Source organism: Paenibacillus jilunlii (assembly GCF_900102965.1).
GTDB lineage: Bacteria > Bacillota > Bacilli > Paenibacillales > Paenibacillaceae > Paenibacillus_AQ > Paenibacillus_AQ jilunlii.
On the sequence record NZ_FNGM01000003.1, the window covers coordinates 230,686 to 288,356 of the forward strand.

The 57,671-nt window shown below is 50.7% G+C and carries 52 protein-coding genes and 1 pseudogene (2 of these 53 only partly in view); 40 read left to right on the forward strand and 13 right to left on the reverse strand.

What is annotated here, in order from left to right:
• Positions 1-409, forward strand: the 3' portion of a protein-coding gene (locus BLQ82_RS08160; protein ID WP_062528372.1) for a TetR/AcrR family transcriptional regulator. It extends 179 nt beyond the left edge of the window; 409 of the gene's 588 nt are visible here — the last part of the coding sequence; its start codon lies beyond the left edge, outside the window; the stop codon is at positions 407-409.
• 35 nt (positions 410-444) lie between these two features.
• Positions 445-1,134: an AlkZ-related protein gene (locus BLQ82_RS08165; RefSeq protein WP_062528371.1), complete on the forward strand. Its 690-nt coding sequence runs from the start codon at positions 445-447 to the stop codon at positions 1,132-1,134.
• A gap of 122 nt (positions 1,135-1,256) precedes the next feature.
• Here the strand turns inward: BLQ82_RS08165 and BLQ82_RS31875 are convergent, their stop codons facing one another.
• The 3 genes from BLQ82_RS31875 to BLQ82_RS08175 all read right to left on the reverse strand — a co-directional run bounded on the left by BLQ82_RS31875 (position 1,257) and on the right by BLQ82_RS08175 (position 4,157).
• The gene (locus BLQ82_RS31875) at positions 1,257-1,430 is read right to left on the reverse strand and encodes a hypothetical protein (RefSeq protein WP_157243868.1); all 174 of its coding nucleotides are present in this window, start codon (positions 1,428-1,430) and stop codon (positions 1,257-1,259) included.
• A gap of 228 nt (positions 1,431-1,658) precedes the next feature.
• A complete protein-coding gene (locus BLQ82_RS08170; protein WP_062528370.1) occupies positions 1,659-2,888 on the reverse strand; it encodes an aminopeptidase in 1,230 nt (409 codons plus the stop codon).
• 36 nt (positions 2,889-2,924) lie between these two features.
• Positions 2,925-4,157 (reverse strand): aminopeptidase, encoded by a 1,233-nt coding sequence (locus BLQ82_RS08175; protein WP_062528369.1) that lies wholly within the window; start codon positions 4,155-4,157, stop codon positions 2,925-2,927.
• Between the two features lie 156 nt (positions 4,158-4,313).
• On the opposite strand from BLQ82_RS08175, the gene BLQ82_RS08180 reads away from it, so the two are divergent.
• Positions 4,314-4,601, forward strand: a complete 288-nt coding sequence (locus BLQ82_RS08180; RefSeq protein ID WP_062528368.1) for a hypothetical protein — start codon at positions 4,314-4,316, stop codon at positions 4,599-4,601.
• A 101-nt stretch (positions 4,602-4,702) separates the two neighbouring features.
• Here BLQ82_RS08180 and BLQ82_RS08185 read toward each other — a convergent pair whose 3' ends face one another.
• Positions 4,703-5,986, reverse strand: a complete 1,284-nt coding sequence (locus BLQ82_RS08185) for a TrkH family potassium uptake protein (RefSeq protein ID WP_062528575.1) — start codon at positions 5,984-5,986, stop codon at positions 4,703-4,705.
• A gap of 213 nt (positions 5,987-6,199) precedes the next feature.
• Here BLQ82_RS08185 and BLQ82_RS08190 point away from each other — a divergent pair, with 213 nt between their 5' ends.
• Positions 6,200-6,553 (forward strand): VOC family protein, encoded by a 354-nt coding sequence (locus BLQ82_RS08190; RefSeq protein WP_025704471.1) that lies wholly within the window; start codon positions 6,200-6,202, stop codon positions 6,551-6,553.
• 193 nt (positions 6,554-6,746) lie between these two features.
• Here the strand turns inward: BLQ82_RS08190 and BLQ82_RS08195 are convergent, their stop codons facing one another.
• Positions 6,747-8,069 (reverse strand): hemolysin family protein, encoded by a 1,323-nt coding sequence (locus tag BLQ82_RS08195; protein WP_062528367.1) that lies wholly within the window; start codon positions 8,067-8,069, stop codon positions 6,747-6,749.
• Positions 8,070-8,184: 115 nt separating this feature from the next.
• On the opposite strand from BLQ82_RS08195, the gene BLQ82_RS08200 reads away from it, so the two are divergent.
• The 5 genes from BLQ82_RS08200 to BLQ82_RS08220 all read left to right on the forward strand — a co-directional run bounded on the left by BLQ82_RS08200 (position 8,185) and on the right by BLQ82_RS08220 (position 15,621).
• Positions 8,185-8,952, forward strand: coding sequence for a DUF1836 domain-containing protein (locus BLQ82_RS08200; RefSeq protein WP_062528366.1), 768 nt, complete (start codon positions 8,185-8,187; stop codon positions 8,950-8,952).
• Between the two features lie 84 nt (positions 8,953-9,036).
• Positions 9,037-10,251: an MFS transporter gene (locus BLQ82_RS08205; RefSeq protein ID WP_062528365.1), complete on the forward strand. Its 1,215-nt coding sequence runs from the start codon at positions 9,037-9,039 to the stop codon at positions 10,249-10,251.
• 161 nt (positions 10,252-10,412) lie between these two features.
• Positions 10,413-12,110: a TerB N-terminal domain-containing protein gene (locus tag BLQ82_RS08210; RefSeq protein WP_062528364.1), complete on the forward strand. Its 1,698-nt coding sequence runs from the start codon at positions 10,413-10,415 to the stop codon at positions 12,108-12,110.
• On the forward strand, positions 12,107-13,426 hold the full coding sequence (locus BLQ82_RS08215) for an ATP-binding protein (protein WP_062528363.1): 1,320 nt from the start codon (positions 12,107-12,109) through the stop codon (positions 13,424-13,426). The genes BLQ82_RS08210 and BLQ82_RS08215 overlap by 4 nt, the downstream gene beginning before the upstream one ends.
• Positions 13,423-15,621, forward strand: a complete 2,199-nt coding sequence (locus BLQ82_RS08220; protein WP_074648037.1) for a DEAD/DEAH box helicase — start codon at positions 13,423-13,425, stop codon at positions 15,619-15,621. The genes BLQ82_RS08215 and BLQ82_RS08220 overlap by 4 nt, the downstream gene beginning before the upstream one ends.
• 412 nt (positions 15,622-16,033) lie before the next feature.
• Here BLQ82_RS08220 and BLQ82_RS31880 read toward each other — a convergent pair whose 3' ends face one another.
• Positions 16,034-16,207, reverse strand: coding sequence for a hypothetical protein (locus BLQ82_RS31880; protein ID WP_157243867.1), 174 nt, complete (start codon positions 16,205-16,207; stop codon positions 16,034-16,036).
• A 145-nt stretch (positions 16,208-16,352) separates the two neighbouring features.
• Between BLQ82_RS31880 and BLQ82_RS08230 the strand changes: the two genes are divergently transcribed.
• From BLQ82_RS08230 to BLQ82_RS08250, 5 genes are all read left to right on the forward strand, one after another.
• Positions 16,353-17,723: a sugar ABC transporter substrate-binding protein gene (locus tag BLQ82_RS08230; protein ID WP_062528360.1), complete on the forward strand. Its 1,371-nt coding sequence runs from the start codon at positions 16,353-16,355 to the stop codon at positions 17,721-17,723.
• 122 nt (positions 17,724-17,845) lie between these two features.
• On the forward strand, positions 17,846-18,736 hold the full coding sequence (locus tag BLQ82_RS08235) for a carbohydrate ABC transporter permease (RefSeq protein ID WP_020431037.1): 891 nt from the start codon (positions 17,846-17,848) through the stop codon (positions 18,734-18,736).
• A gap of 17 nt (positions 18,737-18,753) precedes the next feature.
• Positions 18,754-19,578 carry a carbohydrate ABC transporter permease gene (locus BLQ82_RS08240; protein ID WP_060859529.1) on the forward strand — a complete coding sequence of 275 codons (825 nt, stop codon included), beginning with the start codon at positions 18,754-18,756 and terminating at the stop codon, positions 19,576-19,578.
• 75 nt (positions 19,579-19,653) lie between these two features.
• Positions 19,654-21,420: a cache domain-containing sensor histidine kinase gene (locus BLQ82_RS08245; RefSeq protein WP_062528359.1), complete on the forward strand. Its 1,767-nt coding sequence runs from the start codon at positions 19,654-19,656 to the stop codon at positions 21,418-21,420.
• Positions 21,417-22,625 (forward strand): response regulator, encoded by a 1,209-nt coding sequence (locus BLQ82_RS08250; RefSeq protein WP_062528358.1) that lies wholly within the window; start codon positions 21,417-21,419, stop codon positions 22,623-22,625. Before BLQ82_RS08245 ends, BLQ82_RS08250 begins: the two co-directional genes overlap by 4 nt.
• Before the next feature lie 87 nt (positions 22,626-22,712).
• On the opposite strand, the gene BLQ82_RS08255 is transcribed toward BLQ82_RS08250, so the two are convergent.
• The gene (locus BLQ82_RS08255; protein WP_062528357.1) at positions 22,713-23,066 is read right to left on the reverse strand and encodes a DUF4190 domain-containing protein; all 354 of its coding nucleotides are present in this window, start codon (positions 23,064-23,066) and stop codon (positions 22,713-22,715) included.
• A 244-nt stretch (positions 23,067-23,310) separates the two neighbouring features.
• A complete protein-coding gene (locus BLQ82_RS31885; protein WP_167529894.1) occupies positions 23,311-23,481 on the reverse strand; it encodes a hypothetical protein in 171 nt (56 codons plus the stop codon).
• Positions 23,482-23,585: 104 nt separating this feature from the next.
• On the opposite strand from BLQ82_RS31885, the gene BLQ82_RS08260 reads away from it, so the two are divergent.
• From BLQ82_RS08260 to BLQ82_RS08290, 7 genes and pseudogenes are all read left to right on the forward strand, one after another.
• Complete coding sequence (locus BLQ82_RS08260) at positions 23,586-24,119, forward strand: GrpB family protein (protein ID WP_244280728.1); 534 nt, start codon at positions 23,586-23,588, stop codon at positions 24,117-24,119.
• 430 nt (positions 24,120-24,549) lie between these two features.
• On the forward strand, positions 24,550-25,239 hold the full coding sequence (locus BLQ82_RS08265) for a response regulator transcription factor (RefSeq protein ID WP_062528355.1): 690 nt from the start codon (positions 24,550-24,552) through the stop codon (positions 25,237-25,239).
• Positions 25,232-26,326, forward strand: coding sequence for a sensor histidine kinase (locus BLQ82_RS08270; protein ID WP_062528354.1), 1,095 nt, complete (start codon positions 25,232-25,234; stop codon positions 26,324-26,326). Before BLQ82_RS08265 ends, BLQ82_RS08270 begins: the two co-directional genes overlap by 8 nt.
• A 109-nt stretch (positions 26,327-26,435) precedes the next feature.
• The gene (locus BLQ82_RS08275; RefSeq protein WP_062528353.1) at positions 26,436-27,314 is read left to right on the forward strand and encodes a M15 family metallopeptidase; all 879 of its coding nucleotides are present in this window, start codon (positions 26,436-26,438) and stop codon (positions 27,312-27,314) included.
• A complete protein-coding gene (locus BLQ82_RS08280; RefSeq protein WP_244280729.1) occupies positions 27,299-27,799 on the forward strand; it encodes a VanZ family protein in 501 nt (166 codons plus the stop codon). Before BLQ82_RS08275 ends, BLQ82_RS08280 begins: the two co-directional genes overlap by 16 nt.
• 246 nt (positions 27,800-28,045) lie before the next feature.
• Positions 28,046-28,288: pseudogene (locus BLQ82_RS08285) on the forward strand (hypothetical protein); the annotation flags it as partial.
• 136 nt (positions 28,289-28,424) lie between these two features.
• A complete protein-coding gene (locus tag BLQ82_RS08290) occupies positions 28,425-30,341 on the forward strand; it encodes an oxidoreductase (protein ID WP_062528350.1) in 1,917 nt (638 codons plus the stop codon).
• A gap of 56 nt (positions 30,342-30,397) precedes the next feature.
• On the opposite strand, the gene BLQ82_RS08295 is transcribed toward BLQ82_RS08290, so the two are convergent.
• Entirely contained in the window at positions 30,398-31,156 is a 759-nt protein-coding gene (locus BLQ82_RS08295; protein WP_062528349.1) for an SDR family oxidoreductase, read from the reverse strand.
• A gap of 106 nt (positions 31,157-31,262) precedes the next feature.
• On the opposite strand from BLQ82_RS08295, the gene BLQ82_RS08300 reads away from it, so the two are divergent.
• Entirely contained in the window at positions 31,263-32,627 is a 1,365-nt protein-coding gene (locus BLQ82_RS08300) for a sedoheptulokinase (RefSeq protein WP_062528348.1), read from the forward strand.
• A 32-nt stretch (positions 32,628-32,659) separates the two neighbouring features.
• Here BLQ82_RS08300 and BLQ82_RS08305 read toward each other — a convergent pair whose 3' ends face one another.
• A complete protein-coding gene (locus BLQ82_RS08305) occupies positions 32,660-33,166 on the reverse strand; it encodes a hypothetical protein (RefSeq protein WP_062528347.1) in 507 nt (168 codons plus the stop codon).
• 277 nt (positions 33,167-33,443) lie between these two features.
• Positions 33,444-36,569, reverse strand: coding sequence for a beta-galactosidase, LacZ type (gene lacZ / locus BLQ82_RS08310; RefSeq protein WP_062528346.1), 3,126 nt, complete (start codon positions 36,567-36,569; stop codon positions 33,444-33,446).
• 107 nt (positions 36,570-36,676) lie between these two features.
• On the opposite strand from lacZ, the gene BLQ82_RS08315 reads away from it, so the two are divergent.
• Positions 36,677-37,501, forward strand: a complete 825-nt coding sequence (locus tag BLQ82_RS08315) for an AraC family transcriptional regulator (RefSeq protein WP_062528345.1) — start codon at positions 36,677-36,679, stop codon at positions 37,499-37,501.
• A gap of 79 nt (positions 37,502-37,580) precedes the next feature.
• Here the strand turns inward: BLQ82_RS08315 and BLQ82_RS08320 are convergent, their stop codons facing one another.
• Entirely contained in the window at positions 37,581-38,171 is a 591-nt protein-coding gene (locus tag BLQ82_RS08320; protein ID WP_062528344.1) for a P-loop nucleotide/nucleoside kinase family protein, read from the reverse strand.
• Positions 38,172-38,316: 145 nt separating this feature from the next.
• Here BLQ82_RS08320 and BLQ82_RS08325 point away from each other — a divergent pair, with 145 nt between their 5' ends.
• From BLQ82_RS08325 to BLQ82_RS08350, 6 genes are all read left to right on the forward strand, one after another.
• Positions 38,317-39,480: a DUF116 domain-containing protein gene (locus BLQ82_RS08325; RefSeq protein ID WP_062528343.1), complete on the forward strand. Its 1,164-nt coding sequence runs from the start codon at positions 38,317-38,319 to the stop codon at positions 39,478-39,480.
• Between the two features lie 43 nt (positions 39,481-39,523).
• Positions 39,524-40,705 (forward strand): YARHG domain-containing protein, encoded by a 1,182-nt coding sequence (locus BLQ82_RS08330; RefSeq protein ID WP_062528342.1) that lies wholly within the window; start codon positions 39,524-39,526, stop codon positions 40,703-40,705.
• A gap of 55 nt (positions 40,706-40,760) precedes the next feature.
• Complete coding sequence (locus tag BLQ82_RS08335; RefSeq protein WP_062528341.1) at positions 40,761-41,318, forward strand: TetR/AcrR family transcriptional regulator; 558 nt, start codon at positions 40,761-40,763, stop codon at positions 41,316-41,318.
• The gene (locus BLQ82_RS08340; protein WP_062528340.1) at positions 41,318-41,695 is read left to right on the forward strand and encodes a DMT family transporter; all 378 of its coding nucleotides are present in this window, start codon (positions 41,318-41,320) and stop codon (positions 41,693-41,695) included. Before BLQ82_RS08335 ends, BLQ82_RS08340 begins: the two co-directional genes overlap by 1 nt.
• A 96-nt stretch (positions 41,696-41,791) precedes the next feature.
• Positions 41,792-42,283, forward strand: a complete 492-nt coding sequence (locus BLQ82_RS08345; protein ID WP_074648044.1) for a DUF1036 domain-containing protein — start codon at positions 41,792-41,794, stop codon at positions 42,281-42,283.
• 177 nt (positions 42,284-42,460) lie between these two features.
• Entirely contained in the window at positions 42,461-43,630 is a 1,170-nt protein-coding gene (locus tag BLQ82_RS08350; RefSeq protein ID WP_062528339.1) for a GntR family transcriptional regulator, read from the forward strand.
• Positions 43,631-43,742: 112 nt separating this feature from the next.
• Here BLQ82_RS08350 and BLQ82_RS08355 read toward each other — a convergent pair whose 3' ends face one another.
• Positions 43,743-44,768 carry a hypothetical protein gene (locus BLQ82_RS08355; protein WP_062528338.1) on the reverse strand — a complete coding sequence of 342 codons (1,026 nt, stop codon included), beginning with the start codon at positions 44,766-44,768 and terminating at the stop codon, positions 43,743-43,745.
• A 170-nt stretch (positions 44,769-44,938) separates the two neighbouring features.
• Here BLQ82_RS08355 and BLQ82_RS08360 point away from each other — a divergent pair, with 170 nt between their 5' ends.
• The 11 genes from BLQ82_RS08360 to BLQ82_RS08405 form a co-directional block, all read left to right on the forward strand.
• Positions 44,939-45,634, forward strand: a complete 696-nt coding sequence (locus BLQ82_RS08360; protein WP_062528337.1) for a response regulator transcription factor — start codon at positions 44,939-44,941, stop codon at positions 45,632-45,634.
• Between the two features lie 2 nt (positions 45,635-45,636).
• Positions 45,637-47,043, forward strand: coding sequence for a HAMP domain-containing sensor histidine kinase (locus BLQ82_RS08365; protein ID WP_062528336.1), 1,407 nt, complete (start codon positions 45,637-45,639; stop codon positions 47,041-47,043).
• A 108-nt stretch (positions 47,044-47,151) separates the two neighbouring features.
• A complete protein-coding gene (locus tag BLQ82_RS08370; RefSeq protein WP_244280730.1) occupies positions 47,152-48,489 on the forward strand; it encodes a family 8 glycosyl hydrolase in 1,338 nt (445 codons plus the stop codon).
• 238 nt (positions 48,490-48,727) lie between these two features.
• The gene (locus BLQ82_RS08375; protein WP_082722842.1) at positions 48,728-49,993 is read left to right on the forward strand and encodes a glycoside hydrolase family 125 protein; all 1,266 of its coding nucleotides are present in this window, start codon (positions 48,728-48,730) and stop codon (positions 49,991-49,993) included.
• Between the two features lie 48 nt (positions 49,994-50,041).
• On the forward strand, positions 50,042-51,349 hold the full coding sequence (locus BLQ82_RS08380) for an ABC transporter substrate-binding protein (RefSeq protein ID WP_062528334.1): 1,308 nt from the start codon (positions 50,042-50,044) through the stop codon (positions 51,347-51,349).
• Between the two features lie 77 nt (positions 51,350-51,426).
• Positions 51,427-52,314 (forward strand): carbohydrate ABC transporter permease, encoded by an 888-nt coding sequence (locus tag BLQ82_RS08385; RefSeq protein WP_074648046.1) that lies wholly within the window; start codon positions 51,427-51,429, stop codon positions 52,312-52,314.
• A 33-nt stretch (positions 52,315-52,347) separates the two neighbouring features.
• Positions 52,348-53,235: a carbohydrate ABC transporter permease gene (locus BLQ82_RS08390; RefSeq protein WP_062528332.1), complete on the forward strand. Its 888-nt coding sequence runs from the start codon at positions 52,348-52,350 to the stop codon at positions 53,233-53,235.
• Between the two features lie 45 nt (positions 53,236-53,280).
• A complete protein-coding gene (locus tag BLQ82_RS31310; protein WP_143013377.1) occupies positions 53,281-54,342 on the forward strand; it encodes a glycoside hydrolase family 76 protein in 1,062 nt (353 codons plus the stop codon).
• The gene (locus tag BLQ82_RS31315) at positions 54,342-55,400 is read left to right on the forward strand and encodes a glycoside hydrolase family 76 protein (protein ID WP_062528330.1); all 1,059 of its coding nucleotides are present in this window, start codon (positions 54,342-54,344) and stop codon (positions 55,398-55,400) included. Before BLQ82_RS31310 ends, BLQ82_RS31315 begins: the two co-directional genes overlap by 1 nt.
• A gap of 68 nt (positions 55,401-55,468) precedes the next feature.
• Complete coding sequence (locus tag BLQ82_RS08400; protein WP_074648048.1) at positions 55,469-57,523, forward strand: RICIN domain-containing protein; 2,055 nt, start codon at positions 55,469-55,471, stop codon at positions 57,521-57,523.
• Positions 57,524-57,543: 20 nt separating this feature from the next.
• Positions 57,544-57,671, forward strand: partial view of a glycoside hydrolase family 76 protein gene (locus BLQ82_RS08405; RefSeq protein ID WP_062528329.1) — the 5' end (the start) only. 1,429 nt of this gene lie beyond the right edge of the window; 128 of the gene's 1,557 nt are visible here — the first part of the coding sequence; the start codon lies at positions 57,544-57,546; the stop codon falls past the right edge of the window.

The window sequence follows — 57,671 nt, forward strand, 5'->3', positions numbered from 1 at the left end:
TCACGGCCTTGAGCTGCTGAATGCAGCAATAGCCGCCGCTTCGGGAGGACTGAAGGGGGATGCAGCTGTATATGCCATGGGACAGGCCTACGTGGACTTTGCCAGGAAACATCCGGGTCTGTACGAAACTACGCTGCGGGCACCGGAGGAAGGCAATTCAGAGCTGGAGAGGGCAAGCGAACAGGTACTGACCTTAATTATTGGGCTGCTGTCCTGTTACGAGCTGGATGCAGAAGGTGAATTGCATGCGGTCCGGGGGCTGCGCAGCTTACTGCACGGATTTGCTGCCTTGGAGAACAAGGGGGCGTTCGGGATGCCTTTGGATACGAATATCAGCTTGAACTGGCTGATCAGCACATTCATCGCCGGCATCCGCAGCATGAGTTCAAGCACTGGAACTGGGCAGTAAAGGATCAAGAATATGAACCGCAGGAGGGAAAGTTGATGAGCAGCATGGAAGAGCAAGGGATGGTAACGACTTATGAAGAAATGAAAGAGGTTATCGGCAAACTAGGGATTGTTCCGCTGGCTGCACTGATACCCGGTCATCCGTCCGTAAACGGATTAACCAAAGCCGAGAACTGGCATACCGATACAGAGCTTGACCCTTGGGCCTGGCGTGCCCGGTTTCCCGGTGAAGGTCATGCTGCATACGGGAAATTTATCCGCAAAAAAGCGGTCCTGGTCGCCAGAGAATGGTTCCCGGCTTATACGGCGGCTGCGGGCAGCTCACAATCCTTGGAGGAACGCTTTGATAGTGGATTGTGCAGCAGAGAAGCGCTAACCCTGCTTCAGATTATCCGTGACAATCAAGGCATTGAGACACGTGAGCTCCGTATGCTGGCTGATATGAAGGCGAAGGAGAAGAAAACTGCTTTTGACAATGCAGTTACGGAACTGCAGGGTACTCTGGATATTGTGATTTCAGGAGTGAAGGAGCGCCATAATGCCGAAGGAGAGAAGAACGGCTGGAACAGCACCTCGTTTGAAACCGCCGGCCACTGGATGGCAGAGAATCATATACCAGAATATAAAGGAACGAGGGATGAGGCTGTAGCGTGGCTGCGCAACCGGATGGAAGGGAACTGGAATCCTGCGTCTATAAGCTGGCTGGGCAAAGTGTTGTCCTGGTAGGTTGAACCGGGTTCACCATACCCGATAAGATAGTTGAACAAATAAACGGCTGACCCGTTCCCGTAAGGGCAGGCGTCAGCCGTAAGCGCTTTCTATAAAGCGTATATAATGGAATGAGCCTCTTACAGCATGGGGGCCAGGTAAGCAATCAGAAAATACAGGAATCCGAACAGCAGCATGACATAGGCCGTATACTTGATGGCATTGGAAGCAGCGATGCTTGAGTCGGTAGGGGCCTCAGCTTCTGTCCGGTCCGGTTTGACCGTGTCCAGGTCGTGGGAGAATGATTCTTTCATCGGAATGCCCTCCTTGAAAATAGAATCCTTAACTGTATTGTGACATAATTGTGAATAAAATTCAACAATATTGTGAATGATTTTTGAACAAAACTTCAAATTCGGACTATTTATTTGCTGAATTATAGCTGTATAGCTAAAAAAACACCCTGAGATGCTCTTTTTCAAGAGAATCTACAGGGTGTATTGTGTGTTAATGCAATTTGTCAAGCTATCAAAATGGCAGGGTTAAGCCCAATTTCCGTTGCGGAAGATAGGTTCGGCTAGGCCTTCATCCGTTATGCCGTCGATATTCATATCCGCAGAACCCATCATGAAATCCACATGGGTCAGGCTCTGGTTCATCCCGTGCCCGGCAAGCTGTTCTTTGGTCATTGCCGTACCTTGTTCCAGAGTGAAAGCGTAAGCTGCTCCCAGAGCCAGGTGACAGGAAGCATTCTCATCGTAAAGCGTAGTAAAGTACAGAATGCCGCTTTCCGAGATAGGAGAGTGGTAGGGAACGAGGGCGACTTCCCCGAAATAAGCCGAGCCTTCGTCCATCGCCAGCAGAGATGCTAACGCATCCTGGCCTACTTCTGCAGTGAAATCTGTAACTTTCCCATTCTCCAGGGTAAGGGTGAAACGGTCGATGATGTTGCCGCTATAGCTTAGCGGTTTCGTGCTGCTGACTGTACCGTTTGCTCCTGTCTTAAGCGGTGCCGTAAATACCTCTTCTGTAGGGATATTTGCCAGAAAAGGAACTCCGCGTCCGTTCACAGCCCCCGCTTGGCACCAAATATGCCCTTCCGGCAGCTCAAGCATGAGATCAGTGCCTGGCGCGGTATAGTGGAGCTTGCGGTATTTTTTCGCATTCAGAACATCACAGCGCTGCTTCAGGCCGCCCAGGTGATGGCTCCAGGCCTCAACCGGATTCTCCTGGTCTGCTCTGACAGCCTTGAAGATGGCATCCCAGAGCAGTTCTACCTGCTGCTCTGGCGGAGCGTCAGGGAATACCTTGGCCGCCCATACAGGTGAGGGGTATGCTACCAGGCTCCAACTGACATGGTTGCCCATCAGCAGTTCCCGGTAGGGCATCATTGCTTGACCGGCAGTACGCTGATTATCGGCAATGCGCACCGGATCGATCCCGTTCAGCAGATCCGGATTTGTCGAAATGATCGACAGGAAGGCTGCTCCGTTTTTTGCCAGGTCCTCCAGCTCGTCGGCTTGCCATTTTGGCGGTTCGAGGAAGCTTTCGGACGGCGCCAGCTCGTAACGTGTGCGGGTGACAAGTTCATCCGTATAATTCACCTTAACCAGCTTTGCACCGGCTTCATAGGCTTTGCGCACAACCAGACGCACCAGTTCTGCCGATGCTATATCAGCGTTGACCACAAGTGTCTGTCCCGGCTGAATATTAATTCCGATTTTGACCGTCAGCAGGGCGTAATTCTCCAGCTTTTGCTTAAAACTCAGCATAGTACCACTCCTCTTAATATCTCTGTTCAATCTGTCTTAGAACGCCCAGTTACCCTTCAGAAATACAGGTTCTCTGGTTCCGTCAGCAGTGATTCCGTAAATATCCATCTCCGCAGAGCCGATCATAAAATCGACATGGGTAACACTTGTATTCAGGCCGCGGGCCATCAGTTCTTCCTGATTCATATCTTTGCCACCCTCAAGACAGAAGGCGTAAGCTGTGCCAATAGCCAGGTGGTTGGAGGCATTCTCATCGAACAAAGTATTGAAATACAGAATATTGGATTCCGAAATTGGAGATTTATGCGGGACAAGCGCCACTTCACCGAGATATTTTGCACCTTCATCCAGTCCGATGAGATATTCCAGCGCTTCCTGGCCTTGTTCGGCTGCTACACTGACGATCCGGCCTTGTTCAAAAGTAATAGAGAAGCCGTCAATAATGTTCCCGCCGTAGCTGAGCGGCTTCGTGGCTCTGACTGTTCCGTTGACACCTGTTTTGAGTGGGGCTGTGAACACTTCTTCAGTTGGCATATTGGCGACAAAAGAATGGCCTTTGGCATTGATGCTGTCCCCCTGCGCCCACAAGTGGCCTTCAGGCAGCTCGATGCTAAGATCTGTGCCGGGTGCTATGTAATGGAGGCTTTTATATTTCTTGGCGTTCAGGACATTGGCCTTTTGTTCAAGGATATCCAAATGCTCCTGCCAGGCGGCTACAGGATCTTCACGGTCCAAACGTACGGTATGGAAAATCGCTTCCCAAAGCTTGTCTACGCGTTCATCTGCCGGAACCTCAGGGAATACCTTATCTGCCCAAGCCTGCGACGGGATGGCAACAATGCTCCAGCTGACTTTATCGGACATTTCCAATTCACGGAATTTGGTCAAAGCCTCTCCGCGGGTTTTCTGGTAGTTCGCGATCCGTTCGGGATCGATGCCTTTGAGCGCATCCGGGTCCTCGGCGATAACATGAAGGAATGCTGCGCCATTCTCGGCGAACTCGGTTATTTCACCCGCAAACCAAGTAGGCGGCTTCGTGAACACTTCCGGCGCGGCATGCTCAAATTGCTGGCGGGTAATGAATTCGTCGCTCCAGTTGACCTTGACCTGGCTTGCGCCGATGGCATAGGCCTTGGCCGTAATGAGCCGCACAAATTCTGCAGCCGAAATAGGCGCGCTCACGATCAGGGTTTGTCCGGGTTGAACATTAACACCGATCTGAACCGCCAAGTCCGCATACTTACTAAGCTGGGCTTCCAGTTGGGGCATGGGGAATTCCTCCATTTTCGATTGATTTAGTCTTTAGTATTAAATTATTAACCGCCGGATGAAAAAAGTCAATTGGCTTACCTATAGGTAGGGAATTGCTCATATCTCATGATATACTAAGGAATAGCCAGGATATGATGAAGGGAAGGACAGAACATGAACGTAGAAATTATAAAAGCAGAAATGAAACGCGAAGAGGATAGAAGCTTTATCGGGAGAACGGTTTTTACCCTAGAGAATCATAATTCCCCCTATGAGATCACATTTTTCAGCAAACGCGGTACGGAATGGGATTACAGCCTGAGCTTTGCCGGCGAGCCGGGGAGTGAGGAGCAGTTCCTGGAAACCGATTCGCTGCTGGAAAATGATGACGATGTCTACAATCTCCTGCTGGATGCTGCACTGGATACCCAGGAGCTTACGGAAGAGGCTGAGGAAGAGTAGAAAGATAAATGCGACCGCTTTTGGCAGGGATGCCGGAAAAGGGTCGCATTTTTGTTGTGAATATTTGTTCAGGAGGAGGTTGAAGCCGTCTTGCGCTTGTGTCAGCCTATAGTAATGTTGCCTTCAGGATAGCGGTAGAGCTCTTTGCTGTTCTTCGGCTTGAGCGCGTAGGCCAAGGTCAGCGGCCCGGTACGGCCGACGAACATCAGGATAATCACAAGTACCTTGCCTATTGTGGTTAGATTAGGTGTCAGACCCATTGTGATGCCTGAGGTACCGAAGGCAGAGACTGCTTCGAAGAGCACGGTGAGAAAATCGGCGCTTTCGGTGACCGAGAGCAGCATCGTTGCGGACACCACAAGCATCAGCGAGAGCAGGGTCATGGTTATGGCCCGGTACACATTTTCTTTGGAAATCCGCTGGCGGAACATGACGATGTCCTCCTTGCCCCGGATTTTGGTGTATGCGGTAACGGCCAGGATGGCGAAGGTGGTGATTTTGATTCCCCCTCCGGTTGAACCGGGAGCTGCACCGATGAACATAAGCAGAATCATGAGGAACTGGGTTGATTCGCGCAAAAGCGGGATTTCAATGGTTGTAACACCGCCGGAGCGCGGGGTGATCGCTTGCAGGAAAGACGCCATGACTTTGCCTCCGGCATGCAGCGGCTTCAAGGTAGAATTCAGTTCAAGCCAGAAAAAAACCGCAGCCCCGCCCAGAATCAAAACGGCAGAAGTTGAAAGCACGACCTGGGAATGCAGGGTCAAGCGTTTGCGTTTGGGATAGTCAATCAGATCCGACAATACAATAAACCCGATTCCGCCAAGGAAAATCAGCACCATGGAAGTAATATTCACAATCGGATCTTCGGCATAACGTGTGAGGCCGCTGAATGGACCGTGTATATCCCCAAAAAGGTCGAAACCCGCATTGTTAAAGATCGAAATGCTATGAAATAACCCGTAATACACAGCTTTGCCGAAATTCATATCGAGTGTGAATCTGGCGGCAAGGAGGATGGCTCCGCTGAGCTGGATGACAAGCGAATAAATAAGCACCCGCTGTATCAGCCGGACAATACCCTGCATCGAATTCTGGTTCATGGATTCCTGCAGCAGCAGCCGTTCTTTGAGGGAGATCCGCTTATTAAGCACAAGTGTAATCAAAGTAGCCATTGTAACGAAACCCAGTCCGCCAAATTGAAACAATACCAGCAGCACGATCTGTCCGAATAAAGTAAGCTGTGTTCCGGTATCTATGACAGCAAGCCCAGTCACACAGGTGGCTGAAGTCGCCATGAATAAAGCATCAATAAAAGAGATTCTCTCTCCGGTGGAAGCCGCAGGCAGGCATAGAAGAACCGTTCCGGCTGCGATCAGCACCATGAATCCCAGAGACAGTATTTTGGGCGGTGTCAGTTTTGGATGCGCGAAGGGTACAATAGCCAATTCTCATTCTCCTGACGTCTGAAGATAATCTGACAAGATTATACCATATCTTTAGTTCTGTCCACTAAATAGGAAGGGAATTGACATATTTTATCGAAATGGTAAAGAGGCTCGATTATTTACAAGATATATAGAGGAGGCATACTGGCTGTGACAAGTCCGATTCTGAATCAGATTGGCGCTGTTTTTATTCCGGTTAGTGATATTGAAAGGTCGAAAAACTGGTATTGCAGTTTGCTGGGGCTTCCCCTTGACGGAGAGGTGCTGTTCGGACATCTGTACGTGATTCCGATGCAAGGACCCGGCATTGTGCTGGACAGCAGAATTTTCACAGCGGCGGCTGTACTGAAGGTTCCTTCTTTCCATCTGAACACTGAGGATATTGATGCCGCCTATGATTTTGTCAAAGAATCCGGAGCGGAGCTGCTGACCGACATTGAGCATGACCACTGGTTCAATTTCAAGGACCCGGACGGGAATGTACTGATGATCTGCCGATGTTAGAAGATGCGGAAAATTAATTAATATCATTAATAATGAAATATAATTAATGACGTTAATAATACTAGATTATTAATTGCATTAATTATAATAATGGAGATTGAGCAGGATTTTTCCAGACGGATCTGAGTCCATGTAATCTATCCAAAACAAAAGGCGCTCCGCATTTGGAGCGCCTTTTGTTCTATATATACGATTATTCCGGCAACGATTTCGAATCTTCAGATCCCGGCTGTGCAAGTTCAAACTCTACTCTGCGGATGCGGTGGCGGTTCATTTCACGGACGGTAAGGGTCACATTTTCATGCGTTATACTTTTACCGATAGCGGGATCTTCCAGGTGACTGTACAGCCATCCACCGATTGTAGTCACTTCATCATCATGCAGATCAAGACCTGTCAGTTCCTTGACTTCCAGGACAGAGACATTCCCGTCGAATAAATAATGAGAATCACTCAGCTTCTCGATATTGCGGCGTTCGTCTCCGTCAAACTCATCGCGGATTTCACCGACAATTTCTTCAAGGATGTCCTCGATGGTAATCAGGCCGGAGGTTCCGCCGTATTCATCAAGCAGCAGGGCGATATGCACACGCTCTTTCTGCATCCGGGTCAGCAGTGTTTTGACAGGAGTGACTTCGGACACGGTGAGGAGCGGCAGAATCAGGCTTTTGAAATCGAAATCCGGATTGTTGTCATACTTCAAATACAGCTGTTTGGTATTAATCATTCCGATAATATTGTCTTTACTGCCATCGGCCACCGGGAAGCGGGTGTATTGCTCCTTGCGGATGATTTCAAAATTCTCTTTCAGAGAATGGTTGGTGAACAGGCATACCATATCCGTCCGGGGCACCATAATCTCTTTGGCCAGCATTTCATCAAAGGTGAAGATACGGTTCACATAGCCATATTCGGCTTTGTTGATTTTACCGCTCTCATAGCTCTCGGAGAGAATCAGACGGATCTCATCTTCGCTATGCGCATCTCCATGCTCGCTTGCCGGCTTCATTCCGAACATGCGGACCAGCAGGTTGGCGGAACCGTTCATTAACCAAATCAGCGGGTACAATATTTTGTAGAACCAAATAATCAGCGGTGAGGTAATTTGACCAATTTTCTCCGGAATATTGATAGCGGCCGTCTTCGGGGCAAGTTCACCGACTACGACATGCAGGAATGTGGCAATAATGAATGCCAGGGCAAAAGCAATGGGCTCACTCACACTGTGGCTGATATTCCCAAGATCGAACAATGGAATCAGGAGCTGCTCAAAAGCAGGCTCTGCCAAGGCCCCAATCCCCAGTGCTGTAATGGTGATCCCCAACTGGCAAGCAGACAAATAGCCGTCAAGGTTGGCTGCAACCCTTTGAACTGCCAAGGCGTTTTTTTTGCCCTCCAGCACCATCTGGCTAATCTGGCTGCCTCTCAGCCGTACCAATGCAAATTCCGTCGCTACAAAAAAAGCGGTTAAAATGATCAAAATTGCCACAAGCGTCAAACTAAGTCCTATACCCATATAATCTTTACCATCCCTCTCGTTGTTAAAATAGGTTATACTCATATTATGAGTTCACATGAACTCATTGTACGAACTTTTCAATGGAAAATCAAATGGCGAAGGGGTGCCATATATGGAAGCTTTTACACTCACCCGGATCGAAATGTCCGAATTGCTGCTGTCCCTGAACGGAACTATTGAACGAAAGCCGCTGCATATCCTGCAGGATGCATGGTCAAAATTTCATTATGAAGAGGTGGAAAAGGGGGCTTCCCTCCCGGCTTTTCTGTCCACGGAGATTCCTCCCATTCTGCAAAAGCTGATTAAAGGCAGCCATGTAAAGGGGTTGTCGCTTGGAGAAATCGCCACCCTGGGCCACCTGATTGAGTATTCTACACTTTCTGCCACTTCTATGCAGAATTGGGTAAAACGCGACTTCAAAGAATATCTGGGCTCCCCCAGAGAGGGGAAAAAATATTCCGTCAATCAGGCTGCGCTTTTATTTATGATCGATGATCTGAAGGCTGCCCTCGATTTCGGGAGTATCCGCCAGCTGTTCCGGCTGCTCTTCCTGGCACCGGAGCGGGACGATGATGATCTGGTCGAACCTGCCCAGCTGTATCACGCATATGCGGAGTTGTTCGAGGAGATTAAGAGCAGTCCGGTGCTTCCGGTTCAGGGACTTGCAGACCCCAGCGCACAGCAGATGTATTCATCAAGAGCTGATAAGGTGCTAAAGGTTTCGCTCGAAAATATGATGCAGCGTTTGAACCATTTGACAAGATCCCAGCGGCATGCTGTGCGGAATATGCTGATGATTGCGGCGATCTCGGTTCAGACCTGCTATTTCCAGGCTTTGGCCCGCCAATACTGCAATGCGGCGTTATTCCTTGATTTTTGAACCCGGCAAACATAGAATTGTGTAAGTGAAACAGGCAATAAAAACCAGGTTGGATAGCGGAGTTAGGAAAGAGGTGCAAAATGTATGAATAATATGTCGCTGCTGCACAATCCGAAGCGAAGAAAGCTGTTGTTCAGTGCTGGCCTTAGCTGGATGTTTGACGCGATGGATGTGGGAATGATTTCTTTTGTGGTGGCGGCGCTTGCCAAGGAATGGGGCCTCGGACCGGAGAGAATCGGATATTTGACCAGTATTAATTCCATAGGCATGGCCGTGGGAGCGGCGGCTGCAGGCATTCTGGCCGACCGTTTCGGCCGCAAATCGGTGCTGTTATGGACCCTGCTTATTTTCTCGCTGGCCAGCGGGTTATCGGCTTTTGCCGCCGGGTATGCGATGCTGTGTGTCCTGCGCTTTATCGCCGGTTTTGGGCTTGGGGGAGAGCTTCCCGTGGCCTCGACGCTGGTCTCCGAGAGCATGCCCGCCAAGGAAAGAGGCCGGGCGGTGGTCCTGCTGGAGAGCTTCTGGGCGGTCGGCTGGATTCTTTCGGCGCTGATCGCATATTTTGTGATTCCGGATTACGGCTGGAGAGTAGCTTTCGCTATTGGTGCGGTTCCTGCACTCTATGCACTATACTTGCGGCGGGCGATTGATGACTCTCCGAGATTCGCAGAGATCCAGAAGAAAGCTCCTGTACCTTTACGGAGCCGTATCGCCACAGTCTGGTCCGGGGAATACCGCCGGTCGACAATCATGCTCTGGATTTTGTGGTTCACGGTCGTTTTTTCTTATTACGGCATGTTTCTGTGGCTGCCTACGGTTATGGTGATCAAAGGCTTCAGTCTTGTCAAAAGCTTTGAATACGTGCTGATTATGACGCTGGCACAACTCCCCGGCTACTTCACTGCCGCTTATTTCATTGAGAAATTCGGCCGCAAATTCGTGCTTGTAATCTATCTGCTGCTCACAGCCGCCAGTGCTGCCTGGTTCGGGAATTCCAACACGGAGGGCATGCTGATGGCTGCAGGAATCTGCCTGTCGTTCTTCAATCTCGGGGCATGGGGCGGAATGTACGCTTATACGCCGGAGCTGTATCCCACAGCTATCCGCTCAACGGGAGCAGGCCTTGCGACTTCTTTTGGCCGGATTGGCGGGATTATCGCACCTACGCTGGTTGGGGTCATGGTCGGCAACGCGGTAGGAATCGGTACGATATTCATGCTGTTTTTTGTGACAATTATTATCGGTGCTTTAGCCGTGCTGTTCCTGGGTAAGGAAACAAAAGGCCTTGAACTGAGTTAGCCTTCAATCTCCACCTGAGGCTTGATGTTGGTCAAGCAAGAATGCTAATATTAGTAGTAGGTTATTTAGACAGGTTTATTCATACCGGAAGAACACAAACGGTTCCTTCACTTCTGTGAACAGGACCGTTTTTTCGTAAGACCGGAATCGGGGGGAGAGACTTGAGCAGAGACGGAAAAGAGCCGCATTTTACAGAGCTGGTGTGGGAGAGCACGGAGCAGAATCTGCCGATTCCTCCGCGTGCTTCGGCTGACCTCAAGGTTCCCAGGCCTCCGGCAGCCGTTCCGAAGAAAAAAGCTCCGGAAGATACCACCATACAGCTTCAGCTATGGGATATGGAAGAGCCGCAAGAGCCGGTAACGACGACGGAGAGCCAGTTCGTGGCCCGCGCCAGGGAGCTGGTAGATCACAAGGAAACGGCATCGCTGTTTGTTCCTTTCAAAAGCTACTGGCCCACCTATGGTCACATGACCGGGGCGCAGAGCAGATGGTATTTCTTTTGGCGGGATGAGGTAAGACACGGCAGATATCCCAAAACAGATCTGTCTTATATCTTTCTGCATGTCTATGAGCTGATCAATGGTGTAGGATGGGACGAGCCTGAGGATGGATACCGTCAGCTGAATTTGTTATGGGAAGCCTACCGGGATCAATATAAAAGACTGGATCAATATCTGGGCGGCTGGATTGCGGATTTCTCATTGGTCCATCACCTGGATGTTCCGCTGTCGGGGATTGTCGCCCGTTCACGCGGTCTTGCCGGTGATCTGGCTGAGCTTGAGCTGATGCGCTGTCTGACCGCAGCACCGGAGCAGCTTACTTTTGAAGTGCTGACTGTGATGTCGGATTACGATATCAGCAAATCGAAATTTTATGCGGGTGAAGGCAAAGCTGCGGCGGAGCGTTATATTCCACAGGTGGTTGCGTTGATTGACGCTTATGTGGCCCGCAAGCACGGCTCGAATCTGATTGGTATGTTTCCTCCGGGTCCGGCAGTGGTCAGGGAGCGTTATCTGTTTCGCAGTGCAGTATATGACATCTCATTGTATGGTTATTCTGTGCTTGTCCCTGTGGTGCGGATCAGTAAATCTCCACCACTGCGCAGTCTGATTACACGCCTGTTCCGGTTGACGGAGAACAAGCTGCGGGAGCTGCTGGGCTACCGGGGCAGATTGAAGGATGTAAGAGTTGAAGCGGACATGGCGGATCTGGTAATGCGGTTCCTGCAGCGCGAATTCCGCAAGGCGGAGCAGCTGGAAAAGGGGCCGGCCGTTGTCATTGATGCTAAGAAGCTTGAACAGCTTCAGAACGATTCTGACATCGTGAGGACGCTGCTTACGGTTGAAGAGGCCGGAGAGTTTGAGGGACGGTCTGCCGAAGCAGAGGCTGACGGTGATGTGACGGGACGGACGGAGGTACCAGCTGCAGATGAGGCTGGTAAGCAAGTTCAATCGGCTGATCCAGCGGGAGCTGAAGACGCCAGTGAAGCGTCAGCTGAGGAGGGGCATGAAGCTGTGAAGCGGCCTGCCGGTTCCGAAGCGGCTTCAATTGGAGAAGCAAGCGGTGCTGTGGCTGAGGTCCAGCAGGATTCCGCCAATGGCGCTGCTGCGCTGTGGCATTCATTTGCTGCGGCGCTGACTCCGCTGGAGCGGGAGGCGGTTCGTGCGCTTGCGGAAGGCAGGGGAATGGCAGCGGTACAGCATTTGGCTTCAGCAGGCGGAACAATGGCGGAGCTGCTGGTCGATGGGATTAATGAGACTGCTATGGACCTGCTTGGTGATCTGCTTATAGATGAAGAAGAGTTGAACGGGGAATTTATGCCAATGCTGCAATACTTGGGTGGGGTGAATGATCGATGAGTGAACTTAAAATACCAAAGCGGATGACGACTGCGCTCGTGAACTCACTGACTGCGGGAGTAGTACCGCGTATTGGTCTGGAGCATATCGCGGTGGGCCGCAGGCCCGAGGTCGAGTCCATACTCCGGGATATGGAGAACATCGCAGAGGGCGGAGCTGCCTTCAAGCTGATCACCGGCAAATTCGGCAGCGGCAAAAGCTTCCTGCTGCAGATTATCCGCAATTACGCCATGGACCGGGACTTTGTGGTTGCGGATGCCGACCTGTCCCCGGAACGGCGGCTGGTTGGAACCAAAGGGCAGGGCCTGGCCACTTACCGGGAGCTGATGAGCCATCTCTCCACACGCACACGCCCGGACGGCGGAGCGCTGGAGATGATCCTCCAGAAGTGGATCATCAGCCTTCAGCAAGCCGTGATGCAGGAGAAAGGCTGCGGTCCCGACGCCCCGCAGCTTGGACAAGAGGTGGAGCAGCGGATCTATACAGTGGCTTCCGAAATGCGCGGACTTGTGCACGGATTTGATTTTGCCAAGGTGCTGGCAACCTACTGGAACGGCCACAAGCTTGCCGATGACGGGCTGAAGCAGGATTCCCTGCGCTGGCTGCGCGGCGAGTTCGCTACCCGCACCGAAGCGCGCAAGGCTCTGGGGGTAGGGGTCATCATCGACGATGATAACTGGTACGATTATATGAAGCTATGGGCTGAGTTCACAGGGAGCATCGGCTATAAGGGGCTGCTGCTGTTTATTGATGAAGGTGTGAACCTGTATAAGATCACCAACAGCATCTCACGCCAGAGCAACTATGAGAAGCTGCTGACTATGTTCAATGATACGATGCAGGGCAAGGCGGAGCGGCTGGGGATTTTTATCGGCGGGACCCCCCAGTTTGTCGAAGACAGCCGGCGCGGGCTGTTCAGCTACGAAGCCCTGCGTTCACGGCTCGTCGCCGGACGTTATGGCGGGACGGGGCTGAATAATTTTACCGGGCCGATTATTGCCCTGGAGATGCTCTCCCACGAGGAAATTCTGGTGCTGCTGCAGAAGCTGCGGGATATACATGCCCTTCATTACGGGTATGAAGCTAAGCTGGCGCAGGAGCAGCTGGTGCATTTCATGGAGGAAGCCGTAGGCCGGCTGGGGGCAGACGAGCTGCTCACCGCACGTGAAGTCGTGCGGGATTTCATGGACCTGCTGCATACCTTGCATCAGCATCCGGAACTGTCGTTCGATAAGCTTGTCGGCGAGCGGACGGCCAAGCCTGCCGAACCGGCAACGAATGAGCTGGACGGATTCCTGGCGGAGTTTGATCTATGAGCAGCAATCCGTTCTACAGGCTGGCACCGTTTATCAAGGAATTTATCTATAAGAACCGCTGGGAAACGCTGCGCGAAGCCCAAGTGGATGCCTGCCGTGTGCTGTTCGATACGCCGCATCATCTGCTCATTGCTTCCGGAACGGCTTCCGGCAAGACGGAAGCAGCTTTCTTTCCGGCCCTTACCCAACTGCATGAAGCTCCTTCAGCTTCGGTAGGCATTCTTTACATTGCACCGCTTAAGGCGCTGATCAATGACCAGTTCACCCGGTTGAACGACCTGCTGCGTGAAGGGAACATTCCGGTCTGGCATTGGCATGGAGATGTGCCGCAGGCAGACAAGACAAAGCTGATGCAGAATCCCTCGGGCGTGCTGCAGATTACCCCGGAATCGCTGGAAGGGCTGCTGATGAACCGCCCCAACGCTATTCCGGCATTGTTCCATGATCTTCGCTTCATTATAGTCGATGAAGTGCATGCCTTCATGGGGGCGGACCGCGGCATCCAGGTGCTTAGCCAGCTGGCGCGGATCTCGCGCATGGCCGGCTGCCACCCGCGGCGGATCGGGCTGTCGGCCACGCTGAGCGACTACGCTTCCGTTACGGAATGGCTGGCCGCCGGTACCCGCGAGAGCGTGGAAGTCTCCGCACCGCAGGGCGGGCGCAAGCTGCGCCTCAGCGTAGAGCATTTCTCTTTCCCGGATGCACGGGACGAAGTGCAGGCCGAGCATCTGGAGCGGGCGCGGCAGGCGTATTATGGCTTCATCTATGACCATACGCATCTGAAGAAGGCGCTCATTTTCACCAACAGCCGCTCGGATGCCGAGGAGGCCATCCTGGAGATGCGGCGGCTTGCTGCGAAGCGCGGGGAGCGCGACGTGTTCCATGTCCATCACGGCAGCATCTCCGCGATGCTGCGTGAAGAGACGGAGGCTGCGCTCCGTCAGGGGCCCGGCCCGGCGGTGGCGGCAGCCACGCTGACGCTGGAGCTGGGCATTGACCTGGGCGAGCTGGAGCGCGTGCTCCAGCTCGGTGCGCCTTACAGCTGCGCGAGCTTCGTGCAGCGGCTGGGACGCTCCGGGCGGCGGGGCGACGCCGCTTCGGAGATGGTCTTCGTCACGCCGGAGGAAGAGGACGAGGAGGCCCAGCTTCCGGCGCGGATGCCGTGGACGCTGCTGCGGGCTATCGCCGTCATCGAGCTCTACGTGCGCGAGAAATGGGTCGAGCCGCTGGCCGTGCGCCAGCTTCCGGTGGGGCTGCTCTACCATCAGACGATGAGCATCCTGAAGAGCATGGGCGAAGCGGAGCCGGAGGATCTGAAGGCGGCCGTGCTGAGCCTGCCGTCCTTCAGCGGCATCGAGCCGGGAGATTATGATGCGTTCATGGAATATATGATCGGCATGGGCCATATTGAGACCATGGATGAGGGCAGCCTGCTGGTTGGGCTGGCCGGGGAGAAGATCGTCAATAACTTCCGTTTCTATGCGGTCTTCAAAGACGATGAGGAGCACGTGGTATATAACGGCACCGAAGAGATTGGCTCAATAACCACTGTCCCGCCACCGGGATACTGCTTCACCCTTGCGGGCAAGCTGTGGAAGGTCGAAGAGGTGGATAACCGCCATAAAGCCGTATATGTCAAAGGCTCGCGCGGCAAAGTAGACACCTTATGGCTGGGTGCGGGCGGGGATGTGCATACCCGCATTATGACCAAAATCCGTGAGGTGCTGGGAGCTACGGCACTATATCCCTATCTGGCGCCCAGCGCGGCAGCGAGACTCGAACGGGCCCGCCGTCTGGCCAAGGAAAGCGGACTGCTCAAGCATTCGGTGCTTCCGGCCGGAGGGGATTCGATGTTCATTCTGCCCTGGGCGGGGAGCCGGCAGTTCCGGACGCTGGAACGGCTGCTGAAGAATAATCTCAAAGGCCCGCTGGGATTGCGTTCTGTGACCCCTATGGAGCCTTATTATATGGTCGTTTCCGGAAAGACAGATGCAGAAACGCTCGAGCAGGAGATCATCGCCGAAGCCACCGCCGCACCAGATCCGATTGCTCTCCTGGGACCCGATGAAGCGCCTTACCTTGGCAAATATGACGAATTCATTCCCCACGACCTGCTGCGCAAAGCCTTTTCCCTCGACGGCCTGGATGTTCCGGGATTGGTAGAGGTGCTGAAGCAGTGGAAGGAGGCAGAATAAAAAGGCAAGCTGAGACACCTAAAAAGCCTGTCTTTGCAGTATTCAGTAATGCGGGAACTCTCGATGTCCGGGAGTTCTTTTTTTTACTGTTTAGGAGGTTATGGTTTCCCTTTTGTTAATGAAGGTTGGCGCGTCGCGGTATCCAGCCGAGCGGGCCGTCAAGGCGTGTGCATGAAGTTGAAGTTAAGTAGCAGTAAATTCAGCAGAGTACCCAAAAGGGTGGAAGTCAGTCAAAGTAGATAGCATTTTTTGAGCTTTTTTCTAACTAGCGCGTCATTCAAAGAAGCAGGTGAGCAGTGCTAGTTGGAAAAAGTGAACTTATTTCTCCCCAAAATCAGCAATTGTGAGATTGAAGTGGAAAAAGGAAACTTAATTAGGCCATATTTCCTCTTCAGGGCCGAAATGAGCTGAATTAGTTGCCCTTTTTCCACTTCACCTGCGGAGAAATTGGGTGCACAAGCAAAATAGTTACCCTTTTTCCACTTGGAATGACCGAAGGGGTGACAATGGGTTCTCCAGGCAACGCTAATCTGAAATTCAATTCCGGGCATCGCAAGCTCTGCATTCCGGCCATCGCCAGCCCCATGTTTTAATTCACCCGCCAGCTTTTTTCATTCTATACTCCGCTATACTCCTAGAAAAAACAAACCTTATTTCTGTAGTTCGCACCTTGTTGGAAGCGCTTAATCAGAAGATAATAAACCTATCACGAACACAGGGGGCATTGATTCATGGTCAACAGAAAAATGAAGACAACATTCACCGTCGCACTCACAGCTGCAATGGCATTAAGCGTTGCGGCCTGCGGCAACTCAAACGACAACAGCAAGAATAATGCAGCGTCAAGCGCAGCACCTGACAAAACTAACAGTGGTACAGCAACGAACACAACGAAGAGTGACAAGAAGGTAACCATCACCTTCCAGAACATCTATCCCGATCCTACGACACCGTCCTACAAAATGGTACATGAGTTGAGTGAGCAGTACGAGAAAGAGCATCCGAATGTCAAGATCGAACTGGATACGCTGAACACCGACCAGCAAAAAGTGAAGCTCAAAACCCAGGCGGCTTCCAAAGAGGTCCCGGACATTACCATCGTGAACCCGGCTGCACAAATGAAACCGTTTGTAGATGCTGGATTGTTCGCTCCACTGAACGACATGCTGGACCAGAACGGCCTGAAAGACACCTATCAAACGGGATTGCTGGATTACTACAGCTTTGACGGCAATGTATACGCGCTGCCCGACGGCAACAATATCGAAGTGGTGTTCTACAACAAAGATTTGTTCGCCCAGGCTGGAATCGCCAATACACCAACCACCTTTGAAGAAATGCTTAAAGATGTGAAGATCCTCAAAGACAAAGGCATTACGCCACTGGCCATCGGTGAAAAGGATTCCTGGACGGGCTCCTTCCTGTTCATGAACATTCTGCTCCGCACCAACGGCGGCCCTGGCTTCCTGCAGGATGTCATGGATGGCAAGAAAACTTTTGAAGATCCTGCTTTTGTAGAAGCTGTAGACGCTTTCCAACAGCTGGTTCAAGCGGGCGCATTCCCTGATGGCGCTACTTCCATCGACGCCAATGCCGGCGGAAATATCTTCAAATCCGGTAAAGCAGCAATGTGGGTCATCGGTTCATGGGAAACAGGTGCAGTTGATGCTTCTTCCGTAGCCGGCAAAGTTGGAGCTTTCCAATTCCCGACCGTGAACGGCAAAGGTGATCCTAACGAATTCATGCTGGCACCAGGCAGCGCATTCGCAGTATCTGCTAACAGCGAGCATCTGCAGGAAACCAAAGATTTCCTCAACTTCTTTGCCAGCAATCTGCCTAAGAAACAATTTGAATTGAAAAACGCTGTAGGCTTGGGCCAAAAAGTAGACGGCGACCTCAAAGCAGCCGGTTACTCCGATCTGGCGATCACTATTGCTGGTCTGTTCAACCAAGTGAAAGGCGGCGACCTTTCATTCGATAACACGATGAACCCTGCAACCTCGCAGGTGCACCTCAGCAGTATCCAGAACCTGTTCGTACAGAAGATGGATTCCGCAGCGGTAGCCAAAGAACATCAAACCGCTTTTGAAGCGAATAAATAAGCAGGCCTAAACGTCCACCTTCGGTGCGAAGCAAGCTGATTCCGGCTTCTTCGCACCAAATTTATCACAAGAAATTACATCTGCTATAGACAAAGAATCTGCTTGTTTAGGAGGCGGGAAAGATGAAAGTACTTAAGGTGCCAGCACGCACAATAGCCGTCTTCGTGTTGCCATGTCTGCTCTTGTATGTGTGCCTTGTGTTTATCCCCATACTGGTTTCACTGTATACCGGCTTATTGAAATGGGACGGCCTTACGTCTGCCCAGTTTGTCGGATTCGGCAATTTCAAAGATATGTTCTTCAATGACCCGGTGTTCTGGCCGTCGGTAAGAAGAACCTTGCTCTACGCTGTAGCATCTATGCTGGAAATTCCTCTTTGCCTGGGAATGGCTATTCTGCTTAACCGTTATGTCAGAAGAGGAAACACATTGGTTTCGATCTACTTTACACCGGTCATTCTGTCTGTCGTCATTATTGGGCAGCTGTGGAAAACGGTCTACAACCCGGCATCCATGGGCGGTATGCTTAACGGCGTTCTAATCTCACTGGGACTGGACAGCTGGACACATAACTGGCTTACCGAACCCAAAATTGCCATGTTTGCGCTATACTTTGTCTCCTTGTGGCAGTTCTTCGGCTACCATCTGCTGATCCAGTACACCGGCGTACAGAATATTCCGGATGAGCTTTATGAAGCGGCAAAAATCGACGGGGCAGACGGATTCAAAGCGGACCGCTACATCACCCTTCCGCTGATTGTCCCGATCTTCAAAATATCGATTGTACTGGCGTTTATCGGTTCCCTGCAGGCCTTCGATCTGGTAATGGTTATGACAGCGGGTGGTCCGGCTCATGCAACCGACGTCATCTCCACCCATATGTACAACAGCTCATTTATGTCTTTGAAGTACGGATACGGCAGTGCGATTGCCAGCTTCCTGGTTATAGTCTGTCTGGTCTTCACGGGATTCATCAATACCATATTCAATAGAATTGAACGCAAATTTAATTAGAAAAGGAGTGCGCGATCATGCGAAAATTCAAAAAAGGAATCGTGTATCTTCTTTTCGCAATTCCTGTAGTGACCCAGTTGTATCCTTTGCTCTGGCTGGTGCTGTATTCACTGAAGACCAATGAAGAGATTATGGACGGCAGCTTTTTCTCCTTCCCCAAATCCTTTCAATGGCATAACTACAGTGAAGCTTATACTTCCGGCAGCTATCTGAAGTACTTGTCCAACAGCGTGTTTGTTACCGGCGTTACAATGATCTGCGTAATTGTGCTGGCCTCCATGGTGGCTTATGCCATCTCGCGTTTCCGCTGGAAATACGGCAATATCGTTATGACCATCTTCCTGATGGGCATGATGATTCCGATGCAGGCGACACTGCTGCCGCTGATGATTATTTTCAAGAACATTCACGTGCTGAACACGCATTTATCGCTGATTCTGCCTTACATTGCCTTTTCCACACCGATTGCCGTGTTCATCCTCTCCGGGTTCATGAGAGATATCCCGCATGAAATTGAGGAATCGGCATTCATCGATGGTGCGAGCGTATACCGGATTTTCCGCAGCATTATACTGCCGGTGTCGATCCCGCCGGTGATGACGGTATGCATTCTGACCTTTATCAACATCTGGAATGAATATATCCTGGCGGCAACCTTTATTTCTTCCGAGAAGCTGAAAACACTGCCGTTCGGGGTATACACCTTTGTCAGCCAATATTCAGTCAATTACGGCAACATCGGGGCATTCCTGGTCATGGGGGCACTGCCGGTTATCCTGATCTACTTCTTCCTGTCGAACAAAATTACCAAGGGCATGGTTGCGGGTGCGGTCAAAGGTTAATCACCATTGCAAATGAAATTATCATGGATTTATAATAAGGAACGGCAGGACAGGGTGTTGAAAGGAGAGAGTCCTATGAAGAGCGGCTTTCATTCCATCCATCATCGGTTGTTCTTGCTGTTTCTTTTTTGCATGTCCAGTATTCTGCTTATTGTCAGCTTGCTGTACTATAACCGGACTACTGTGCAGCTGCATGAGAAGATCAGTGATTTGTCGCAAAAAAATGTCTCCCAGACGGCCGGCCTGTTCAGCCTGCTCTACAAAGGGTATGACGCATTGTCCAAATCACTCAGCAACAACTTCGAGATGATTCGCTTGATTAATGAAACAACGGATGAACCGGCGGTAGCCTACATCAACGAGCAGACCATTACCAACATTATCGGCTCGATTTTTTATTCACGGGACGACCTGGTGGGTATTCATGTCATTACTGACAAGGGCAAAATCTATAATTACGGGAACTATATGAATGTAGTCGACCCTAAATACCGCAGTCAGGACTGGTACAAGCAGCTTCAAGCCTCATCCGGGAAAATGGTCTGGCTCGGCGTATATCAGCATTCTCTGATTGACCAGGTGGAGGATAGTCCGGTGTTTGCTTTTGGCCGGCAGATCTATGATCTTAATGAACACAAGCCCATCGGCATTGTTCTCTACGAAACGAACCCCCAGCCTGTGCTGGACGCTCTGGAGAACCTCAAGCTAGGCGCGCACAGCCAGGTGTATCTCATGTCTGAGGATGGGAGGTTTGTAACTTCGGCAACGGACCCGGCGCCTGTGCTGGAAACCTTGCCTTCCTTGAAGAATTTCCAGAATCAGATTGTCCGGCAGGAAGCGGGCCGTCTGGTGGTTGCCTCGAAGCTGTCCTTTTCAGGATGGTGGGTTATGAGTATTACACCGGATCAGGATCTCAACGTAGAGCTGAACGAGATGAAGCGTTATCTGCTGATCGTGATCTCGATTCTGATCATTGTTTCAACGCTAATCGCTTCCATGGTTTCCAAGACCATTTCCTCGCCGCTGAAAAAGCTGATCCGCGAGATGAGGCAGGTGGAGATTGGAAACTTCCGGGGGATGGTCAATGTGTCGTCCTACCAGGAGATCAATATTCTCGTCGCTTCATTTAACCGGATGGTCCGGCGGATTGAGGAATTGATCGAACGCGTGAAGCTGTCTTCCGTCAGTGAAAAAAATGCCGAGCTGCACGCGCTGCAGTCCCAGGTCAATCCGCATTTTCTCTACAACACACTGGATATGATCTACTGGATGCTGGATGAGGAGGGGAATGAGCAGCTCGGCGAGCTGGTGCTCTCCCTGTCATCTATGTTCCGCTACAGCAGCCAGTGGGAAGATGCGGCAGCGGTTACACTGCGTGAAGAGCTGGAGCAGATCGGCCATTATCTGAAGATCATTTCCATCCGTCTGGAAGGAAGGCTGAAGATCGTCATGGATATCGACGAGCGCTGGCTGAATATCCGCGTTCCGAAGATGACCGTCCAGCCCGTAATTGAGAACGCCGTCAAGCATGGGCTTGAATCGCTCAGCCGCCAAGGGATTCTGAAGGTGTATACTCATGAAGAGGATTCCATCCTCAAATTGATTGTGGAGGACAATGGAGAAGGGATGACCGCTGGACAGTTGGAGCGTCTGCAGCAGTCTCTAAGCGGCGAAAGTCCCAAAGAAGGCGGCAAAGGCGGCATCGGCCTGCAAAATCTGCACCGCCGTATGCAGCATATGTTCGGTGAGGAATACGGCCTGCAAATCCAGAGTTTTCCCGGAGTAGGGACTCAGGTGGCCATTGTGCTGCCGATTAGGTTGGAAGGAGATATATTTACGTGAATATTCTCGTAGCCGATGACGAACGGGTAATACGCGAAGGCATCAGACGTACTATCGGACAGATTAGTCCGGATCATCAGGTTTTTGTGGCGGCTAAGGCGGAAGAAGCGGTCAAGATTATGGAAGAACAGCGGATTCACATCGTTCTGACCGATATCCTGATGCCGGGGATGAGCGGTCTCGAATTCATGAAGATATCTAAGCGCCGGTATCCTTATGTGAAATGGGTTGTAATCTCGGCGCATAGCGAATTCTCTTATGCCCAGGAAGCGGTACGTCTCGGGGCAAGGGATTACCTGCTTAAGCCTATCGGCAAAAATAAGCTGCTGGAATTGATCAACAACCTGACTGCTGAAATTGAGCAGGACAACGATATGTCCAAGCAGGGCGAGAGACTGAAGGCCAGTCTGCGGTTTCTGAGGGAAGGCGTATTTCAGCGTCTGGCTTCAGGGCTGGATATCGGCAATTTGGATATTGAGCCTTTTATTGAAGATTATAAGCATTTCTATATGGTGATGGTTCAGCTGGATGCGGAGGACAGGAGTATCCGGCTGGAGCATTTTATTGTCGAGAATGTGCTGTCAGAGCTCATTGAGCTGCACGGGCGCGGGTTCGTTGTCAGCTACGGCCGCCAAAGTCTGCTGGGCCTCATTACCCTGCGGGAGGATGCTTCGATTCAGCAGTTCCAGAGTGAGGTCAAGGAACATCTTTCCCACTATATAAAAATTCCTTTTCAAGTGATCCACTCTGGCCTCAGCTATGATTTCAGCACGGTTCCGCAGGTCGTCAAGCGGATGAGCGAAGCGTCTGCTTCACAGGTGCTGGAGCTTGAGCCGATGAAGGGAAGCGGTGAGAAAGCGATAGATGTCGCCCTGCATTATATCAAGGAGCATTTCTATGAAGACCTGTCCCTGGAAAAAATGGCTTCGGTGGTGTTCCTGAATCCGGCATATTTCAGCCAGCTGTTCAAGCAAAAGACCGGGCAGGGCTACAAAGAGTATGTGACTTCGCTGCGGCTGGAACAGGCCAAGCTGCTGCTGCTTAATCCGCGGCTGAAGCTGGCAGAGATCGCCGAGCGGGTGGGTTATCAGGACATGAAGCATTTTACCCAGATGTTCCGTAAGCGATACCAGTTAACGCCCACCGAGTACCGCCAGCAGCAGAATATCAATATTCTGCTGAACAAAGGAACGCCGCCGCAATAATATCCATCCGGGGACATATCAAAAAAGGAAGCAGCTGCCGGTAATCGAAACCGGTTTCTGCTTCCCTTTTTGAAAAGAGAAGAATGACTAGATGTTGTTGAAGCTGTTGAAGGTATTAAAACCACCGTCGTAGTCATTAAAAACAAGAATGGCAACCACGACAAGCGCAATAATAACCGCATAAATAATGGTGCCAACAATCCCGCAGACCAGACCGGCGATAGCCATGCCTTTGCCTTGCTCATAACGGGTACGGATTTCCTTGAGCGAAATCGCAGAGAGGATGATGGCAATAATTCCGAATAGCAGACCAATATAAGGGGTCACTACCGATAAAATCCCGAGCACCAGGGCGGCAACCGACTTGCCGTTCGTCTTGACGGGCGGGGGCGGCGGTGTGTAATACTCCTGGTTTCCAAATGGTGGCGGTTGATAACTCATGTAATTGCTCCTTTTAAAAAGTTTGTGTGAATCCATGCTCCAGTGTATTATATAATATTTTCCAACCGGAGATGCTTAAATTTGTCTTTACTGTATATCGGTTGATCTATGTAGTTCATCCTCAATTTTACTACAAAATCATCCTCATGACCTCCATAAAATTGTCGAATTATTGCTCTAATCCGCGCACTTATAAAAAAACTGCACCCCGTCGCTGCCGGACGAAAGTGCAGCTTTTTGTCAACTAAGTTTCATTTTTAGTAACTCCGTTTAAGCTCGGCACATAGTCAGCGGCTTTATTGTTGCTCACCATTTGAGGCTCCTCGGTAAGATGATCATGATTCTGCTGATTATTTTTCTTATCCGCACGGTTATTGGCGCGGTCGTACTTGGAATCTGCATTGTTTTTGGGCATGACGTTCACCTCCATCTCTGAAACTTAGTATGAGACGGTGTTTTGTATTTTATCCTAGGCCATTTGACTGGTGCTGCTATAATAATTTCATTACATAAAAGAGGGTGAAGAACATCGCTGAAAAAACTAAAATTGTCGAAGTGGTTCCTTATGATCCCGCCTGGAAGGAGGAATTCATCAGACTGCGCGATTTTTTACTTGAAATCACCGGAGATTTAATCATCGCTGCTGAACATGTCGGCAGCACTTCCGTCGAGGGACTATCGGCGAAGCCCATCATCGATATTGACTTGGTCATGGAGAGCTACGAGGTTTTCCCGGAGATTGTTCAAAGGTTAAGCCAGTATGGATATGTTCATCAGGGCAATCTTGGAATCGAGGGCAGGGAGGCTTTCCGGCGCGCACAGGAAAACGGCTTCATGAAATATCATCTGTATGTATGCCCCAAGGATGGCAAAGGGTACCTGGAGCATATCGCATTCCGGGATTATATGAGGGCCAACCCGGCAGCCGCCAGGGAATACGAGGAAGTGAAGCTGAAGCTGGCCGAGCAGTTCCGGTATGACATCGATGCTTACTGCGAGGGGAAGACAGATGTAGTGCATTCTATTCTGCGGAAGGCTGGACATACTATTTGATTAACTCCTCATAATGAAAATGTACAAGTAGTGCGGGCGGGAGTCATCTTAAAAAGCCATTTCAATGGAATTGATAGGAATTACTTGTATTTATGTGAGTTTGATGGTAAATTATAGATATAAGTTTGGGTTTCAATTTGAGCCCAAGGATCACCTCAACCGACTGAACTTGCAAGGCAAGAAGGAGCATTTCCCCCGATGCTCCTTTTTGTATGCGCTTGTTAAGCTTGACCTGGTTAAGAAGAGCTGACCGCTATGGGTTGGCTCTTTTTATTTGTTTGGGGAGCGTAAAGTAAGGTGAGTGCCAAAATTTGGAGCTTAACAGGCAACATTTCTTATTCGCTGCCTTGTTCAGCCCCATCATAACAGGATGCAGAGTTCGGGAGTTTCAAGTATAATGGGGGCTATCTGGAACAGGAGGCTGTGACGAATGAAGCCGATTACAATCTTGATTGCGGATGATGAGGCGGAGATCGCTGAACTGATTGCCATACACCTGGAAAGGGAGGGCTATCATACGGTTAAGGCTGCGAACGGAAGAGCCGCTATGCAGGCCGTACAATCCCAACCGGTTGATCTGGCCATACTGGATATCATGATGCCCGAGCTGGATGGTCATGAGGTCACCCGCCAGATCCGCGAGCAGTACCGGATGCCAATTATTTTTTTGAGTGCCAAGGCTACGGATCTGGATAAAATAACCGGTCTGGTCCTTGGAGCAGATGACTATATGACCAAGCCGTTTAATCCGATGGAGCTGGTGGCACGGGTTAAAGCCCAGCTGCGCCGGGCCATGCAGCTGAATCAGCCGGCTGAAGGCGCACACTCTGTGCTGCAGGTTGGCGGTCTGATCATTGATCCGGATAAACGCACCGTCGCAATCTATGGGCAGACGGTGGAGCTCACCCCGAAGGAATTTGACATACTGCAGCTGCTGGCCAGCCACCCGAACAAGGTATTCAGTGCAGAAAATATCTTTGAACAGGTATGGGGCGAGTCTTATTATGACAGCGGCAATACCGTAATGGTCCATATCCGCACCCTCCGCAAAAAGCTTAGCGAGGACCCCAAAAAGTTTGTCAAAACCGTCTGGGGCGTAGGATATACGTTCAATGGTTAGATACAAGCGCAGTTTCCGCACAAGTATGCTGATGCTGTTCGGGCTCAGTATGCTGATCTCCGGTCTCCTTACTTATCTGGTCTATAAAGGGCTCCAGTTCTATTACCATGAAAAGGTTCTGGCAGAGGATGATATTGCCCGCTTGCGGGCTTTTATCTATAGGGTTGGGGATGTTAACTTTTTTTTAATTCTGTTCGTGCCGCTGGCGATCTTCTTTTTTTTCCTGCTGACCAAGCGCTACGCCGCCTATTTTGACACAATTTCCTCGGGTATTCATAATCTCGCCAACGGTGAGTTTAGCTCCAGGGTGGAGATCACCTCTCACGATGAGTTTCAGCTTATAGCCGAAGACATCAACCGGGCGAGCGAGCAGCTGCAAAAAGCTGTGGAGCGGGGGGATTTTGCCGAGAGCAGCAAGGATCAGCTGGTGCTGAATCTGGCGCATGATATCCGGACACCGCTGACGTCGGTATTGGGTTATCTGGATTACATCCTGAACCATACCGATCTGACGGCGGAGCAGACCAAGCATTACACCATGATTGCATACACCAAATCGCAGCGGCTGGAGAAGCTGATTGAAGAGCTATTCGAGATCACGAGAGTCAACTATGGAATGCTTACAGTGGTCAAGGCGCCGATCGATCTCAGCGAGCTGCTGCTCCAGCTTAATGAAGAACTATATCCGCTTTTCGAAAAAAACAAACTGGCATCCAGGCTGCAAATTACGCCCCAGATAGTCATTCCTGCAGATGGGGAGCTGCTTGCCCGCGTCTTTGAGAATCTTCTGACCAATGCGGCGCGATATGGCAAAGATGGCCAATTTGTGGATATACACTGCCGGCTGGAGGAAAGCAATGCGCTGGTCCAGGTCATTAATTACGGAAATTTCATTCCTCCGGATGAGCTGCCCTTCCTCTTCGATATGTTCTATACAGGAGACCGGGCGCGCACCTCGGATGCGAACAGCACGGGCCTCGGGCTTTTTATCGCCAAAAATATTGTCGAGCAGCACGGCGGCACCATCTCCGCAGAGAGCAGTGTAACCCGGACATTATTTGAGGTGCGCTTGCCGCTTCAAGACTGAAATCAGACAGACTTAGTGAATTTAAGGAAAATTTAATTTTTAGGCCACTTTGTATTTAAGCTTTTCCCTGTATTCTGGTGAAACAAACGGTAAAAGGGAGATGCTTGCATTGAAGAAGTGGCTTTTTTTGTGCATTGTTTTGCTGGTCATCGCGTTCAAAATCTATCAAAAAGAAGTGCTGCCGGCCAAGAATCCGGGCATTATAGAGCATGCGGCAGAAATATCTGCTTCTGGAGAAAACACAATAACCATACGTATAGACAAAAAACAAATTTACAAGGGAGATCTCATTCTCGTCAACAAGGACTATCCCGTACATACGAAAGGGGTTGCCAATGATATCATTGAGCTTTCCCGTTATGATGAGCTGACACAAGGGTTTGAATTGCTTGACCGTTCCATCGGGCTGTCCAGGAAGGTAACCGAACGTTTCTCGGAGCTGACCGCAGCGGCTGCCGAGGAAGGGGTGGAAAATTTCCGCATAAGCAGCGGGTACCGGAATCAAGAGGAGCAGGGCAAGCTCTACCGTGAAAAAGGAGCGGATTACGCATTACCCGCTGGGTACAGTGAGCACAACACTGGCCTGTCGCTGGACATTGGCTCTTCGCTCGGAGAAATCAAGAATTCACCGGAAGGGAAATGGCTCCGGGCTAACGCTTGGAACTACGGGTTTATTCTCAGGTACCCCGAAGACAAAACAAATATTACGGGAATTAAATACGAGGCCTGGCATTTCCGCTACGTCGGTCTGCCGCATAGTTTGGTCATGAAGGAGAAGAACATGGTGCTGGAAGAATATCTTGCCGATCTGAAACAGCGGAAGCGCCTGGAAATTACGGTCGCCGACCGCAAATATCTCATGCTATATGTACCGGCTTCCCAATTGGGCAGCGTTCAGGTGCCTGCCGGACATCCTTATACAGTATCAGGGAACAACAGCGATGGGGTCATTGTTACCGTGGAGCTCAGCAAGTGGAGCACATCATGAAGCGGATGGACCGGAAGCTTTTGGCCCTGGGGTTTGCCGTATATTTGTATATATTGATCAAAATTATCTTGTTCAAGTACGCTCCGGTGGAAATTGCTTTCCTCTTGCGCCAGCTGCATAGTGTGATGGAACATCCTGAGATAATTGAGAACGGGCTGGCATATGCCAACTTCACCCCCTTTTTCTCTATTCACCAGAATCTGGACCATCTCTCTAATACGCACGACTTCGTCAATCTGTTTGGGAATATTGCACTGTTTGTTCCCTTAGGGATATTCACCCGGCTATCAGCTAAAGGGGGCTTATTCACTGCGCTTGTACTTTCACTCGGAATAAGCTTTTCTCTGGAAGGCTCACAGCTTCTCTTGTCCATGGGCAGCTTTGATGTCGATGATCTGATTTTGAATGTGCTTGGAGGTCTGATTGGCTACGCCATTTGTTTGGTAGTACCTCAACCTGCTGCTGCTTTTCAAAAGAAATCGTAGGACATAGCTAAATCCCCCCTGTCTTCTTAACTCGGCAAGATCGTGCATTCCCTGGAAATTTATAGGTACTATTAAGTGCCTATGGTACTAAAAAGTACGTACTACTCTTAACCACAGATTGAATTTATAATGTAACCTGTGACGGGCCGAAAAGCCGAACCCGCCTCATGAATTTCACTCAAATCGATAAGGATGGAGGAAGAAATAATGCTAACCCTTGCAGAACGGTATAGTGACGATTTTTAAGAAAACCGGATTGTTGAAAATTCCAACGTGTTCGATTTTGAATTAACGAAAGAAGACATGGAACAAATCGGCAGCTTGAATACGACAACCGAGTTTGACATTATGCTGGATACGCTCGGAGGCTCATCTTACGGGGATGCTCTGAAATTCATGAAGAAAAATGCAGTAGTGGCTACAATCATTAGCGGGCGGGATGCCGTACGTCCCGATTATGTAGACGCAGTAGAAGAAGAACGCTTCTGAAGCCCACCTTATAAGCCAGATGGGGCGGACACGGGGCAAGATCGTCTTGAGTAGTACCAACTAATCTGTTTGATGAGTTGGTATCTTAAAATTTAATAAGTGCAAATTTTCACAATCCAAAAGAGGAGAGATCGCCATGTTTACGAAGATTTTTGAACCGGGCAAAATAGGTAATTTAGCAGTTAAGAACCGGCTGATTGTACCGCCCATGCTATCCGAATACGCCGCGGAAGACGGCAGACTGACTGAACGGTATATCAGATATTACGAGGAAAAAGCGAAGGGCGGCTGGGGCCTGATCATCGCCGAAGATCATGCGATTGAACCCCGGGGCGCCGGGTTCAAGAACATACCAGGGTTATGGTCGGATGAACTCATGGAAGAGCATAAGGAATTGGTTGAACGGGTCCATAGGGCCGGAGCTAAGATAGCGGTCCAAGTATATCATGCGGGCAGAGAAGCGAGCAGTGCAATTATGGGGATGAGACCGGTAGCCCCTTCGGCCATTCAAGATCCGACTCAAACTGAAACTCCTGTTGAATTGACAACAGGGGAAGTAAAGGAGCTGGTGGAAAAATTCGCGCAGGCGATCAGAAGATGTAAAGAAGCAGGCTATGATGCCATTGAGCTTCACGGCGCGCATGGATATTTAATCAATCAATTTGTCTCTCCGTTCTCGAACAAGAGAACCGACGCCTATGGCGGAAATCTGATGAACCGGTTGCGCTTCCCGCTTGAAATTATAGCCAGAGCCAAGGAATTGGTCGGTCATGAATTCCCGATGATATACCGGATTTCTGCAGACGAGATGGTGGAAGGCGGATTAACCATCGAAGATACCAAAGTAATCAGTCAAGTGTTGGAGGCAAATGGCGTGGCGGCCATACATGCTTCCGCCGGCGTTTACAAGAGCGGGGCGATCGTATCTGCGCCTACAGCGATCAGAACGGCCGTATTCTCCGATTACGCCAAAGAAATTAGAAAAGTAGTTAATATTCCGGTATTTGCCGTTAACAAAATTATCTATCCCCATGTGGCGGAGTCGATTCTAAAGGAGGGCAAGGCGGATTTTGTGGCCATGGGCCGGGCTTCCACTGCTGATCCTCAATTCCCGAACAAGGTGAAGGAAGGACGGCTGGACGAAATCATTTTTTGCATCGGCTGCCGACAGGGCTGTCAATGGAGGATCGCTCAGCAAAATCCAGTGTCCTGCTTGGTCAACCCGCTGACAGGCAAAGAAGGCGAGTATGAGCTTCAGAAAGCTGAGGTTCAAAAGAAAGTGATGGTCATCGGCGGCGGACCCGTGGGGATGGAAGCGGCTATTATCGCTGCAAGACGCGGTCATGATGTAACCTTGTATGATAAGAGCGATAAGCTTGGCGGCCAGTGGCTCCTTGCCGCGATCCCTCCCGGCAAAGAACTTTTAAACACCTTTACCGTATGGCAGAAGGGCGAACTTGACCGGTCAGGGGTAAAGGTTGTGTTAAATACAGAGGTAACGAGAGAATTCGTGGAACAAGTAAATCCGGATGAAATTATACTCGCTTCCGGGGCGAATCCAATCATTCCGCAAATTCCAGGTGCGGACAAATCCCATGTCTATGCGGCCAATGATGTGCTTCTTGGAAAAGTGGATCTGGTGGATCCTGTGGTCGTCATTGGCGGCGGTCTAGTGGGAGCGGAAACGGCAGAACATATTGCTGTTCATAACCGGAAAACCTCCATCGTTGAGATGCAACCGGAAATTGCAGCCGATATGGAGCCGGCATCCAAACAGTTTTTGATGCAATCCTTAAAAAATAATGAAGTGAACGCTTATGTGAATTCGAAGGTTCTGGAAATCACGGATACCCGTGTAATTATTGAAACGGAAGACGGGCAACAATCGCTGCCTGCTTCTTTGGTCGTCTTGGCTATAGGATCAAGGTCCAATAACTCATTGGCTTCAGAACTTGGCAAGAAGTACAGTGTTAAAGTGATTGGCGATGCTGCTGTTGTCGGCAAAGCTTTGGAAGGCATAAACCTTGCTTATAAAACGGCTTTGGCCATATAACTTCGTATAAAAATATTGGCGGCTGCCGGATTCTTTTTGCTTAGGTAACCGGTCAATCAGTAGGCGGTCCAGCCGCCATCGGCGGTAACAACCACGCCATTGATAAAGCTCGCTTCATCCGATGCGAGAAAAAGCGCCAGCTGTGCGACTTCTCCCGGCTGGCCCATCCTCGGGTTAATCGCCATTCCCGGCTGTGTCCGTCCCATTCCGAATTCATTAATATGGGTCATGGTGGAGCCGATATTGGTCTCGACACCGCCGGGAGCAATGGCATTACAGCGGATACCCGATTTTGCGTACATGTACCCTGTATTCTTCGTGAATCCGACAACGGCATGCTTTGAAGCGGTATAAGCAGCGCCCGCACGCGCCCCGAACAAACCCCCTATCGAAGCGACGTTGATGATGACCCCTTTTTCTTTTGGCAAAAAGACAGTTAATGCCTTGCGTGTAGCCCGCATCACAGAAGTTGTATTGACAGCAAAGATCCGCTCCCAGTCGGCATCGGCAATATCACCGGCCGGCTCAAAGTTATCCATTATCCCGGCATTGTTGACGAGTATATCCAAGGTTCCATAGGCCGTGACCGTTGTATCGATTAAGCGCTGAATATCTGCTTCGGCAGCAACGTCCGCTTCTATGGCGATTGCTTCTCCGCCGGCGGAGGTAATCTCCTGCACAGTTTCTTTAGCAGCCTCCAGCTTAATATCGGACACGACTACTTTGGCACCTTCGCTTGCATACAGGATTGCTATTGCTTTGCCCATTCCGGAAGCTGCACCGGTTACGACAGCAACCTTATCCCGAAGTCTCATTCTATTTCCTCCAATGGTGTATCAAAAGGTTTGTTAGCTATGCCTAGTATCATGGATTGTGCTTTAATTTATGTATCACGCATCAGATTCGATAGGAGGACAATTTGTGCGAACGATTGGAATCGATATTGGAACGACCTCCATTACGGGATTGGTATATGATTTGGAACACCGAAGGGTCCTTCACCGGCTTACAGCTGAGAATTCAGCGCAGCTTCCCGGCAGCGGGAAAGAATGGGAACGTCTGCAGGATCCTGCCGTTATCCTGCAGCTCGTGCAAGGTATATTGGAGCAACTAATGTCACGGGAGCCTGGGGTTCGTGGTATCGGATTCACCGGACAAATGCATGGGATTCTGTATACAGATGCTGGTGGAAAGCATGTGAGTCCGCTCTATACCTGGCAGGATGGAAGAGGGAGTGTGCCATATGACGAATTCCTCACCCACGCGGAGAAGCTGAGTAAGGATACCGGTTATCCGGTTGCTCCCGGCTACGGGCTGGCCACTCATTTCTATAATCTGAGACATGGTCTTGTTCCAATCGAAGCCGTCAGCTTATGCACCATCGCCGATTATGCCGCCATGAGATTGGCAGCAAGCACAGAGCCGGTGATTGACTCCACGCAAGCTGCCGGGCTGGGATGCTACAGCATCCCAAATGGTGCTTTTGACATGGCGGCTATTGACCGGTCAGGTATCCATACAGACCTGCTGCCCCGGGTGGTTCAATCTGGAACCCTTGTGGGATTAACCCGGCAAGGTGTCCCGGTATACACTTCGCTCGGGGACAATCAGGCAAGCTTTCTAGGAAGCGTTCCCTTTCCTGAGGAGGCGCTGCTGCTGAACATTGGGACCGGAAGCCAATTGTCGGCCATGCTGACCGACTCGAGCGGCAGTATTGAGGGAATGGAAGCACGGCCTTATCCGGGAGGCGGTGTCCTGATGGTTGGTGCCGCGCTGAGCGGAGGGAAATCCTATGCGCTTTTGGAGAAGTTTTATCGTCAAGTCATCGAAGCCTATACTGGACAACCTCAAGGAGAGGTGTATCCTTTATTGGACAAATTATTGGGTGATGGACCTGTCACAACAAGGGGCCTCACCGTGAACCCGCAGTTTCTGGGTACGCGGCTGAACCCGGAAGTGCGGGGGAGTGTGGAGGGGATCACGTTGGACAATTTCACTCCAGACCTGCTGGCCCATGCTTTTCTCCAAGGCATTACCGATGAGCTGTATGCTTTTTATACATCTCTTGAGCAGATGGGTTCCGGGATAACATGGACCAGGCTCGTTGGCTCCGGCAACGCGCTGCGCGCCAATCCGGCTCTGCGCTCGAAAGTGGAGGCACGGTTTGGACTGCCCCTTATCTTGAGTGCTGCTTCCGAAGAAGCTGCAGTCGGAGCAGCATTGTGCGCAGCTGTCGGCGCTGGAGGAATTTCAAGCTTCCAGGAAGCCGGACAATACCTGGGATGAGCAGGTAGAGCGGTTGATTTAACAGCAACAGATCAGAACATCTGCGGAAATTGCTTAATAATCGCCGTGCTTAGCATGTCGGCCATTGCCAAGGCACCTTTTTCGATAGGGTCATAGAGCTGGACACTTTGTTTGTAGTCCTTTTGGAGCAGAGTCACGGCTTCTGCCTTGGTTAATGCCAGATGCTGGTAGAACATTTTTCTGAATTCCTCTTTGGGCAGATACGGATTCAGACGGCTGAGAAATTCCACAATTTGGTCGCCATTGGCATACCATTTCTTCTCGGCTGCGGCGGCCGCCGCCTGGTCTCCAGCTTTAGCGGCTTTGACCAGGTCGGCAGCAATGACAAGATGCTCCTTAATAAGCTGGCCGTAAGCATCACCTGCTGCTGCGCCATAGAAGGGCTTAAGGGCATCTCCCATATCCTGTGCATTCTGCAATAGGCGGGGCAATACAGCATCGATGTCAGGCAACCCGTATACAAGGCTGCGGATGGTGATGATGGTCCAGGCCACATGCTGCTCCCATAGTGTTCTCAGTGGAGTATCAGCTCAACCTGCGCTCTGCTAAAGCATCCCGGCGCTGGCCCCGCATGTATCGGCATGGATTGGTGCATGGCATTAGGGCTTCCCTGTGCGGGGAAGTAGGGTCTCCAATTATACTGCATGAAATATTCCTCCTTAGTTCCTGTATACCCTTATCTTATGGTACACCCGCCCAGGTGGTTCTTCTGAAATAAAAAGGCACGCTTCTCTTCCTCATGAAGGGAAACGCGCCTTTTTAATTGGAAATCTCTAGTCACGCGATATTTAAAGATTAAACAACAGACAACGTGAAGCGGAAGCTGTATGGACGGTTAGACGGAAGCGTGAATTCTGCGTGCGTCGGAGCACCCCAGCTGTCGTCACCGCCGACACCCATTTGTTTGTAATTGACTCTCAACACACTTTTGGTGGAAGGGGCCAATTTATAGGGATGATCGCTGGCTTCCAGTTCTTCCGGCGTCCATGGCAGGACGTTGACTTCGAACGGTAATGTACTTTCCAGGTGTATCCCGTTGCCGGACACGCTCTCGGTAAGGGAAGCAAAGCGCACACCGGTTTTGTTGCCGCACTCCTGCGGACGGAGGTAATGGACGAACTGGTCGCTTACCTTGCCGGAGTAGCGTCCCAGCTTGGCGCTGGTCTGCCGGTCCCAATAATTCTCATGCGGCCCTTTGCCATACCAGGAGATCGTATCCAGCCCACCGTCCAGTTCAAAAAGCAATCCGAACTCGGGGATTTCCGGCAGTCCTTCACCTCCCGGGTTCAATTCCTGTGTGATGTCCACTTTTCCGTCCGGCGTTATCTTATATTGCAGCAGCAGTGTGGATGCAGGTCGGGTTCCCAATTGGTAGCTAACCGTCACGGTGCAGAGATTATCTCCAGTGGTACAGGAGAAGCCTGTAAGTGTTCTGCTGTAAGATACATCCTTCCATACCGCACAGCGTTTATCAAGACCATTGCCCAGATCGTTGTCAGTTACCGCTCTCCAGAAGTTAGGTCTTACAGGAGCCAGCAAGCGCTCTTTACCGGAAGAAGTATAGGAGAACAGATCACCGGTTGCAGTATTGAAGGCCAGAGCAAAGCTGTCTCCCTGTATCGCAACAACATCTGTTTGTTGGGTGACACGCAGCTCAGTTCCGGCTCCATTGGCAACATTAGCGGAAGGGTTTACTCCGCCACTTGGCGGCAGTACAAATTGTTCCCAGGCAATCTCATGTCCTGCTTCAGACCATGCGGTCACTGAAGGTTGAGTAAAGGATAGGGTCAATACGGCTTCCTTCTCACCCGCAAAAGTGCTTCCATCGTAAGGAATGGCACATTCAGCAGTTGCTCCCGGTTCAGCAGAGACCTGGGTTACGCCTGCCTGCACTACCATACCATTCAAGGCAACTGTCCATTTCAGATCGTACTCTGCCAGGTTCGTAAACAAATAATTGTTACGGATTTCAAAACGGCCTTCTGCCAGCTCCACAGCGGTTATCTTTACATTCTGGTAGCATTTCTTAACCTCCAGCAGCTTGGGGGTAACGCCGCGGTCCGCGAACAGCAGCCCGTTGCCGCTGAAGTTGCCGTCATGCGGATTTTCTCCGAAATCTCCGCCATAAGCCAGATATTCGGTTCCATCTGCGGTTTTGGTGCGGATCGCCTGATCTACCCAATCCCAGATGAATCCGCCTTGAATGATATCATATTGGTCGAACAGCTCTGTATATAAATGCAGCCCTCCGCACGAGTTGCCCATTGCATGGCTGTATTCACAGAGAATATAAGGCTTCTTCGGATCTTTCTTCGCATACTCTACAACATCCCACGGCTTAATATACATTGTGGATTCAATATCGCTTGCCGCATCCGACGGACGGTAATGGAAGGTACCTTCATAATGAACGACCCGGCCAGGATCAGCTTCCCGCAGATAGTCATGCATGGCAATAAAGTTATCTCCCCCGAAGGACTCATTGCCGAGCGACCAGATCACCACGGAAGGGTGGTTTTTGTCTCTTTGCATCATGGAATTGCAGCGGTCGAGCACGTTGGCGCGCCATTCCGGCCTGCTGGCAGGCACGTTCCCGTCATGCAGCTCTTGTTGACCATACTGCCAGGAACCGTGCGTCTCCAGATTGGTTTCATCGATCACATAGAGTCCATATTCATCACACAGCTCATACCAGATGGATTGGTTCGGGTAGTGGGAAGTGCGCACGGCATTGATATTGTGGGACTTCATCAGTTTAATGTCGCGGATCATATCCTCTTTACCGAGTGCCCGGCCGGTTTCACAGGAGAACTCATGGCGGTTCGTACCTTTGAAGACGATGCGTTTCCCGTTAATCTTCATCAGCCCGTCCTTAATTTCAAACGTGCGGAAGCCCACTTTACTGCTGACCGCTTCCTGCAACTCCCCCTGTTCGTTCTTCAAGGAGAGGACAAGGGTATACAAATACGGCTTCTCGGCACTCCATTTATCCGGTCCGCTTACTGCTGCTCCGAGCTTCAGCTGCTGTAATTCACCGTCCCCAAAAGCAACCCCGGCAGACACCGGAGCAGCCCACACGGTTTGGCCTTCAGCATCATACAGCTGCATTTCAACCGTATATGGGCCTGCTTTTACATTAAAATAATCCTCAACCTTCACATCCACATTCAGTTCCGCATCAGCATAATGTTCATCCAGGTCAGTATGGACAAAAAAGTCGGCAATGTGTACGGGTGGGGCTGTATATAGATAGACATCGCGGAAAATCCCGCTAAGCCGCCAGAAATCCTGATCCTCCAGCCAGCTTGCATCACACCAGCGGTAGACCTCTACCGCCAGCTTGTTCTCGCCTTCCTTCAAGTATGCCGTTATATCGTATTCGGAAGGGGTGAACGTATCTTCACCATAACCCGCCAATTCACCATTCACCCACACATAAAAAGCGGCTTCAACTCCCTGAAAGCTGAGATAGACCGGCTGGCCCGCCCAATTCTCCGGCACTGTGAAGGTACGGATATATGAACCTACCGGATTGTATACCGTCGGGGCAAAAGGTGGCTTCAACTCCGGCTCAGAAACTGCCCACGGATACCGGACATTGGTATATTGAGGGTAGTCATACCCCTGAAACTGCCAATGGGAGGGAACGGGAATTTCCGCCCAGCTGCTGCTGTCATATTCCGCTGTATAGAAGTCCTTAATACGCTGCTCCGGTGTTTCTGCAAAAGCAAATTTCCAGCTCCCGTTCAGCAGATGGTAATTAGGCGACGCTGCCCGCTCCCCCTTCAAGGCTTCGGAAATACTGGGGTATGAGATCATGGAGGCATGCGCATCCAGACGGTTCAACTGAAAGATTTCAGGGTTGTTATTCCATTCAGGATATCCGTTGGCAGGCGGCTCATAGGTAAATTTGTTGCGCACATTAACATCTCCTTATATTATTATATTCATATTATAAAAGGGCTACTCTTCAAGAGATATAGAAGAATATTCGCATGTATATCACAATATGAAACAGGAGAATGGACATGGAGAGCACACTGGTCTTCTGCGAGACGGAAGAAATGGCAGCCTTGCCGCTGTATGCGACTACGATCGGATTCTGGGAGCATCAGCCGGAAATGGAGCGGCCCGCAGGGTTCCCGGACTATCAGCTGCATCAGGTTCTTGAAGGCAAAGGAGAACTGTTCTTGAAGGACAAACATTACATTGTGGAGCCGGGGGATGTCTTTTTTCTTTTTCCGCATGTGGTTCATGCCTATGCGCCAATCAGCGCAGCCTGGAAGCTGTCCTGGGTTTCTTTTAATGGAAGAGAGGCGGGAAGCCTGCTCGCGTATGCCGGAATCCGGGAGTCTGGAACGGGGAGGTTAAGCGGGGTCACACTACTGGAGCCTCTGCAAAAAATGCTGGAGCTTTCGCATGGCAATAGTCTCCAGATGAATCTGGAGCGATCCAAGCTGATGTATGCACTGATGCTGGAGCTCAAAGTCCAGCTGACGGCACCGGCAGGCGGACCGGATGAGCTGGAACGCCTCAAGCCGGTGCTGCAGCATATCGAAAGCAACCTGCACCGGACACTGCCGCTCAAAGAATTGGCCGAGGTAGCTTCGATCTCGCCGCAATATTTATGCCGTCTGTTCCAGCGGACGCTGCACGAACGGCCGGTAACCTATATCAACAAGCAGCGGATCAACCGCAGCAAGCAGCTGATGTTCAGCGGCAGGGAGAAGAAGATTTATGAGATAGCAGAGCAGGCGGGGTTTGAGAACACGAGCTACTTTTGCGCGGTCTTCAAACGGGTCACCGGCATGAGGCCGGAGGAGTTCAGGCAGCTGCATGGGCTGGAGGGCTGAAGACCGCAATAGGCAGCAGAAAGACCGTGAACGGTGTTCACGGTTCTTCCTTATACGGTTTGCCGGACCTAGCCGAAGGTCAGTGCGAACCATAAATAAACCTCTCAACCGCCTCAGCCGCTGTCCGGACATCCGGGACCGAGTTGTCAATTTGCAGGATGTTTTCCGCCGGAAGCGGCCAGGCTATCGTGCGGCTGCCCAGTGAAGCGCTGAACATCTCCCAATTCTGAAACTTCCAGGCATCCAGCGGCGAATGCCTGCCCTCAATCCGTTCCCGGTACAGCCCGGCGTTACCCAGACTCACCAGGACAACCTTTACTTCAATTTCCTCCAGGGTCCGTCCGATCCGGGCAAGCTCATCTCCGATCCATCCCGGATCAGCGGCTTCTTTGGTGAATGGACCCACCACAAACACATCACAATCCAGCCCCATATTGTCAAGCGCGGCATCCATGGTGATCCGGTAGCCCAGATCGCGGCATAACCGCTTATATTCGGCAGAATCCCGGTCAGCGGGGTCCAGCCCGTGCATCTTCATAATGACATCGGCAGCTGGCCGGAGCAGGATATCCATATCCAGAACAGCGGCTTTACGGCGGGACGCAACGGCTTTGGCCAAGGTCGTTTTGCCCGCCCCCGCCGGTCCCAGGAAAAATACAAGCTGGTTCATCGCTTTCACTCCTTACCTGAAAATATCATTTCATTATCGTATCATTTTTCATCCTGAAAATCTCCTGCCTTTGAACGTAAAATCACTGACAGCCGGCAGATTGAAATGTTACCTTGTTGGTATAGAATTGCTGGAGGTGGTCCCATTGCGAGAGAATAACGGAGAGCTAACCTATTCCTTAACCGGGGAAGACGGGGGAGCCGGGGAGTACTATCGGGACGTTGCCCTTTTGACAGATGAAGTTCTGGTGAAATTGCATGAAGACCCATCTATAGCCAAGTTTGGCCGGTATATAGCCTTAAGAAAGCTGGAAACCTGGAATCCCGATATCTATGCGCTGGAATGGCTGATGATTGGCGTACTGTGGAATGTATATCACTCTAGAGCAACTGTGGGAAGTGTGTATGCAGGCCAGCTTCTTTCTTCACTGTACAGGCTTAGAAGCCGAAGCCGCGAGGCGCGCAGAGCCGTGGACCGGCTGAAGGGGATTGCTGGGACTACCGTACTCGCCCTGCGCCACAAAGCTGTTGAGCGGATACAGCTGCATTCATTTGCCAGACTGCTTGGATGGCTGCGCGCCAGCGGAGAATTCGAGCAGGAGAGCAGGCGGCTGAAGATCTGGCTGGATTTTCTCAGAGGATTGCCGGGTAAAGAGAGCGCAGGCATACTGCATCGGGCTGTACAGAAGGCTTCTTGGTTTGAGCGGCGCAGTCTGGAGTGCCTCGGCAGCTATACTTCCAAGGTAGAGACTTATATTGAGAATAACCGCCAGCGGTTGAAGTGGCAGGAGAATCGTATTTTCTGCAGCCGGGAACGGGTGGAGTACCATTTGAACATGGTCGGAGCTGACATCATGAACCGGGTTTTTCACGCTGGCTTCCAAGCGGCACCTGAGAAGATAGTATTCCTGCCCATCTGCATGCGCAACAAACCTGCCGGGGCTTGCCGGGCAGTACAGGAAGGACCGGGATATGTGTGCAGACGCTGCTCCAAAACCTGCCGGGTACATGCAGTTACAGCGATGGCTGAAACCTGTGACAGCAAGGTGCTGATGATTCCGCATGCCTCAACAGCCTTTGGGAAAGAACGCATCCCTGAGGGAAAAGTCGGTATTGTCGGCATAGCCTGTGTGCTGAATCTCATCCCCGGCGGCTATAAAGCCCGTGATATGGGATATCTTCCGCAATGTGTGCTGCTCCATTACTCAGGCTGTGTGATGCATTGGCATCCGGAGGGCATCGAGACCTGTATCGATATGGACCGTCTGCAGCTTATGCTGGAACAGGGTAAGCCTTCAAGCAAAAGCTGAATAAAATATAAAAACAAACACATAGAAAAAGAGGCCCATTTGAATGAACAATCGCAAATATCAACTTTTCTGCTTACTGGCGGCTGGAATGCTGCAAATAGCCGGGTGTGAAACCCGGCCAGCTGCACAGCCAGATCAAGTCCCGCAGATTCAGGCAGAGAAGAGCAATCAAGGCAAAGCTTCAGCAGAGAACAGAGGAACAGGCAGGGAATATATCTTTCAGGACAGTGACAAGACGCTGTTGACCGAGGAAAATCTCAGCAACATCGACAGCAGAATGCTGGAGCTGGCGAGGAATGAGATTTTTGCCCGGCATGGCTTAGTATTCAAGCGGCCGGACCTGAAAGACTATTTTGCGGGCAAACGCTGGTATACTCCCGATGAGGATTACAATGGAAGCCTGTCGGATACAGAAAGCAGGAACATTAAGCTGATTCAAAAACATGAAAAGCTCATGTCTGCCAACCAACTGGAAAAATTGTGGGACGTGGATGATCATGTGCTGGGTTATCCGCAGGGCGATGAGTCTATCCGGCTTCCGGCGGCAAATGTAGATTTGAATGGTGACGGAACCGTTGAGCATATCCAAATGACTTTAACCCAACATTACGAGGTCACTGACGAATGGAGCCTCTCGGTGAATGATTCTAAACTGAAAATTGAGCTGTCTGATTCATACTCCACTTCATATTTCAAAATTGTAGATTCAAATATCAATGACCCATACTTTGAAATCGCTTTGGAGGATAGCAATGAGTCTGCGCAGTTCACAACGGACTATTACTATTACAATGGGCATGACCTGATACATATGGGAACGCTGGACGGGCTCACTGCCAATGCGCAGTCTTTGGATGGACATGGAACAGTAACAACATCGAGACAAGCTATTGACCTTCAATGCTGGTTCTATCTTGAAACATTTAAGCTGGACGGCGAGCATATGTGGAAGGAATCCCCGGCTGATTTTTATCCCATGGAGCCACCTACGCCTTGGGTAGCCAAAGTACGTTTTCCTATCTATACAACCTCAGGGCAAGACGATATTCTCAAGTGGGTAGAGCCAGGGGATTCAGTCTATTTCCAGGGCGGAGACACGGAGGGGAAGGGAAAGATTAAGACAGAAGATGGTACAACAGGTTGGATTCAAGTCAAGGATGGCCATCTTTCCGGAACGGATACAGATATTTATGACTGCTTTGAGGGACTGCTGTTGTATGGCTGACCCGTTTGACAACTAAACCGTCCAGACGGTATAGTGATTTCAGGACGGTGATGATATGAGCAAAGAAGACGAAGAAAAAATCCCGAAGCGGATGCTTATTATACTCGCTGCCATAGAGGTTATGCGTGAGCTGGGCGGAGAGCAATTGACGCTGGAGCTGGTTGCCAGGCGGGCCGGAGTCAGCAAAGGCGGCTTGCTGTACCATTTTCCGGGTAAAGAAGCGCTGGTTAATGGTGTAGTGGAAACGTTGACGAACAGCTTTGAGGCCGATTTGGAAAAAAGAATTGGTGCGGATCAAATCCGCAGCGGGAAATGGAGCAGGGCTTATATTGAATCCACCTTCGACGAAGCCGGTGCAGGCAATGATATAGGAACAGTGCTAGCTTCAGCGCTTTTCCTCAACCCGGAATCCTTGAACGGAATTCGCAGCGCTTATACGGAATGGCAGCGGAATATTGAAAATGACGGAATAGACCCCGTACAATCGACCATTGCCAGACTAGCTGCTGACGGCTTATGGTTTGCGGAGATGTTTGGCCTTGCCCCTCCAGACAAAGAATTGAAGCAGCGGGTACGTGACGAATTGCTGCGCTTAACAAAGGAGGAGAAGTAATGGCTTATTTCTTGCTAGCGGTATCCATTGCCAGTGAACTGCTTGGAACTTCGATGCTGAAAGCTTCCCAAGGCTTTACACGGCTGATACCGTCTATTGTGACAGTGGTTGCATTCGTATGTTCCTTCTATTTCTTGTCGATCTCGCTGAAGTCCATTCCCTTGAATACAGCGTACGCCATTTGGTCAGGGCTTGGTACGGTAATTACAGTCATTGTGTCGGTCGTAATCTGGAAGGAAAAGATTAATACCGCCAGCATCGTCGGCATCACCCTCATCATCATTGGCGTGGTTGTGCTGAATTTGCTGGGTCCGGGACATGGAGCTTCTGAAGATCAACAATCTAGCAATCTGCATTCTGCGGCTGCTCGTAAGTAGCCTCTTTTTTTCGCAACCATCTATATACCCACTCCATATGTAAAATATTTACATAGAGTATATTGTATTTATATTTCACAGAATGGAGTGATAGAAATGGGTTTTTATGTTCAAAACAACACCCCTAACACCATATGGGTTGCTGTGGGCCACTATGATCCTAATTGTAGTCCTACCACTTATGTTAAAGAGGGTTGGTACCGGATAGTACCAGGTAGGCGTTCACTCATTGTGTCGGGATCTGCCGCCAATCAAAGATTCTATATCTACGGGCATGACAACTTCGGTAATACTTGGGGTGGTGATTTCAACACCTATATTCCTAGTTCAGTTTTCACAATGTGCTGGGTAGAAAGATGCCAAGGCACAGGCTGTAATAGAGTAGGGTTTGATGAAATCATTGTCGGCAATTTCCAAAACTACACATTGACCCTTACCAATGGAGCCCAAGGTGCATCAAGAGCAAGAAATACTAAAATATCGAAAAAAGGAGCCCGCAAATTCAAATTAGGCAGATTCAGCATTAAGAAGACACCTGGAAAGTTAGGCAAGTTAGGCAGAGTGGTTAGACCATTACGCAGCAGATAGGAAGAGAGCGCCGAAGAACCAGGTAAGAGCATAAGCTATGAATCCAGAAATCGGAAACGGCTCGCAGGAACAGCATCTGCGGGTCGCTTTTGAATACATACGTCGACAATCTTAATATATCATGATATATTATTATGTATAATCGTGAAAAATTAGAGTCAGGAGATAGTGAAAGTCATGAACGAACCGACTTCATCCAAGCCGATGTATGAGAAAATATTTGACGAAGTGAAGGAGAGCATATTGACTCAAGCCTACCGGCTTGGAGAGCGTGTCCCTTCCGAGAAAGAGCTTGCCGATACCTATAACGTGAGCCGTATCACCAGTAAAAAAGCACTTGAGATGCTGGCCGCAGAGCACCTAATCGTCCGCAAACCGGGCAGGGGCTCGTTCGTAGCAGATCCAGCCGCTGAACCGCAGGAACTGACGACCGCAGCAGGTACCGGGAGGACCGCAATCAACACAGAGGAAAAGACCATTGGGCTGATTATAACCGACTTTGGCAACAGCTACGGGACCGGGCTGATTTATGGCATGGAACAGGCCTCGCGCGATAATGATTGTTTCCTGGTTCTGCGGAGGACCTTCGGTATTCCCGAGAATGAGGAGCAATCCATCCAGAAGCTGCTCAACCTGGGCGTGGACGGGCTCATCATTTTCCCGGCTCAGGGTGAATACTTCAATGCTGAAATTCTCAAGCTGGTCATTGGCCGTTTCCCGCTGGTACTGGTGGACCGGCATTTGAAAGGGGTTGCCGCCGCATCGATCAGCTCGGATAATCTGCAGGCTGCGCTAGAAGCCACCGAGTATTTGTTTGATCTGGGGCATACGCATATATCGTTTTTGTCACCTCCTCCGGTAGATACAACAGCCGTAGAAGACCGGATTGAAGGCTTCATTCAGGCTCACGCCCAGCGGGGAATTATGGTGGATAAGGAGCTGTGGGTCAGCGACCTGACTTCGACCCTGCCGAAGTTTTTTAACCCGGATAACATTGAAAGGGACATCACGCGTCTGATCTCCCATTTGGAGAGCCACCCTTCCATTACGGCACTGTTTGCCATTGAGTACAATATTGCTCTGCTCGCCAAGACTGCAGTAGAACGCCTGGGGCTGCGAATTCCTGAAGACATTTCAATTATTTGCTTCGACAGTCCGCCAACCCATCTCGGCGGCGGTTATTCCTTCACCCATATGCGCCAGAATGAAGAAGAGATGGGGCGGATTGCAGTGGAAAATGTGCTGAGTCTGATGAACGGGCAGCCCGTACCCAATAAGGTAATGCTGGATGCGAAGCTGATCCCCGGCAGCTCGACCGGGCCTGCATCCCGCAAAAAAAGACATTAGCGGGAGACCCCATTCTAAGACATTCCCAAATCGTTGATAAAAATCACACCACCACCTGTTTCTTTTGGGTGGTAGTGTGATTTTTTACAAGTATACTTAATAGCTGCTCTTCTTAGAATTGAACAGATACTTTAGCATATGTTGGAGAGCCGTCATGGAAGTTACGAACTTTTAAATAATAGGTTTGTCCCCAATTCAGATACCAACCTGTAATTAGAGAGTATTGATTGCCGCCCTGATCATCATCTTCAGTAACCTTACTTGTTAGATTTTCGTCATAATAAAGTTCAAGATAGGTATCACATTGCTGCTGATAAAACTCTGTTCTAATAGTAGCGTAACCCGCTCCAGTTATTTTGAAAATCTTGCTTGTTTCACCATTCAAATAACCGGGTAAGCCAGGAGACAGTTCTACTGCAGGGGAAGTTCCATCAATATCCACGTTATGGACAACCTCAACCATTGCAGCTAATTGGCGGGTCCAGCTAGTTGAATAAGTTCCTGGAACATTCATTTGGGCAGCATCTGCACCATCTAAGAATATGCCGTTAACCATTCCGGATTCAATTTCTTTACAAGCGCTTCTAAATGCAGTTCCACTGCATTTAGTTTCACTAACAACTAGAAATACATTATTGCCGGAATTCCAAAGGAGACCAGATCGGTTAGGCCAAGTCTCGTCAATTACTGGCATGCCCTCAGAAATTGCAATGCTTCGCCAATTCGCATCATCCTGAAGATTCATACTAATGCCACCTTGCGCCCAGTATTTATCGCCATAGTTAACCCAAAGGGTCGCTTCATCCCCTACTTTTGTTGGTTGAACCCAAAAAGTCCTTTTTGTTTTATCCCAAACCAGAGTTCCTCTCGTAACATCTTGTGTGCCACCGCTGCCATAATCACCGAATCCACCGTTAATAGGTACATTGTCATTTACTGCAATCGAGTATACATTAGGTTTGGTTTGACCAGCGGGAAGGGGCAGATCCTGAAAGAACCCACCATTCATCCCCAATTTACCCGATGAAGGTACACTTTTACCCCCAAGGTACGTAAGAACGATGTTGTTTGGAGAAGTTTTGATGACTTTTAATGTTATACCATTGCTTGCCTTCATTGAATTGAATGTGTAATACATTTGGAAAACCTCCTATTTTTTTTAAGAGTTTTTTACTCTCTTGTAATAGAGCAAATTAAATAGGCTAATTTACAACTCAAATTCGAATATTTTATTTTTAAGCATATTGCAATAGCTATAATGAAAGTGCAATGAACCTGAACCCATTTGATAGGAAAGAAGGATGTCCGGTGAGTCAAACTATATTGATCGTGGACGACGAGCGCGAGGTCGTCGATTTGCTGAAATTGTATATCGAGAACGAAGGCTACAACGTGCTGGAGGCTTTTGACGGACAAGAGGCGCTGGAGCTGGTGCGCAAGCGTGATATTCACCTCATTGTGCTTGATATCATGATGCCCGCCTGCGACGGGCTTCAGGTGGTTAAGGAACTGCGCCAAGCATTGTCCGTCCCCGTGATCTTTCTGTCCGCGCGGGTGCAGGATCATGATAAGATTCTGGGGCTTAATCTGGGAGCAGATGATTATATGACCAAGCCTTTTAACCCGCTGGAAGTGGTTGCGCGCATACAGGCGCAGCTCAGAAGATATCAGTATATGCATGCAGAGAGTGCTGCGGTTTCTGAGGTGGTGGAGATCGGCGGGCTGCTGCTGGACAAAGCCGGCTGCCAGCTGCACAAGAACGGTCAATTGGTTCCGCTGACGTCCATTGAGTATAAATTGCTGCTTCATTTTATGGAGAATCCAGGGCGGGTATTTACCAAGCGCCAGCTGTTGGACAGTGTCTGGCAGCAGTGGTTTGGAGACGACAACACCCTCCTGGTGTACATAAGCAAGCTGCGTGACAAAATTGAGGATGAGCCCAGGAAGCCGGTCTACTTAACCACCATCCGGGGACTGGGCTACCGGTTTGAGAAGAGATGCTGAAGGTGAACCGCAAGCAAACAGGGATAAGGGAAATGCTGCGCATCCATTATTATTTTCTGGTCGTGGTGATCAGCGTCATCGGGATGCTTAGCATTGCTTATGCTGCCAAAGGTTCTGACCGGAGCTATGCCTCTACGGAAATGCAGGTGACGAGAGCACAGGATTTGGTCGATGCCGAGCGGGATGCTGCGAAGCTGGAGGCGTTGATCCAGAATATCCTGAAGGTTCACGGGTGGGTTGAAACGCTGGATGAGAACAAACAGCTTATCCATTACACTGGCATTCCCCTGGACCGATCCACACCGGAGTCGTTGCGGCTGGGCGAGGAGCCGGAGAATGCCCCTTATATCAGCTCGGAAGCCTCTTTTTTACAAAAAGGGCTGCTCTATACCTATATCGTAAAAATACCTGTAGACCAACTGGAGGTAAGCATCTGGGACCAGCAGAGTGCCAGGGACCGTGACAAACAGATTCAGCGTTACAATGTTCAGGCTGTGTTCGGGTTCATACTGCTCTCGGCCGTTGTTATTGTTATCTACAGCAGATGGACCGCAAGAAAAATAATCCAGCCGCTCGGCGCCATAGCCGCGGGCATCGATCATCTAAAGACCGGAGACTATACGATCCGCCTCAGCCTTAAGCTGGAGGGAGAATTTCTGCAAATCGGCAATACCTTGAATGATATGGCAGAAAAGCTGGAACAGGCCGGAGCGCATAAGGTGCAGATGGAGAGGGGCCGCCAGCGGATGCTGGCGGATATTGCCCATGACTTGAAGACACCTATCTCAACCTTATACGGTTACGCTAAGGCACTGCATGAAGGGATGGTCAAAGATAATGACAAGCAGCAAAGCTATCTGCTGTCCATCTACACCAAAGCCAAACGGGTAGATGCCCTGCTGGACACGCTGTTTGAGATGACGCAGCTGGATCATCCCGATTATATGCTGGACAGACAGGTACAGGACCTGGGCGAGTGTATGCGCACAGCTATTCTGGATCATTTCTCCGAAATAGAGGAAAAGGAGCTGGAGCTGGAGGTGCGTATTCCCGATACCGAGGTGCGCTACGCTTTTGACCGCAAGCAGATGAGCCGTGTCTTCAGCAATCTGCTGTCCAATGCGGTGCGTTACAATCCGGCCGGTACCCGGCTGCGGGTGACGCTGGAGACTCATGCGGATGGGCTATGGCTGGAATTTGCCGACAATGGAAGCGGGATACCGGAGCACTTGCGCAGCGTGATTTTTGATCCTTTCGTCAGAGGCGACCAGGCAAGGTCCAATGCTGGAGGAACGGGTCTTGGACTGGCAATCGCCTACAAAATTGTCAGCCTGCATCAAGGTTCCCTGCAACTGCTGGGCACAGCGGAGGAACGAACAATCTTCCGCATTATTCTGCCTGATTTTTAAGATTACATTAAGTTCCGGTTTAGAGTAGGGAAAGTCTATCCTGTTATGCTGTGAGCATACAGCATGATCAGCAGTCCGGATTTTTAATTTAAAAGGAGATGATATTATTTGTTAAAGCGGCTTCTTACAACCGTAACCGTAATATCCTGCTTGACCTTAACCATGCAGGCGGCAGCCGCAGAGGATTCCGGCACCGTGCTCACCGGAGGGATTACCGCACCCGCGCCAAAGCATCCTTTCCCGGAGCATGAACCTTACCAGAGCGGTACTATTAAGCCGAACCATGTATCCCAAGGCCAGCTGGATAATGATGTGCGCAAGAAGTACGATGAATGGAAAGCACGGTATCTGGTGCAGCCTCCGAAGGCATCCGACCAATACTATGTGTATTACAACCTGGAGAAGGAAGCTTCCCCCGCCAATGCTGTTTCCTGCTCGGAGGGGCATGGCTACGGGATGCTGATTACATCGCTGATGGCAGGTTATGACCCTCTTGCGAAGGATTATTTTGATGGTCTTTACCGGTTCTACAAAGCACATCCAAGCGTGAATAACCCGGCATTAATGGCCTGGCAGCAGATCAAAACCGTTCAAGGAGAGGTTATCGATACACCCCCCTCCGACAGCGACGACGGCAGCCGTTCGGCTACAGACGGTGATTTGGATATTGCCTACGCCCTGCTGCTTGCGGACAAGCAATGGGGGAGCAGCGGCCAGATTAATTATCTGGGGGAAGCCAAGGCCGTCATTTCCGCCATCATGGAGAAAGATGTGAATCCGCAGAAATGGAGCTTGAAATTCGGTGACTGGGTGGAAAATAACGATCCCGATTATGCCCTTGCCACACGCCCTTCCGACTTTATGCTGGGCCACCTGAGGGCTTTCGGGAAGGCAACGGGGAATATGGACTGGACTAAGGTAGCCGATAACACTTATAAAATTATCCAAACCATTTCCAGCAAATATAGTCCCGTTACCGGACTTCTCCCGGACTTTGTAGTCTTCAAAAACGGCTCTTATGCCCCTTCACCCCCGTTTTTACTGGAGACCGAGAGAGACGGATTCTTCAGTTGGAATGCTGCCCGGGTGCCATGGAGAGTTCCCGTTGATTATCTCCTGACAGGAGATACGCGGGCGCTGAACCAGACCCGGTTGACGAACGCCTGGATTTCCAAAAAGACCGGCAATGATCCCGGCAAAATTGTGGCTGGCTACAAATTGAACGGCAATCCGCTGGATGACGAAGATCCCGCAATCGCGTTCTCCGCACCGTTCGCCGTTAGTGCAATGGTGGACGCCAGCAATCAGGCGTGGCTGAATGCCCTTTGGAACAGCCTTGTCAGTGCTCCAACAGCTTCCAACGCCTACTATGGCAACAGTATCCGCTTGCTTTGCATGATCACCGTCTCCGGGAACTGGTGGGACCCAACGAATGCCGGCAATTAAGCATTAAGGATATAGGGCAGATGGAATAAGGCAGGCTTACTTCAGCAGTAATAAGATGACTTCTGTATTCAACAGAGTCATCTTTTTTAATGCCGTTCTACATTGATATATTATTGACAACATAAATATTGATTGACATATTATTTGTATACCAATATACTATTTAATGTAAGCGCTTAATAAAACATAAAAAGGGAGGTTATCTCTGCTGAATACCCCGAAAGAAATACCTCATTCCATGCAGCGGCTATCCGCGCGGGTCAGAGAGAGGCTGCCGGGCCGCCCGAAGCTGGCAGACATGTTCGAACAATGTTTATCGAACACCTGGAATACTACAATCAAACGCAATATGGATGGTACAACTTTTGTAATTACCGGGGATATTCCGGCCATGTGGCTTAGAGATTCCGCTGCTCAAGTCAGGCCTTTTCTGATTTTGGCTGCAGAAGATGAAGAAATAGCAGATATGATCGAGGGATTGGTGAAGCACCAGTTTGCCTGCATCGAATTAGATCCTTATGCGAACGCTTTTAATCAAGAAGCGAACGGCCAGGGGCATCAGAAGGACCTGACTGACATGAACCCGTGGATTTGGGAGCGGAAATACGAAATTGATTCCTTGTGTTATCCTATCCAGCTCAGCTACCTGCTGTGGAAGAATACCGGACGGATCACTCAGTTTGATGCTGCTTTTGTAACAGGGGTCTGGCGGATAATCGGGCTATGGATCACTGAACAGAATCATGAACGTGATTCCGCATATACGTTTCAACGAACCAATTGTCCGTCTACCGATACCTTGGTCCGTAACGGCAAAGGGAGCTTGACCTCCTTTACGGGAATGACCTGGTCCGGATTCCGCCCGAGTGACGATGCCTGCGAATATGGTTATCTGATCCCGGCCAATATGTTCGCTGTCGTTGTTCTAAGGTATGTATGCGAAATTGCCGGGGAGGTGCTGAAGAACCCGGAGCTTGCGGCAGCCGCCCAGCGTCTGCTGGAGCAGATCGAAGCGGGGATCGGGCAATACGGGCTTGTGGACCATCCTGAGTATGGGACTATATATGCTTATGAGACAGATGGATTGGGCGGCGTGAACCTGATGGATGATGCGAATGTTCCGAGTCTGCTGTCCAGTCCTTATCTGGGTTACACTTCCGCAGACGATCCAATCTATATGAATACCCGCCGGTTTATTTTGAGCACTAGCAATCCCTACTACTATTCCGGAGCTGCTGCAGCAGGTGTTGGCAGTCCCCATACCCCCAGCCGATATATTTGGCCTATTGCCTTGGCGGTCCAGGGAATGACTTCAGGTAATGCAGACGAGCGGCAATCTATGCTTGATCTTCTGGAGCATTCCGATGCCGGCACCGGCTATATGCATGAAGCCTTTCACGCAGACCGCCCCGGCGAGTATACCCGCCCCTGGTTCTCTTGGGCCAATATGATGTTCTGTGAGCTGGTGCTGATGTGCTGCGGGATTGAAGTCAAGCGGAGTTGAAGGAACGGGCAACAATGACATACCAAATAGTGTGAGGGGGATACAACAATGAAAAAATGGTTGATTACGGCGCTTTCGCTGGTCATGCTCTCTGCCCTGGCAGCCGGATGCGGCGGCAAGGACAATTCCGGAACACCCGCCGCCGGAACCAACGGCACAGACTCAGGCAGCAAGAGCGGCAAGAAGACAGAACTCACCTTCTGGGGTGACTGGGGCGGCGAAGGCCAGAAGCAGTTCGAAACTATGGTCGATGCTTTTAACAAATCCCAGGATAAAATTCATGTGAAATACGTGCTGCAGCAGGACATGATCACGAAATTCCTTACGGCTGCGACGAATGGCGGCGCTCCCGATGTACTGTTCTGGGACCGCTGGCGCACCTCGCTCTACGCTCCCAAAAATGTGCTGCATCCTGTAGATGAATATTTAACGCGGGACGGCGTCTCCAAAGATGATTTTTACAGTGAATCGCTGACAGAGCTGTCCTATAACGATAAATTGTACGGCCTCCCGCTTACAGTGGATGCACGGGCACTGTTCTATAATAAGAAGCTGCTGGCCGAAGCCGGACTTCAGCCCCCGACAACCTGGGATGAGCTGGAAGCAGCGGCAACGAAGCTGACCAAATGGAATGGCGACAAACTTGAAGTTGCCGGATTCTCGATGGCCGACCTGGGACTGTTCAATATGTATCTCCAGCAGGCTGGCGGCACTATGCTGACCGAGGACGGAAAGACCAACTTCAATAATGAAAAAGGCAAGCAGGTGCTGGAATTCTGGGACCGCTTGATGAACAAAGACAAGGTGTATAAGGTTGGCTTTGAGCTGGGACTTGGAGAAGGGCAGGACGCCTTCGTTACCGGCAAGGTTGCCATGCTCTACTCCGGTCCATGGATGCTCAGCACCTACAATAAATACGGCAAAGACCTCGATTACGGCATTGTGCCGCCACCCGCAGGTCCGAACGGCGACAAAGGCAGTGTAATGGGCGGATTCGGCCTTGTTATTCCTGAAGGTTCCAAACATCATGATGAGGCCTGGGAATTCATTAAATGGTGGACAGCCAACAAGGACAATGCTTTGCTCTGGGCCAAAACCAGCCTCAATCTCCCTGGCTTTAAGCCTTCCATGGAAGACCCGTTCTTCCAGAACGATCCGCTGTGGAAACCGTTCCTGGAAACTCTCGAATTTGCCAAAGTCCGTCCATCGCATCCCGGTTATTCTGTCATGGAAACAGACGCACTCGCGCCTAATCTTCAGCTGAACCAGCAGAACAAGCTGAGTATTGAGGATACCCTGAAGAAAGCCCAGGAGCAGGGGGATAAGATGCTCAAGGCTAACGAAGTTGTAAAGTAGACGGATGCAAGCAGCAGGGAGGGGCTTAACCCCCTGCTGCCTTGAAGTATTGCCGCATGATGAAGGGGGGAAGTTATATGGCTTCCATGAGAAAGGTGGAACGTCACCAGGCGCGGACAGCTTATTTGTTCATCACGCCCACGGTGCTGCTGTTCGCAGTGTTTACAGTCATACCCGTGGTGATGGCCTTATATTTAAGTTTTACCAACTATGATGTGCTAAGCAGAAATGACTGGATCGGCTTCGACAACTACCGGCGTCTGGTCGGTGATGATCTGCTGTGGAAGACCTTCCGCAATGTCTTTCTGTATTCGGTGATTTTTGTCCCGCTGAATATTCTTATTTCATTGCTGCTGGGGCTGCTGCTAAGCCGGGCGTGGCGCGGAGTTAAGCTATTCCGCACTTTTTATTACCTGCCTACGCTGACTTCGGCTGTTGCAGCGGCAACGGTATGGATCTGGCTGCTGCATCCGGAATTCGGGCTGGTCAACGGACTGCTCTCCTATGCCGGGATAACCGGACCCGCCTGGCTGTCGGAGACAAGAACGGCCATGCTGTCGATTGTTATGCTGACCCTGTGGCAGTCCGTCGGCTCCAATATGATTATTTATCTGGCCGGTCTGCAGGGAGTGCCGGATTATCTGTACGAATCGGCGCGGCTCGACGGAGCGGGCAAGCTGGACTGCTTCCGGTTCATCACCTGGCCGCAGCTCCGGCCAACCACTTTTCTGGTTAGTACAATGGCCATTATCGGCGCGCTGCAGCTGTTTGACCAGGCCTTTGTCCTGACACAAGGCGGTCCGGCGAATGTCACCAAAACGCCGGTCTATCTGATCTATCAGCAGGGCTTCAATCAGCTGCAAATGGGCTATGCATCGGCGCAGGCTTTTGTGCTGGCAATGGCGATCCTGGTGTTCTCACTGATCAACATGCGGATATCCAAAGCTGAAGAGCCGGTCGTATGAGCAGGATAGTCCGGAAAAAGGAGGTTTCGAGCTATGGGTGTTACCGGCGGCTCCCCGCTAAAGAGGGGTCTTACTAAAACTGTGTATTATATCGTGTGTATTCTTATCGCTATTGCCATGTTCCTGCCGTTCTACTGGAGTGTGCTGACGTCGCTGAAGCCGGATGATGAGATTTTCGCTATGCCCATTAAGTGGTTTCCGGACCATTTGACCTTTGAGCATTACCGCAAAGCTTTTACGACAGTACCTTTTGCGTTATATTTCTGGAATTCGCTTGTCCTCGCGGTAGCTGGAGTACTGGCTAATCTATTCTTCGGCTCACTAAGCGGCTATGCCTTTGCGAAGCTGAAGTTCAGACTGAATAAGCCCATCTTCCGCGTGCTGCTGGCAGCGATGATGATTCCCGGCATCGTAACCATGATCCCAACGGTATATGTCATGCGCCATATTCCGTTTGCCGGGGGCAATGACTTCTTTGGCAGCGGCGGGAATGGCCTGATGAACTCGTTTTGGGGCATTATTTTGCCGGGGGCATCCGGGACCTTTGCGGTTTTCTTCATGCGCCAATTTTTCCTCACCCTGCCCAGTGACATGATGGAAATGGCCCGGATCGAGGGCTGCAGGGAATTTATGATCTTTTGGCGGATTTATCTGCCTCTGACCAAGCCGGCGCTAGCTACCTTGAGCATTTTTACCTTTCAGGCCGGCTGGAACGGCTTCCTCTGGCCGATGATTGTGCTGAATGACCCGGACAAGGCGACCATCCAAATGGGGCTGCAGGCCTTTTCCTATAATTTTCAGACCGATTACGGGCCGATGATGGCGGGTGCGCTGGTGGCGATTTTACCGATACTGGTGCTGTTTCTGGCCTTGCAGCGTTACTTTGTTCAGGGCATTGCGTTCAGCGGTATCAAAGGGTAAGCGGCGCCTGGCGGTAGATTATCAGATACGGGGAGAGAGAGCCTTATGAAGCAATTGAAGCTTGAAGCTGGATTATGGGAGGAACGGGCAGACGAAGCCCAGGAAGCGCTGGACCACTTCTTCTGGAATGAGTCCATTGGAATGTACAACATCGAAACGCCTTGCCCGGACGGGGAGTGCAACACTGTATTTCACTATTGGTGGATGGCGCATGCCGTGGATGTGCTGGTGGATGGGCTGTTGCGGACGAAAAATGGACGTTACGAAGACCGCCTCGCCTCGCTGCATGATGGTCTTCTGCGCCGCAATGGCGGAGTATGGCCAAATGAGCTCTATGATGATATGGAGTGGATGGCCTTGGCCTGGCTTCGTGCCTATCAGGCAACCGGGGAGACACGCTACAAGGAGACAGCGCTGCTGTTGTGGCAGGATATACAGACCGGCTGGAATAACCACATGGAAGGGGGGATTGCCTGGCAAAAATCACAGCTTGATTACAAAAACACCCCGGCCAACGCACCAGCTGCCATTTTAGCCGCCCGGCTGTATCGTCAATTCGCCGATCCGCAGGATCTGGAATGGGCAGAGAATATTTTCGACTGGCAAAAGCAGCATCTCGTCGACCCGGACACAGGTTTTGTCTGGGATGGTTTGAACCGTGAGGGTGACGGCTCAATCGATAAGGATTGGAAATACACCTACAATCAAGGGGTATATATCGGTGCTGCCATCGAGTTGTACCGGATTAAGGGGCAGGCCGCTTACCTTGAAGACGCCCGGCAGACCTTCACCGCAGCCGCCCAGGAGCTGGCCGATCCGCAGTCCGGTGTTTTGCCGGATGAGGGCAATGGGGACGGGGGGCTGTTCAAAGGCATTCTGGTCCGCTACGCCGCGGAATTGGCGAAGGCAGATCCAGATGCAAGTGAAGCGGCAGCCTTTCTGCGGCGAAATGCAGAATCGCTCTGGGCGAGAGGAAAGGCGGAGAGCGCCCTGTTCGGAACGGACTGGAGCCATCCGCCCGCCGGTATGGTGCAGCTCAGCTCCCAGCTCAGCGGCATAAAGCTGCTGGAGCGGATGGCTGAGCTGAGCAGAGCAGAGGTGAACTGATGGATATTTCCGCAAAAGCGGCCACGAAGGCAGATTGGCAGGCGCGTGCGGACTGGTTCCAGCGAAGCCTTCAGAAGCTTTTTTACAATGAAAAGACCGGAATTATGAATCAGTGGTTTCCCAGAGAGTACACCCGGCCGGATGACAATTTCTACTATTGGTGGCATGCTCACGTGCTTGATGTACTTATAGATGCATATGAGCGTACGGAAGACCCTGCAATAGTCCGGCATCTTCGGGAGTACAGCCACAGTCTGCGTGCATATAATGGCGGGACCTTTCTCCACAATTATTATGATGATATGGAATGGACCGCGCTTGCGCTGCTGCGGGCGTACCAGGCAACCGGGGAAGAGGAGTACAAAGCCGCTGTATTGGAGCTGTGGGCGGATATTCAAACTGCGTGGAATGACCATTTCGGGGGAGGAATGGCCTGGAAGAAGGATCAGCTGGATTATAAGAATACCCCGGCGAATGCGCCTGCCGCCATTCTGGCTGCCCGTTTGTATGGACTGCTGCGGAATCCGGAGGATTTGGACTGGGCGGTCCGCATCTACGGATGGAATCAGGCCCATCTGGTTGATCCGGATTCAGGCTTTGTATGGGATGGAATTAACAGGCAGGGAGACGGCCGGATTGATTATGATTGGGAATTTACTTACTGCCAGGGCGTAGTTCTGGGAGCAGGCGTGGAATTGTTCCGTATTACGGGGGAGCGGAAATATGCAGATGATGCTCTCCGCACGGCCGGGGCCTGCATCAAACGGCTGTGTCACCCGGATACCCTGCTGCTGCCAGATGAAGGCATTGATGACACCGGCTTGTTCAAAGGCATTCTGATCCGCTATTTCGCTCAGCTGGAGAAGCAGTTTCCCGGAGCAATACCCATCCGTAAGGTTATTATGGCAAACGCCGATGCTTTATGGAACAAAGGGCTGGACGACCGATTAGGGTTATGCGGCCCCTCTTGGGAACAGAAGCCAGTACTGCCGGTTCAGCTTAGTGTCCAGCTCAGCGGCCTGATGCTGCTTGAAGGTGCAGCCGCTATACAAAACTAAGATTTGCCACATCACGGATTCACACAGAAGGCGTCTAGCTTTGGAAATAAATCCAAGGAGATGATGTGATGAGGAAAAAAGTAAACGGCAGAGCCGGATTCGGCTTAAGATGTTTGCTGGCTTTCCTGCTGGTCTGGCCATTAATGATGGACATATTCATGGTACCACAGGCATCCGCGTTAAATAATGGTCTGGCACAGACCCCGCCAATGGGCTGGAACAGCTGGAACTATTACGCTTGCAATGTGGATGAGAACAAGATTAAGGAAGCGGCTGATCTGCTGGTCAGCACAGGAATGAAGGATGCCGGCTATCAGTACGTCGTCATTGACGACTGCTGGCAGACCGGCCGCGATGCGAACGGAAACATTATGGCCGATCCGGTCAAGTTCCCCAGCGGCATGAAGGCGCTTGCGGATTATATTCACAGCAAGGGGCTGCTGTTCGGGCTCTATACTGATGCAGGTTATACCACATGCGCAGGAAGGCCGGGGATGTACAACCACGAGGTTCAGGATGCTCTAACCTTTGCGGCCTGGGATGTGGATTACGTGAAGGTGGACTGGTGCGACAACGGAGGAATGGACCCGCAGACGCGATATACGCTGATCCGGGATGCGCTTTTGAATTCCGGGCGCGATATACTGTTCAGCATCTGCAACTGGGGCATTAACAAGCCTTGGGTATGGGGCGCGGAAACGGGAAACATGTGGAGAACTACAGATGATATCTTTGATTTCTGGCAGCGGGTGACCTGGATTATCGATCAGAACTATCCGCTCGCCAACTTCGCCGGACCAGGCAGGTGGAATGACCCCGATATGCTGATGGTAGGCAATTATGGAGCAGGCGCTGTTTTTGGAGAGGGAATGACAGATACCGAATACCGTTCCCATTTCTCCATGTGGGCTATTATGGCTGCACCGCTGATTGCCGGGAACAACCTTTCCAGTATGACCGCATATACCCAGGCAACTCTGATGAATTCCGAGGTGATTGCTGTAGATCAGGACCCGCTCGGCAGACAAGGCGTACTGGTCAGCGATGTGGACGGCAAACAGGTATATTCCAAACTGCTGCAGACACCGGGCACCAGGGCCGTTGTTCTGTTCAACCGGTCGGAAACGGCTGCCACCATGACCGTGAATTTCACTAGTCTGGGGCTGGGCTCATCAGCTGCTGTCCGGGACTTGTGGCAGAAGTCGAACCTGGGCACCTATAGCGGCAGCTATTCGGCAACCGTTCCCGCACATGGCACAGTGATGCTGAAACTGACCGGCACGGAAGCAACGACGAGTCCCATCGTCTCCGGCAAAACCTACCGGATCATCCCCAAATCAACCGGACTATCGGCGGCAGTCGAAGCTTCCTCTACGCAAAATGGAGCCAAGGTGCTGCAATGGGATTACGGCATTTCCCAAAATGACAAATGGACCGTTACAGCGACTACTGGAGGATTTTATAAGATCATCAATGTGAACAGCGGTAAAGCGTTGGCCGTAGAGAACGGGGATCTCAAGGACAATGCAAAAGTCATTCAATGGGACTATGGCACAACCGGCAACGATCAGTGGCAGATTCAAGGCATTGGCCAGGGATATTACAAGATCATTAACAAGCTCTCCGGCAAATCCCTCAACGTGGCGGATAATTCTCTGGTCAGCGGTGGCGGATTCATTCAATGGACCTATGGAGCGGCGGACAATATGACCTTCCAGCTGGTTGAAACCGATGTGACCTATGAAGCGGAAGCGGCTGTGCTGCATTCTCTCTCCACAGAATCCACACATCAGGGCTATACGGGCAAAGGCTATATCTCGGGCTGGAACGCAAGCGGGAAATGGGTAGACTTCAACGTCATTACCGATACGTCCGGAGTCTATAATTTGACCTTCCGTTATTCCGGCGGAGCGGGTACCGCAGGCCGTTATCTGTATGTAAACGGGGCAGGGGTTGTCAATAATGTGGTGTTTAACGGGACGGGAAGCTGGAATTCCTATAACACCGTGACTATACCAAATATCGCCCTGAACAGCGGCAGCAACACGATTTCATTAATTTATGATACCGGCAAGGGAAGCACGAACTATCTGAATCTCGATCATCTGAAAGTATCCCACTGACACTGAAAGGGGAAATGAATGTGATCATCTGGAAAAAGCTATGTTCCGCCGCTTTACCCGCTGTGCTGGCTCTATCCCTGCTGGCTCCTGCCGGGAGCCGGCAGGCGGAGGCCTTCACTACTTCGAATGCTGACGATGCCATGGCAGC

Bases quoted from the DNA above. Each gene is read 5' to 3' on its own strand.
- BLQ82_RS08270 (WP_062528354.1), top strand. From the start codon at position 25,232: ATGGTTAGATACAAGCGCAGTTTCCGCACAAGTATGCTGATGCTGTTC.
- BLQ82_RS08175 (WP_062528369.1), bottom strand. From the start codon at position 4,157: ATGCCCCAACTGGAAGCCCAGCTTAGTAAGTATGCGGACTTGGCGGTT.
- BLQ82_RS08340 (WP_062528340.1), top strand. From the start codon at position 41,318: ATGGCTTATTTCTTGCTAGCGGTATCCATTGCCAGTGAACTGCTTGGA.
- BLQ82_RS08400 (WP_074648048.1), top strand. From the start codon at position 55,469: ATGAGGAAAAAAGTAAACGGCAGAGCCGGATTCGGCTTAAGATGTTTG.
- BLQ82_RS08215 (WP_062528363.1), top strand. From the start codon at position 12,107: ATGAGTGAACTTAAAATACCAAAGCGGATGACGACTGCGCTCGTGAAC.
- BLQ82_RS08315 (WP_062528345.1), top strand. From the start codon at position 36,677: ATGGAGAGCACACTGGTCTTCTGCGAGACGGAAGAAATGGCAGCCTTG.
- BLQ82_RS08170 (WP_062528370.1), bottom strand. From the start codon at position 2,888: ATGCTGAGTTTTAAGCAAAAGCTGGAGAATTACGCCCTGCTGACGGTC.
- BLQ82_RS08255 (WP_062528357.1), bottom strand. From the start codon at position 23,066: ATGAGTTATCAACCGCCACCATTTGGAAACCAGGAGTATTACACACCG.
- BLQ82_RS08385 (WP_074648046.1), top strand. From the start codon at position 51,427: ATGGCTTCCATGAGAAAGGTGGAACGTCACCAGGCGCGGACAGCTTAT.
- BLQ82_RS08165 (WP_062528371.1), top strand. From the start codon at position 445: ATGAGCAGCATGGAAGAGCAAGGGATGGTAACGACTTATGAAGAAATG.
- BLQ82_RS08185 (WP_062528575.1), bottom strand. From the start codon at position 5,986: ATGGTGCTGATCGCAGCCGGAACGGTTCTTCTATGCCTGCCTGCGGCT.
- BLQ82_RS08380 (WP_062528334.1), top strand. From the start codon at position 50,042: ATGAAAAAATGGTTGATTACGGCGCTTTCGCTGGTCATGCTCTCTGCC.
- BLQ82_RS08350 (WP_062528339.1), top strand. From the start codon at position 42,461: ATGAACGAACCGACTTCATCCAAGCCGATGTATGAGAAAATATTTGAC.
- BLQ82_RS31880 (WP_157243867.1), bottom strand. From the start codon at position 16,207: ATGGGGCTGGCGATGGCCGGAATGCAGAGCTTGCGATGCCCGGAATTG.
- BLQ82_RS08265 (WP_062528355.1), top strand. From the start codon at position 24,550: ATGAAGCCGATTACAATCTTGATTGCGGATGATGAGGCGGAGATCGCT.
- BLQ82_RS08230 (WP_062528360.1), top strand. From the start codon at position 16,353: ATGGTCAACAGAAAAATGAAGACAACATTCACCGTCGCACTCACAGCT.
- BLQ82_RS31875 (WP_157243868.1), bottom strand. From the start codon at position 1,430: ATGAAAGAATCATTCTCCCACGACCTGGACACGGTCAAACCGGACCGG.
- BLQ82_RS08290 (WP_062528350.1), top strand. From the start codon at position 28,425: ATGTTTACGAAGATTTTTGAACCGGGCAAAATAGGTAATTTAGCAGTT.
- BLQ82_RS08235 (WP_020431037.1), top strand. From the start codon at position 17,846: ATGAAAGTACTTAAGGTGCCAGCACGCACAATAGCCGTCTTCGTGTTG.
- BLQ82_RS08320 (WP_062528344.1), bottom strand. From the start codon at position 38,171: ATGAACCAGCTTGTATTTTTCCTGGGACCGGCGGGGGCGGGCAAAACG.
- BLQ82_RS08245 (WP_062528359.1), top strand. From the start codon at position 19,654: ATGAAGAGCGGCTTTCATTCCATCCATCATCGGTTGTTCTTGCTGTTT.
- BLQ82_RS08220 (WP_074648037.1), top strand. From the start codon at position 13,423: ATGAGCAGCAATCCGTTCTACAGGCTGGCACCGTTTATCAAGGAATTT.
- BLQ82_RS31310 (WP_143013377.1), top strand. From the start codon at position 53,281: ATGAAGCAATTGAAGCTTGAAGCTGGATTATGGGAGGAACGGGCAGAC.
- BLQ82_RS08295 (WP_062528349.1), bottom strand. From the start codon at position 31,156: ATGAGACTTCGGGATAAGGTTGCTGTCGTAACCGGTGCAGCTTCCGGA.
- BLQ82_RS08200 (WP_062528366.1), top strand. From the start codon at position 8,185: ATGGAAGCTTTTACACTCACCCGGATCGAAATGTCCGAATTGCTGCTG.
- BLQ82_RS08390 (WP_062528332.1), top strand. From the start codon at position 52,348: ATGGGTGTTACCGGCGGCTCCCCGCTAAAGAGGGGTCTTACTAAAACT.
- BLQ82_RS08195 (WP_062528367.1), bottom strand. From the start codon at position 8,069: ATGGGTATAGGACTTAGTTTGACGCTTGTGGCAATTTTGATCATTTTA.
- BLQ82_RS08240 (WP_060859529.1), top strand. From the start codon at position 18,754: ATGCGAAAATTCAAAAAAGGAATCGTGTATCTTCTTTTCGCAATTCCT.
- BLQ82_RS31315 (WP_062528330.1), top strand. From the start codon at position 54,342: ATGGATATTTCCGCAAAAGCGGCCACGAAGGCAGATTGGCAGGCGCGT.
- BLQ82_RS08205 (WP_062528365.1), top strand. From the start codon at position 9,037: ATGAATAATATGTCGCTGCTGCACAATCCGAAGCGAAGAAAGCTGTTG.
- BLQ82_RS31885 (WP_167529894.1), bottom strand. From the start codon at position 23,481: ATGCCCAAAAACAATGCAGATTCCAAGTACGACCGCGCCAATAACCGT.
- BLQ82_RS08330 (WP_062528342.1), top strand. From the start codon at position 39,524: ATGAACAATCGCAAATATCAACTTTTCTGCTTACTGGCGGCTGGAATG.
- BLQ82_RS08335 (WP_062528341.1), top strand. From the start codon at position 40,761: ATGAGCAAAGAAGACGAAGAAAAAATCCCGAAGCGGATGCTTATTATA.
- BLQ82_RS08375 (WP_082722842.1), top strand. From the start codon at position 48,728: ATGCAGCGGCTATCCGCGCGGGTCAGAGAGAGGCTGCCGGGCCGCCCG.
- BLQ82_RS08355 (WP_062528338.1), bottom strand. From the start codon at position 44,768: ATGTATTACACATTCAATTCAATGAAGGCAAGCAATGGTATAACATTA.
- BLQ82_RS08345 (WP_074648044.1), top strand. From the start codon at position 41,792: ATGGGTTTTTATGTTCAAAACAACACCCCTAACACCATATGGGTTGCT.
- BLQ82_RS08180 (WP_062528368.1), top strand. From the start codon at position 4,314: ATGAACGTAGAAATTATAAAAGCAGAAATGAAACGCGAAGAGGATAGA.